Origin of the sequence: Sphingomonas sp. BT-65 (assembly GCF_026107375.2) — a bacterium.
Classification (GTDB): Bacteria; Pseudomonadota; Alphaproteobacteria; order Sphingomonadales; family Sphingomonadaceae; genus Sphingomonas.
On sequence record NZ_JAPCIA010000001.1, the window covers coordinates 1,468,107 to 1,525,777 of the forward strand.

The window sequence follows — 57,671 nt, forward strand, 5'->3', positions numbered from 1 at the left end:
GTCGAGCCGCTCCATCGTCTCGACCGGCATCCGCCAATAGGAATGCACGCCCCTATACTCATAATGATAGCCGCCGCCCGACAGCCCCTTGGCGGTGAGGTTGTCGTCCATCCACAGCCGCCCGTCGGGGTCGCGGTTGCGGAAGCGGGCTTCATAGTTGCGGTCATAGGGCGTGAATTGCGGGTTCCACACCGGCTTCGCGCCCTTCGAATAGAACAGGATGATATCGGTGTTGCGCCCATAGCGCCCGCCGTCGCTGTGCGCCGAGGTGCGCTTCCAGGTGATCTCGTTGCGGAACCGTTCGGCGCCGAACACGCCGTCCGCCAACAGCTTGAGATAGTGGCTCGCGGTCGGATCGCAGTGGAGATAGAGGCTGCCGGTGGGCTTGAGCACCCGGTGCAGTTCGATCAGCCGGATCGCCATCATCGCGAGATACGCCATCATGTCGTTCTCGCCGAGGAACGCGCGCATCGCGTTGAGCAGGTCGAACGCCCGCATGCAGCCGCTCTGCATCGCCTGGTCGAAGGCATCCTCGGCGACATCGTTCCAGTGCCACGTATCCTCGAACGCCTCGACCTGCGCCTCCGCCTCCGCCACGCCGGTCGGCGAACGGAACAGGATGTTGTAGTTCGCGTTCGAATTGAACGGCGGGTCGAGATAGACGAGATCGACGCTCTCGTCCGGAAAATGCGCGCGCAGGACGTCGAGATTGTCACCGTAGAAGAGATGATTCGCGAACTGCATCTGACGTTCCCACCGCGTGGCACCGCGCGGGAACGTTAGACGATCATTACGGGAACGTGGGTGAATGTACATCCGTTCCGGAGCCATTGCGCGAGGTCGCTGTGCTCTACACCGGCCCCAGCTTCTTCGAAGCGCCGGTGCTCGGATTCGGTTTCACCTGCTGCCCGCGCTCTCCACGCCGCCCCGAATGTCCAGCGATGCGAGCCTCTTACGCCCGTACCGAAACCTCCATCCCGGATCGGTTTCGTTTGAAACAAATGGAACCTTATTCTCTGGTGCAACGCAGCATTATTGCGTAAGCGAGCGCGATGCGGATCGCGATCATCGATACCAGCCAGACGCGCGCGGCGATCATTTCCGACGGCCTGCGCGAGGCCGGGCTCGAGGATCTGGCGCTGATCGACCCTGCCGGGCCCCTCGCCGCGCAGATCGAGGCGGCGGCGCCGGAAGTGGTGCTGGTCAATCTCGAAAATCCAAGCCGCGACGTGCTCGAGGATTTCTTCGCCATGTCGCGAGTGCTTGGCCGGCCGATCGCGATGTTCGTCGATCAGAGCGATGCCGAGGCGACCGGCGCGGCGATCGACGCGGGCGTCTCGGCCTATGTCGTCGACGGACTGTCGAAACAGCGCATCAAGCCGGTGCTCGATCTCGCCGTGCGCCGCTTCCAGGCCTTTTCACGGCTCCAGCGCGAGCTGGATGAAGCCAAGAACGCGCTCGCCGAACGCGCGACGATCGATCGCGCCAAGTCGATCCTCATGAAGCGCCGCGGGATCGACGAGCCTGCCGCCTATGCGTTGTTGCGCGGCCAAGCGATGCGCACCAACCGCCGCATCGTGGAGATCGCCGAGGCGATCGTCACCAGCGAAGCGCTGATGGGAGACCTGCCATGACCAGCGAAACTTTGCGCGTCGGCTTTCTCCCGCTGGTCGATGCCGCGCTGCCGATCCTCGCGCACGAGCTCGGCTTTGCCGAGGCCGAGGGGCTGTCGCTCGAACTGGTCCGCGACATGACCTGGGCGACGGTGCGCGACCGGCTGCTCTACGGCCATACCGACGCGGCGCACATGGTCGCCCCGCTCGCGATCGCCACCGCGCTCGGCCGCGACCGGCCGGCGGTGCCGATGGCGGTGCCCTTCGTGCTTGGGCTCAATGGCAATGCGATCACCTTCTCGACCGCACTGGCTCAAGCCGTCGGCCTGCGCGACGCGCTCGGCGACCCAATCGCGGTCGGCGCAGCGCTCAGGCAAGTCGCGCAACTGCGTGCGGCCGAAGGTCGGCGCCTCCGCTTCGGCGTGGTCCACCGCTATTCCAGCCACAACTATATGCTCCGCTACTGGCTCGCCGGAGTCGGCATCCGGCCTGACGCGGATGTCGAGATCACGGTAACCAGCCCGCCCTTCGCTGCCGATGCGCTCGCGGCAGGCGAGGTCGACGGCATCTGCGTCGGCGAGCCGTGGAATTCGATTGCAGTCGATCGCGGGGTCGGCCGCATCGCGCTCGCCACCGCGCAGATTTGGCGGCGCGGGGTCGAGAAGGTGCTGGCGCTGCGCGGCGAGGTCGTCGACGAGCGGCGCGACGCCGTGCTGCGGCTGGTCCGCGCGCTCCACGCTGCGGCCGCACATTTTGTGCGTCCCGAGACGGCCGAGCAAAGCGCGGACATCCTCGCCGGTCCAGCCTATCTCGATGCCTCGCGCGACGCGATCCTGCGCGCGATCACCGATCGCATCCGCCTCGTCCCCGGCGGGCCGCCGATCCATTATCCCGACTTCATGTTCCAGTACCGCGAGGCTGCCAACTTCCCGTGGCGCAGCCAGGCAGCGTGGCTCTATTCGCAGATGGCGCGGTGGGACAGCCTCCCCTATTCGGACGCCGACGCAGCGACCGCCGCGAGCACCTTCCGCCCCGATCTCTACCGCGAAGCACTGACGGGATCGGGCGCGCCATTGCCTGGCGCCAGCTCGAAGCTCGAGGGCGGGCTGGACGAACCGATCGGCGCCGGATCGGTGCAGGGGCGCCTCGTCCTGGGAGCCGACCGCTTCTTCGATCGCCGCGCCTTCGATCCCGAGGATATCCCCGGATATCTGGCCACGCTGCCGTAACGCGGCGCAGCTAAAATTATTGCACCTGCGAAGAAAACGCTTGCCGCACCTCGACGAATCGGGCAGCTTCATCTGACTCGGCAAGGACGCCGGGGCAGAATCACGCGGTTAGGTTTCCAACGGGGGGAGCCGGATCGCAACGGGCCGGGGCACGACGCTCCATCAACCGAAACAGGCAACGAAGCCGCCAGAACGCGCCGTCATGGCCGCCGTTCTGGCGGCTTTTTCTTGTCCATCGAACGGGGACAGAAGATGGCAACCACATATCTGGACGCGAACACGTCCCCCAAATCGAGCTTCTGGTCGAGTGGGCATACGCCCACGCTGATCGCCGCATTCCTCTATTTCGACCTCGCCTTTATGGTCTGGGTGATCCTGGGACCGCTCGCGCCGGAGATCGCCAAGACGCTGGCGCTCACACCGGCCGAGAAGGGCCTGATGGTCGCGGTGCCGACGCTCGCCGGTGCGATCCTTCGCGTCGTCAACGGGCTGCTGGTCGATCGCATCGGCCCCAAGCGCTCGGGCACGATCAGCCAGGTGATCGTGATCGCCGGCCTATTCATCGCCTGGATGGCCGGGGTCACCAGCTTCGCCGGCACGCTCGCCCTCGGCGTGATTCTAGGTTTCGCGGGCGCCAGCTTCGCGATCGCCCTCCCCCTTGCCAGCCGGTGGTATCCGCCCGAGCACCAGGGCAAGGCGATGGGCCTTGCCGGCATGGGCAATTCGGGCACCGTGCTCGCCGCGCTGTTCGCCCCCGCGCTCGCCAAGATCTTCGGCTGGAACGGCGTGCTCGGCCTCGCCTGCATCCCGCTCACCCTCGTCTTGATCGCCTATATCATCATGGCGAAGGACGCGCCGGGCCGCCCGCCCGCCAAGTCGCTCAAGGACTATTTCCAGCCGCTCAAGGTGGCCGACAGCTGGTGGCTGATGGGCTTCTACGCCGTCACCTTCGGCGGCTTCGTCGGCCTCGCCGCCAGCCTGCCGATCTACTTCACCGACCGCTTCGGCCTCACCACCATCCAGGCGGGCTACGCCACCGCAGCCTGCGTCTTCGCCGGGTCGCTGGTCCGCCCCCTCGGCGGCGCGCTCGCCGACGCGATCGGCGGGGTGAAGGCGCTCACCGCGGTGTTCATCTTCGCCGCCTTCGCGCTGGTCGGCGTCAGCCTGGCCGAGAATTTCGCGACCGCTTTGCTGCTCTTCGTCCTCGCCATGCTCGCGCTCGGCACCGGCAACGGTGCGGTGTTCCAGCTCGTGCCGCAGCGCTTCTCGGCCGAGATCGGCGTGATGACGGGCCTCGTCGGCATGGCAGGCGGCGTCGGCGGCTTCTACCTCGCCTCCTCGCTCGGCCTCGCCAAGCAATGGACCGGCAGCTTCTCCGGCGGCTTCCTGATCTTCGCGGGGCTAGCGGTGGTCGCGCTCGCCGGCCTGACGCTGGTAAAGGGCAAGTGGCGCTCGACTTGGGGCGCTGCTGGGGGAGTGAAAATCTGATGCGCAACGTGTTTCTCTTCGCTGGGCTGGTGGCGGCAATGCCCGCCACCGCCCAGACCCTCAAGCCGCTCGCCGAAGCCCGGTTGCGCTACGAGCAGGCCGACCAAGACGGCTTGGCGCTCGACTCCGAAGCCGTCACCCTCCGCGTCCGCGCCGGGGTGCAGGCAACCAGCGGCCCGCTCACTGCGCTGGTCGAGGCGCAGGGCAACCTCGCCGTCGCGGGCGACTATTATGACGGGCTCCACGGCGCCGCGACCCGGCCGCTGATCGGCGACCCGCAGAATGTCGCGATCTACCGCGCGCAGCTCGGCCTCAAGCTTCCGTTCGCTACGGTGACAGCAGGCCGCCAGCGCATCGGCCTGGATGACGAGCGCTTCGTCGGCAACGCCGCCTTCCGCCAGAACGCCCAGACCTTCGATGCCGTCCGCGCCGAAGTCACCCCGCTCAAGGGCCTCAAGGCCGACCTTACCTATGCCTGGGCGGTGCGCACCATCTGGGGCGTCGACGGCACCGGCGCCCGCCAGCGCGCGGTGAGCGGCGACAATATCTTCGCCAATTTGAGCTATGCCACCCCGATCGGCACGCTCACCGGCTTCGGCTATTGGGTCGATCAGGACGAGGCTGCGGTGCAAGGCTTCCGCCTGTCGAGCAAGACCTTCGGCGTGCGGCTCGCGGGAACGCACCCGATCGGCAAGGCCAAGCTGGCCTATCAGTTCAGCCACGCCCGCCAGTCCGATCATCATCGCAATCCCAACGACTATGCCGCGGACTATTGGCTGGCGGACGTCGCGCTTGACCTGAACGGTCCCAAGCTTGGTGTCGGCTATGAAGTCCTGGGCGCCGACGATGGCATCGCCCTCACCAGCTTCCAGACCCCGACCGGCACGCTGTTCAAGTTCCAGGGCTGGGCGGACAAATATCTCACCACGCCGCCTGACGGGGTACGCGACCTCTATGTCAGCGCGGGCTGGGGCTGGAAGGCGATCGGCCCGGCCAAGGGCGTGACCTTTCAGGCCGCATGGCACCGCTACGAGAGCGACCGCCTGACCCGCCATTATGGCGATGAGCTCAACCTCCTCGCCACGGCGAAGTTCGGCAAGACCACCGCCTCGGTCCGCTTCGCCGACTACCAAGCGGAGCTGTTCGCCACCGACACGCAAAAATTCTGGCTGCAACTGGACTGGACGATCTGATGGAATTGCAACGCATCGCGCGCGCAGAGGACGATACGCGCGAGCATCTCGTCGTGGTCGGGAACGGCATGGCCGGCTGCCGCGCGGTCGAGGAGATCCTCGCCCGCGATCCCGCGCGCTACCGCGTCACCATCTTCGGCGCCGAGCCGCGGGTGAACTACAACCGCATCATGCTCTCCCCCGTCCTCGCGGGGGAGAAGGCGTTCGACGACATCGTCATCAACACCCCTGAATGGTATGTCGAGAACGGCATCGACCTGATCGCCGGCGATCCCGTCATCGGCATCGACCGCGCGGCCAAGACCGTCACCTCGCGCGGCGGCATCGTTACCAGCTACGACAAGCTGCTGATCGCCACCGGATCGGACCCGTTCATCATTCCGGTGCCGGGCAAGGACCTGCCCGGCGTGATCAGTTTCCGCGACATGGACGACGTCAACACCATGCTCGCCGCCGCGGATAAGGGCGGCAGTGCGGTGGTGATCGGCGGCGGCCTGCTGGGGCTGGAGGCCGCGCATGGCCTCAGCCTGCGCGGGATGACGGTCACCGTCCTCCACCTCATGCCCACCCTGATGGAACGTCAGCTCGATGAGGCCGCCGGCTGGCTGCTCAAGCAGGCGCTCGAGGCGCGCGGCCAGACCATCCTCACCGGTGCCGACACCGCCGCGATCATGGGCGAGACCTATGTCGAGGGGGTCAAGCTCAAGGACGGCACCGAAATCCCCGCAGATCTCGTCGTCATGGCGGTGGGCATCCGCCCCTCCACCACCCTCGCGCGTGATGCGGGGCTGGAGGTCGGGCGCGGGATCAAGGTCGACGACCATATGGTCACCTCCGACCCCGATGTGCTCGCGGTCGGCGAGTGCGTCGAGCATGACGGCAACGTTTATGGCCTCGTCGCGCCGCTCTGGGACATGTGCCGCGCGCTGGCTGATCACATGACCGAAAGCCCCACCGGCTATCGCGGATCGGTCACCTCGACCAAGCTCAAGGTCGCCGGCCTCGACGTCTTTTCCGCGGGCGATTTCTCGGGCGGCGAGGGGTGTGAGGACATCGTTCTGCGCGACGCCGCGCGCGGCGTGTACAAGCGCGTCGTCGTCAAGGACGACCGCATCATCGGCGCCGTCCTCTACGGCGATACCACTGACGGCAGCTGGTACTTCGACCTGCTCAAGAAGCAGGAGGATGTGTCCGACGTCCGCGACTATCTCATCTTCGGCCAGGCCTTTGCCTCCGGAGGGGGGCAAGCGGACCCTAAGGCGGCCGTTGCGGCGCTTTCCGACGATGCGGAAATCTGCGGCTGCAACGGCGTCTCCAAGGGTCAGGTCGTCGCCTGCATCGGCAAGGGCGCGCACAGCCTCGATGCCGTCCGCGGCACCTGCAAGGCCTCGGCGAGCTGCGGCCAGTGCACCGGGCTGGTCGAGACATTGCTCGCGCTCAGCCTCGGCGACGACGTCCAGTCGGGCCCCAAGACGATGTGCAAATGCACCAGCTTCACCCACGACGATGTCCGACGTGAGATCGTCGCACAGGAGCTCAAGGTCATCCCCCAGGTGATGCAGGCGCTCAACTGGTCCACCCCCGACGGCTGCTCCTCGTGCCGCCCGGCGCTCAACTATTACCTACTCTGCGCCTGGCCCGGCGAGCATGTCGAGGACCCGCAGAGCCGCTTCGTCAACGAGCGGATGCACGCCAACATCCAGAAGGACGGCACCTATTCGGTCGTCCCGCGCATGTGGGGCGGCGTCACCACGCCGAACGAGTTGCGCGCGATCGCCGACGCCGCCGACAAATATGGCGCGCGGATGGTCAAGGTCACCGGCGGTCAGCGGCTCGACCTGTTCGGCATCAAGAAGGAGGACCTTCCCGCGATCTGGGGCGATCTCAACGCCGCGGGCATGGTCTCGGGCCATGCCTATGGCAAAGCGCTGCGTACAGTGAAGACCTGTGTCGGGTCCGAATGGTGCCGCTTCGGCACGCAGGACTCCACGGGTCTCGGCATCAAGACCGAGCAGATGACCTGGGGCTCATGGATGCCCCACAAGTTCAAGATCGCAGTGTCAGGCTGCCCGCGCAACTGCGCCGAGGCGACGATCAAGGACTTCGGCGTGATCTGCGTCGACTCGGGGTACGAGCTGCATATCGGCGGAAATGGCGGCATCCACCTGCGCGGTACCGACCTGCTGTGCAAGGTCGCGACCGAGCAGGAGGCGCTCGATTACTGCGCCGCCTTCATCCAGCTCTACCGCGAGGAAGCGCGTTACCTCGACCGCACCGCGCCCTGGGTCGAGCGCGTCGGGCTCGAATACATCAAGTCGCGTATCGTCGAGGATGAAGAGGGCCGCGAGGCGCTCAAGGAACGCTTCCACGAATCCCAGCGCCATCTCCAGAAGGACCCCTGGGCCGAGCGCGCCGCGGGCGCCGAGCGCGAGCTTCACCAGCATATCGCAGAAATCCGGCCCTTCGCGGTCGTGGGAGCAGAGTAATGGACGCCGAGTGGCTCGATATCGGTCCGGTGGACCAGCTCCCTGCAATGGGCGCACGCACCCTCCCCGTGCATGGCGGCGAGGAGATCGCGATCTTCCGCACCGCGACCGGATCGGTCCATGCGCTGGTCAACAAATGCCCGCACAAACAGGGGCCGCTCAGCCAGGGCATCGTCCACGACACCTCGGTCGCCTGCCCGCTGCACAATTGGCGCATCTCGCTCGTCACCGGCAAGGCGCTGGGCGGCGACGAGGGCTGCGTGCCGGTGATTCCGGTGAAGATCGACGGCGGCCGCATCCTGATCGCCCGCGCCGAGGCGCTCGCGGGGGTCGCGTGAGCGAAAATCTTCAATTCCTCCCCCGGAGGGGGAGGGGGACCGCCGCCGAAGGCGGTGGTGGAGGGGCCGCCCCGCAGAGGGCGGTACTCGGTCGCACCGTTTCCGCCGCCTGCGCGGCGGCCCCTCCGTCATCGCTGCGCGATGCCGCCTCCCCTGAAGGGGAGGAATGGGCAAACCCATGACCTCCCCCGAACCCATCCGCACCACCTGCGCCTATTGCGGCGTCGGTTGCGGCATCCGCGCGACCGTCGCCGGCCCGCGCGAAGTGCGGATCGAGGGCGATCCGGATCATCCCGCCAATCATGGCCGGCTCTGCTCGAAAGGCACGCATCTCGGCGAGACGGTCGGCCTCGAGGGCCGCCTGCTCCACCCGATGATCGGGATGAAGCGCGCAAGCTGGGACAAGGCGCTCAACCTCGTCGCCAAACGCTTCCGCGACGCCGTCGCCCAGCACGGCCCCAACAGCGTCGCCTTCTACGTCTCCGGCCAGCTGCTCACCGAAGATTATTATGTCGCCAACAAGCTGATGAAGGGCTTCATCGGCTCGGCCAACATCGACACCAATTCGCGCCTGTGCATGTCGAGCGCGGTCGCCGCTCACACCCGCGCGTTCGGTGAGGATGTCGTCCCCGCGAGCTATGACGATCTCGACGCCGCCGACCTGTTCGTGCTGGTCGGCTCCAACACCGCCTGGTGCCACCCGATCGTCTATCAGCGCGTCCGCGCGCGGTGCGAAGCGGGCGCCAAGCTCGTCGTGATCGACCCGCGCCGCACCGAGACCGCCGAGGAAGCCGATCTCCACCTGCCCATCCGCCCCGGCAGCGACGTCGCGCTGATGAATGGGCTGCTGCAATGGTGCCGCGAGGCGGGGGCGATCGATCAAGACTATCTCGACGCGCATGTCGCGGTGCCCAACGATTTCTGGGACAAGTTAGGAGAGGGAAGCGACCTGTGGTCGGTGGCGCGCGTCTGCGACGTGCCGCCATCAGACCTCAGGCGTTTCTACGAATTGTTCGCCGCGAACCCGCGCACCGTCACCCTGTTTAGCCAAGGGGTGAACCAGTCGATCAGCGGTACCGACCAGGGCAATGCGATCATCAACGTCCACCTCGCCACCGGCCGGATCGGCAAGCCGGGTGCGGCGCCCTTCTCGATCACCGGCCAGCCCAATGCGATGGGCGGGCGCGAGGTAGGGGGACTCGCCTCCACCCTCGCCGCGCACATGGACTTCGCGCCGGAGAATCGTGAGCGTGTGCAGCGTTTCTGGGCGTCGCCGTCGATCGCCGAGAAGCCGGGGCTCAAGGCCGTCGACCTGTTCCGCGCGATCGATGAGGGGCGGATCAAGGCTTTGTGGGTGATGGCGACCAACCCCGCCGTGTCGATGCCCGATGCGGGCCGGGTCCGCGACGCGCTCGCCGCCTGCCCCTTCGTGGTGGTCAGCGACGTGATGGAGCGCACCGACACCGGCGAATTCGCGCATGTCCGTCTGCCCGCCGCCGCATGGGGCGAGAAGGATGGCACGGTCACCAATTCCGACCGCACGATCAGCCGCCAGCGCGCGCTCTTCCCGCTGCCGGGCGAGGCCAAACCCGACTGGTGGATCGTCAAGGAAGTCGCGCGGCGCATGGGGTGGAAGACTCCCTTCGCCTATGACCGCCCCGCCGAGATCTGGCGCGAGCATTGCCGCCTGTCGACTTATCAGAACGACGGCGCACGGGTGTTTGCGCTGCCCAATGGCGGCGCGGGCGGCAATTCGGCCTATGAGACGATGGAGCCGCACCGCTGGGGCGGCATGCCCTTCGCCGACGGCCGCTATTCGACCCCCGACCGCCGTGCGCGGCTCGTCCCCGTCACGCAGCGGCCGCTTCAGGGTCCGCTCGCCGACTGGCCGATGACGCTCAACACCGGCCGCTACCGCGACCAGTGGCACACGATGACCCGCACCGGCCTGTCGCCCAAGCTCGCCCGCCACCGCGAGGAGCCTCTGGTCGAGGTTCACCCCGACGACGCCGCCGCGCTCGGCATTACCGATGGCGGGCTTGCCCGCGTCGCGACGCCGCAGGGCGAAAGCATCTTCCGCGCGTCCGTCACCGACGCGCAGCGGCCGGGCGAGCTGTTCACCCCGATCCACTGGACCGATCGCACCTCGACCGGCGGCCGCACCGGCCTGCTCCCGCGCCCGCTCACCGATCCCTTTTCGGGCCAGCCGGGCTTCAAACTGACCCCGGCCCGGATCGAGCCGGTCGCGGCCGAATGGCGCGCCTTCCTGATCGTCACCGGCGATCTGCCCGCACCACCCAAATGCCTCTGGGCCACCCGCGTCGCGATCCCCGCGGGCACGCTCTGGGAGATGGCGGGCAATGGCGACATCCTCCGCATCGAAAAACTGCTCCCCGCGGGCGAGCGGGTCGAGGCGGTCGATCCCGCGCGCGGCACCCGCCGGGTCGCGATCCTGCGCGAAGGCCGCCTCGCCGCCGCGTTGTTCGTCACCCGCACGGGCGAGCTGCCGCCGCGCGAATGGCTGATCGCGCAGCTGTCCGCGCCGCAAGTCGCCCCGACCCTGCTCGCCGGCCGCGCCCCCGGCGCCCAACCCGATCGCGGCGCGGTGATCTGCGTGTGCTTCGACGTCGGCCTCAACACGATCGTCGCTGCGATCCGCGACCAGCAGCTGACCGACGTCACCGCGATCGGCGCAGCGCTTCAGGCCGGCACCAATTGCGGATCATGCCGCCCCGCGCTCGCGCGCATCCTCGCCGACACAAGACAGGAGGCCGTAAATGGCTGACGATTTTCCACCCGGCAGCGTGTGGCTGGTCGGCGCTGGCCCTGGCGATGTCGAACTGCTCACGCTAAAGGCCGCCCGGCTGATCGCAACCGCAGAAATCGTCTTCTACGACGCGCTGGTCGGTCCCGAGATCCTCGCGCTCGCCGCGCACGCGGAGCTGATCCCCGTGGGCAAGCGCGCAGGCCGCCACTCCAAGGATCAGGACGCAATCAACGGCCTGCTCGTCGAGGCCGCGTTGCGCGGCAAGCGGGTCGTCCGCCTCAAGGGCGGTGACCCCGCGATCTTCGCGCGCAGCGCCGAGGAGATGGAGGCCTGCGCCCGTGCCGGGATTGTCGCGCGCATCTGCCCTGGCATCACCACCGCCAGCGCGGCCGCCGCCTCGGCGAGCCTCTCGCTCTCGCTGCGCGGCCTCGCCCGCCGCGTCCAGTTCGTGACGGCGCACGCCCGCGCGGGCGAAGCGCTCGACCTCGACTGGCCCGCGCTCGCCCATGCCGGCTCGACCCTCGCCTTCTACATGGGCCGCGGCGCGACGCGTGAGATCAGCGAGCAGCTGACCGCCGCCGGTCTCCCCGGTTCGACCCCGGTCCTCGTCGCCTGCGACGTCAGCCTGCCGACCGAGCAGCATCTCTCCACCCGGCTCGATCTGCTTCCGCTCGCGGTCAAGTCGATCGCCGGCAACCGCCCGACCCTGCTGCTGATCGGCGAGGCCGTCGCCCGCCCCACCGCCGTCCACGCCGCCCCCGCGCGAGCGCTCACCGCATGACCCTCCCGCCGCGCACCCTCGGCGCCGTGCTCGCGGGCGGTGCCTCCCGGCGCTTCGGCAGCGACAAGGCGCATGCTTCGCTCGGCGGGACGCCGATGCTCGACCACATCGTCACCGCCCTCGCGCCTCAAGTCACCGATCTCGTCATCTGCGGTCGCAGCTGGAGCAATCTCCGGACACTTTCCGATGCCACCCCCGAACGCATCGGCCCCCTGGCCGGTCTCGAATCGGCCCTTCGCTTCGCCGCCGCGAACGGCTTCGATGCCGTGCTCACCGCCCCCGTCGATGTCGTCCCGCTCCCGCACAACCTCACCGCGCGCCTGGCCGGTCCGCGCGCCGCGGTGTTCGAGCAGCAGTGGCTGATCGGTTACTGGCCTTCCAGCCTGCACGCTGCGCTTGCCGCGTTCCTCGCCACCGGCGACCATCGCTGGCGCGCCTGGATCGAGCTTTGCGGAGCAATCCCGGTGGCCGAACCGCACCCGCTCCACAACATCAACACGCGCGCCGACTGGACCGCTGCCCGCGCCGCCTAGCCCGGACCCGATCGCCCCCGATAGCGCAGTGCCTGCAGCACGATGCGGAACGCGGGCGACGGCTGGCGACGGCTCGGATAATAAAGGTGGTAGCCGTCGAACGGCTCGCACCAGTCATCAAGCACACGGACCAGTGCGCCGCTCGCGAGCTGCGCTTCGAATTGATCCTCCATCAGGAAGGCGATGCCGCGTCCGGCGATCGCTGCATCGGCGATGAGATCGACATCGTTGAGCACCAACTGCCCTTCGACCCGCACCCGCAGCTCGCGCCCGCCCCGCTCGAACTCCCACGCATACAGGTTGCCGGCACTGATCATCCGCAGATTGATGCAGTTGTGCTGCGCCAGGTCGTGCGGCGTGTGCGGGATTCCGTGCTTCTCGAAATAGGCCGGCGCGCCGACCGCGGCCATGCGCAGCCGCGGACCGATCGGCACCGCGATCATGTCCTTCTCCAGCCGCTCGCCCAACCGGACGCCGGCGTCGAAGCGTTCGGCGACGATGTCCTTGAGCCCGGCGTCGACGTCCAGCTCGATCCGGATGTCCGGATGCTCGGCCGTCAGCCGGTCGATCGCCGGCCATAGCACCGCACGCGCAGCATGTTTCGAGGTGGTGATCCGCACCGTCCCTGCCGGCCGTTCACGCAGCTCGGTCAGCGAGGCGAGCTTGACGTCGATCTCATCGAGCGCCGGCCGCAGCGTCTCGAGCAGCCGCTCGCCCGCTTCGGTCGGCGCCACGCTGCGCGTCGTGCGGGTAAGCAGACGCAGCCCCAGCCGTGCCTCGAGCCGGCGCATCGAATGGCTGAGCGCCGACTGCGAGAGGCCGAGCTTGGCGGCAGCGCGCGTGAAGCTCCGCTCCTCGGCGACCGCGAGGAACATGGTGAGGCTTCCGAGTTCCTCACGCCGCATGCCGCGGTCCGAACGCGCTTGGTTCCATGACTGAGAATCATAGACCCAAGCGACCTTCCCTGTCTAATTGCAACAGCGGAGACTACCTAAGTTGGTCCTCGAACAATGGTGGCGCAGCCTGTGATGAGCGCCTCTCCAATAGGATCAAGCGATGCAACAACGTGTTTTGGGCCGCGACGGCCTTGAGGTATCGGCGATCGGCCTGGGCTGCATGGGCCTTAGCTTTGCCTATGGACCCGCGACCGATCGCCGGGACGCCATCGGCCTGATCCGTGCCGCGCACGAACGCGGCGTCACCTTCTTCGACACTGCGGAAGCCTATGGCCCGGGCATCAACGAGGAGCTGGTCGGCGAGGCGCTCGAGCCGATACGCGACCGGGTCGTGATCGCGACCAAGTTCGGCTTCCGCAATGGCGTTCCCAGCGAAGGCCTCGACAGCCGTCCGGAACGCATCCGTGAGGTTGCCGAGGCGGCGCTGAAGCGACTTCGCACCGACCGGATCGATCTCTTCTACCAGCATCGCGTCGACCCGAACGTGCCGATCGAAGAGGTGGCCGGAACGGTGAAGGAACTCATCCAGGCCGGCAAGGTGCTGCATTTCGGCCTGTCGGAGGCGAGCGCGGATTCGATCCGCCGCGCGCATGCGGTCCAGCCGGTCGCGGCGCTGCAAAGCGAATATTCGATGTGGTGGCGCGAACCCGAAGCCGAGATCCTGCCACTCCTCGACGAACTCGGCATCGGCTTCGTGCCCTTCAGTCCGCTCGGCCGGGGCTTTCTGACCGGCAAGATCGATGCGAACACGACCTTCGGCGCGGGGGATTTCCGCAGCACCTTGCCGCGCTTTTCGCCCGAGGCGGTGAAGGCCAATCAGGCGGTCGTGGACCTCGTTCGCGAGCTGGCGCAGGCCAAGGGTGTGACGCCGGCGCAGACCGCGCTTGCCTGGCTGCTCGCGCAGCGCCCGTGGATCGTGCCGATTCCCGGCACGACCAAGCTGGAGCGGCTCGAGGAGAATCTCGGCGCCGCAAGGGTCGAGCTGGATACGGCCGATCTCGCCCGGATCGACCAGGCGCTCGCCACGGTCGAAGTGGTCGGCGATCGCTACCCCGCCGCGACCCAGCGGCTCATCAACCGATGAGCGGGAGCGCCAGAACATGGTGGAGCGCGAAACCGGGAAGAACGTGATATGGATGGAGTCGATCATTGACGCGCGTGATCGCTCAGATGACGGCAGCGACTACAATGGCCGGCGCTGAACCGGCAAATCGCGACGGACGCGCAGGATGGGAGCCAGGACATGAAGCAAGACGAGTTCGGCGTTACGCGGCGTAGCGTGCTGGTCGGCGGCAGCGCCTCGGTCGCCGTCGTGGCGGTTCCCGCGGCGGAGGCGGGAACGCCGCCGCCCCAACCCATCGATGCCGCGGTCCCGGTGGCCCTCACCGTCAACGGCGCGAAGCGCGAGCTCGCGCTCGATCCCCGCACCACGCTGCTCGACGCGCTGCGCGAGCATCTGCGCCTCACCGGCACCAAGAAAGGCTGCGACCACGGCCAGTGCGGTGCCTGCACCGTAATCGTCGAGGGGCGGCGCATCAACGCGTGCCTAAGCCTGGCAGTGATGCACGACGGCGACGAGGTGACCACGATCGAGGGCCTCGGCACGCCCGGCAAGCTCCATCCGATGCAGGCCGCCTTCGTCAAGCATGACGGCTATCAGTGCGGCTATTGCACGCCCGGGCAGATCTGCTCGGCGGTCGCCGTGCTCGCCGAGATCAAAGCAGGCGTGCCGAGCCACGTCACCCAGGACCTCACCGCCCGCCCGCGCGCCACCAATGACGAGATGCGCGAGCGGATGAGCGGCAATATCTGCCGCTGCGGCGCCTATTCGAACATCCTCGACGCGATGACCGAAGTCGCCGGGAGGCGCGCATGAGACCCTTCACTTACGAGCGCGTGACCACCCCCGCAGAGGCGGCGGCCGCGGCCGCGCGCACCCAGGGCGCCCGGTTCGTCGCCGGCGGCACCAACCTGCTCGACCTGATGAAGCTCCAGATCGAGGCGCCGACTCACCTGATCGACGTCAACCGCATCGGGCTCGACCGGATCGAGGCGACTCCTGAGGGCGGCGTTCGCATCGGCGCGCTGGTGCGCAACACTGATCTCGCCGCCGACCGGCGCATCCGCAAGGACTATGGCGTGCTCTCGCGCGCGCTGCTCGCCGGTGCGTCGGGCCAGCTCCGCAACCGCGCGACCACCGCCGGCAACCTGCTCCAGCGCACCCGTTGCCCCTATTTCTACGACACCAACCAGGCGTGCAACAAGCGCAAGCCCGGCTCGGGCTGCGCGGCGATCGGCGGGTTCAGCCGTCAGCTCGGCGTGATTGGGACGAGCGAGGCGTGCATCGCCACGCATCCGAGCGACATGGCCGTCGCGATGCGCGCGCTCGACGCGACGGTGGAGACGGTGAAGCCCGATGGCGCGACGCGCGCCGTCCCGCTCGCCAACTTCCATGTGCTCCCGGGCGACACGCCGCATGCCGAGACCGTGCTCGAAAACGGGGAATTGATCACCGCGGTGACGCTGCCCGCGCCGCTGGGCGGCACGCATGTCTACCACAAGGTGCGCGACCGCACCTCCTATGCCTTCGCGCTGGTCTCGGTCGCCGCGGTCCTGCAGCGTGACGGCAGTGGCCGGGTTGCGGTCGGCGGGATCGCGCCCAAGCCGTGGCGCGTCGAAACAGCCGAGGCAGCACTGCCGCAGGGTGCAAAGGCCGCGGCCGGCATCCTCCTCGCGGGTGCCCAGCCGACCAAGGACAATGCGTTCAAGCTGCCCCTCGTCGAGCGCACGCTCGGCGCGGTGCTGGCGCAGGCAAGGGGTTGATCCGATGAAGTTCGACACGCCCGCCGGGACCAACCCGATCGACCAGCTCAAGGTCGTCGGCAAGCCCACCGACCGTATCGACGGCCCGCTCAAGGTGTGCGGCCAGGCGCCGTACGCCTATGAGCAGCCCGCGCCGAACGCGGCCTATGGCTATGTCGTTGGCGCCGCGATCGCCAAGGGGCGGATCGAGGCGATCGACCTCACCGCCGCGAAGGCCGCACCCGGCGTGCTGGCGATCATCACCGCCGACAATGCCGGCAAGCTCGAAAAGGGCAATTTCAACACCGCCCGCCTGCTCGGCGGCCCCGAGATCCAGCATTATCACCAGGCGGTGGCGCTGGTCGTCGCCGAAACCTTCGAGCAGGCGCGCGCCGCCGCCGCGCTGGTCCGCGTCGACTATGCCCGCGGCAAGGGCGCGTTCGATCTGCATGCCGCGAAGGATTCCGCGCAGCCCTCGCGCGAGCAGGCCGATCTCAAGCTCGGCGACTTCGCCGCCGCCTTCGCCTCGGCGCCAGTGACGATCGACGCGACCTACCACACCCCCGACCAGGCGCATGCGATGATGGAGCCCCATGCCAGCATCGCGGCGTGGGAGGGCGACCAGCTCACGCTGTGGACCGCGAACCAGATGATCAACTGGGGCCGCGGCGACGTCGCCCGCACGCTCGGCATCCCGCGCGAGAAGGTGCGGCTGGTCTCGCCCTATATCGGCGGCGGCTTCGGCGGGAAGCTGTTCGTCCGCGCCGACGCGATCCTCGCCGCGCTCGGCGCCAAGGCCGCCGGCCGCCCGGTCAAGGTCGCGCTGACCCGGCCGCTGATGTTCAACAACACGCCGCACCGCCCGGCGACGATCCAGCGCATCCGCCTCGGCGCGACGCGCGAGGGCAAGATCACCGCGATCGGGCACGAGAACTGGTCGGGCGACCTGCCCGGCGGCGGCATCGAGAACGGCGTGCAGCAGACGCGCTTCCTCTATGCCGGCGAGAACCGCATGCTGCAGTGCCGCCTCGCAGTGCTCGACTTGCCCGAGGGCAATGCGATGCGCGCGCCGGGCGAGGCGCCCGGCATGATGGCGCTCGAGATCGCGATCGACGAGATGGCCGAGAAGCTCGGCATAGACCCGGTCGAGTTCCGCATCCTCAACGACACGCAGGTCGTACCGGAGGACCCGCCCAAGCCCTTCTCGCAGCGCCAGCTGGTCGAGTGCCTGCGCCAGGGCGCCGAACGGTTTGGCTGGAGCAAGCGCTCGGCGACTCCCGCCAGCGTGCGCGACGGACAGTGGCTGGTCGGCATGGGCGTCGCCGCGGGCTTCCGCAACGCGCCGACCATGAAATCGGCCGCGCGCGTGCGGCTCGCCGCCGACGGGCGCGTGACGGTCGAGACCGACATGACCGATATCGGCACCGGCACCTATACGATCATCGCGCAGACCGCGGCGGAGACGATGGGCGTGCCGCTCGACCGGGTCGACGTGCGGCTGGGCGATTCGACCTTTCCGGTGTCGGCCGGATCGGGCGGGCAATGGGGTGCGGCAAGCTCGACCTCGGGAGTCTATGTCGCGTGCATGAAGCTGCGCGAGACGGTCGCGCAGAAGCTCGGCCTCGATCCGGCCACCGTGACCTTCAGCAGCGGCCGCGTGCGGTCCGGGCGGCGCAGCGTGGCGCTCGGCGACGCAGCCCGGGACGGGGAAATCGTCGTCGAGGACGCGATCGAGTTCGGCGATCTCGCCCGCCGCTACCAGCAATCGACCTTTGCCGGGCATTTCGTCGAGGCGGCGGTGCATGCCCATACCGGCGAGATGCGCGTGCGCCGCATGCTCGCGGTGTGCGCCGCAGGGCGCATCCTCAACCCCAAGTCCGCGCGCAGCCAGGTGATCGGCGCGATGACCATGGCAGTCGGCGCCGCGCTGATGGAGGAGCTCGCGGTCGACAAGCGCTTCGGCTTCTTCGTCAACCACGACCTCGCGGGTTACGAGGTGCCGGTCCATGCCGACATCCCGCACCAGGAATGCATCTTCCTCGACGAGGCCGATCCGCTGTCTTCGCCGATGAAGGCCAAGGGCGTCGGCGAGCTCGGCATTTGCGGCGTGGCCGCGGCGGTGGCGAACGCGGTCTACAACGCCACCGGGGTGCGCGTGCGCGAATATCCGATCACGCTCGACAAGTTCTTCGAACGGCTGCCGACCGCGTGAGCCAAGTCCCGGCACAAGCGTGAGCGACATCGACATCATCCTGGACGCGGCGGCGCGCTGGCGCGGCGATCGCATGGCGCTCGCGACCGTCATCTCGACCTGGGGATCGGCGCCGCGCCCCGCCGGCAGCCACATGCTGATTAATGGCGACGGCCGCTTCGAGGGTTCGGTGTCCGGCGGATGCGTCGAGGGCGACATCCTCCAGGCAGCGGCCGAGGTCATCGCCGGCGCGCCCGCCATGCTCAAACGCTATGGCGTTTCCGATGCCTCAGCGTGGGAAGTCGGCATGCCCTGCGGCGGCGAAATCGCCGTGCTGGTCCAGTCCATTTCCGATCCGGGCTTTCCGCCCGCCCTGTTCGATCGCATCGCGCAGGCCCGTGATGCCGGCGAGCGTCTCATCATCTCGACCGATCTCGAAACCGGGTCGAGCCGCGAAGGCGACGGCCCGGGCTTCGTCAACCGCTACGATCCGCCCCGCCGCCTGCTGATCGTCGGTGCGGTCCAGATCGCCCAGACGCTCGCCATGCTTGCCCGGCAGGTCGGCGTCATGGCGGTCGTGATCGATCCGCGCGGCCGTTTCCTGACGGCGGAGCGCTTCCCCGATTGCGAGCTCGACGATGGCTGGCCCGACGAGGCGATTGCCCGGCGCCGGCCGGACATGGCCACCGCGGTCGTCACCTTGAGCCACGACCCGAAGATCGACGACCCCGCCCTGATCGCCGCCCTCGCCGCGCCGACCGGCTATGTCGCCGCGCTGGGATCACGGCGCAGCCATGCGGCGCGGCTCGAACGCCTGGCGGACGCAGGCGTGACGCCGCACGATCGCGCACGCGTGCAGGGGCCCGCCGGGCTCGACATCGGCGCGCTCGGCGCGGCGGAGATCGCGCTGTCCATCGCCGCGGGCATGGTCGCAGCGTTCAACACGCCGTCGGCAACGACTTAGAACGCAAGCGGCCTGCTGACCCGGTTCCGCGCAAAAAGATCGAGTTAAACGCTACCGAGGGCTATGCCGATGCCGAGGGAGACATTGCGTGGAGCGCATTGATCCAGCTGGAGCGGGGCGGATCGGCCAAGTGGTCATCCTGGGCGGCGGCACCGCTGGCTGGATGACGGCGGCGGCGCTGGCGCGGACCTTCCGCCAGCGTCTTTCCATCACCCTGCTGGAATCGGAGGAGATCGGCACCGTGGGGGTCGGCGAAGCGACGATCCCGACGATCCACTGGTTCAACCAGCTTGCCGGGCTCGACGAAGCGGCCTTCCTGCGCGCGACCAAGGCGACCTTCAAGCTCGGGATCGAGTTCGTCGACTGGGCGCGGCCCGGGCACCGCTATCTCCATCCCTTTGGCCAATATGGCGTGCCGCTGCCCGGCGTCGCGTTCCATCACCGCTGGCTCAAGGCACGGGCGGAAGGGCTCGACTTGCCGCTTCCGGCCTTCTCGCTCGCCACCCGGCTGGCGCTGGACAACCGCTTCGCCAAGCCGACGAGCGACGCGCGCTCGATCCTCTCGACGCTCGGCTATGCCTATCATTTCGACGCCAATCTCTACGCGCGCCACCTGCGCGAACTGGCGGAGGCGCTGGGCATCGTGCGTATCGAAGGACGGCTGGCGGAAGTCGAACGGGATCCCGAGACGGGCTTCGTCACCGCGCTCACCACCGTCAGCGGCGAGCGCCTGCCGGGCGAGCTGTTCATCGACTGTTCGGGCTTTCGCGCGCTGCTGATCGAGGGCGAGATGCAGGCCGGCTATGACGACTGGTCGCACTGGCTGCCCTGCGACCGCGCGGTCGCTGTGCCGAGCGAACGCGTCGCCGAGACCACGCCCTATACCCGCTCCACCGCGCGCGCGGCCGGGTGGCAGTGGCGCATCCCGCTCCAGCATCGGACCGGCAACGGCTATGTCTATTGCAGCACGTTTCTGGGCGACGACGAGGCGGCGGCCACGCTGCTCGCCAATCTCGACGGCGCGGCGCTGGCGGAACCGCGCTTTCTGCGTTTCACCGCCGGGCGCCGGCACCGCGCCTGGATCGGCAACGTCGTCGCGATCGGCTTGTCGGCGGGCTTTCTGGAGCCATTGGAATCGACCAGCATCCACCTGATCCAGAGCGGGATCGCCAAGCTGCTGACGCTATTCCCGGATCGCGGCTGCGATCCCGCATTGGCCACACGCTTCAACGCGCTGTTCGGCGCGGATATGGACAATATCAAGGACTTCCTGATCCTCCATTATCATGCCACCGAGGACAAGCCCGAGCCCTTGTGGACACAATGCCGGCACATGGCGCTGCCCGACACGCTGGTCGAGCGCGAGCGCGAATATCGCCGGACCGGGCGCCTGATGCTCGGCAGCGAGGAATTGTTCCGCGAGGCGAGCTGGCTCGCGGTGCTGAACGGTCAGGGGGTCACCGCCGAGGGCTATCATCCCGTAGCGGACACGATCGATCCGGCAGTGAACCGCACGCAGCTTCAGCAGATCGTCGAGGCGATGAATCGCGCCGCGGCGGCACAGCCCAAACATGACGCGGCGCTGGCGGCGCTGATCGCCTGAGCCGCTATCGCCCCCCGCTTGCGGTCGGCGGACGGACGGCGAGATAGACCGTGCTCCAGAGCTGCGCCGCATTGGATTCGTCGACATCCCGCCGCCCCGCGCCGAACGCGACTGCCTGATAGCGGCCACCGGCATAGGTCCATGACCATAGCTCGGAGCTCTGCAGCGTCCGCGTCGCCTGGATCGCGCGCCACAGCCGTGCCTGCGCTTGCCGGAGCCCCGCACGGGTCGCTTCGGGCAGCTCGCGCCGCGCGAGCTGCCGTTCGAGCCCGGCGGCAAGCAACGCCTGCTGCCACGACCACACGACGGTGCCGTGATAGGCGGCCGGGGTGAAGCGCGCCTGCACCTCTTGGCCCGCCAATGCCGGATTGGCGACGAGCAGGCCGATATCGGTCATCAGGCCGGCCGGAAAGGGACGCATGACCGCACCGACATAGGCGTCCAGATCAGCCGGCGAAGGATCGCCGAACAGCAGCGCGAAGCCTTCATCGGAATTGAGGATCGGTACCGGCACGCCCGCATCGTCGAGCGCGATGGCATGGAAGCTGAGCGGCGCCGAACCAAGCGCCGCCAGCGCGGGTCCCGCAGGCACACCCGCGCGCGCCGCATAGTCGCGGATCAGCGGCGCAGCGCGCGCGGCCGGGATCGAGACGCGGAACAGCGGCGGCGCGCGGTCGCGCCAGACCGCTGCCATCGCCTCGGCCCGCGCGAAAGCCGTCCGGTCCTTGGCAGGAAGATAGGGGTCGAGCAGCCCGGCGCGGAGCAGGCGCGCGGCTGCTTCGAGCGCGGCCGGAACGAACACGGCATTGACGTCATAGGCATAGCGCCCGCGCCCCAGCCCCTCCTCGCTATCGCGCCACTGCCCGGTCAAACGGCCGGGCTTGATCGCGACGAGCCGGGCCGCGGCGGGGGCTTCGGCAAAGGGACGCGCCTGATCGAGAACGAAGCGAAGGTTGCGCACCAGCGCGGCGCCAGCCGGCTCGACCCGGCCCGGCTGCGCCTCGCTCGGAAGCTCGCGCGCGAGGAAGGCGCGCGCCGCATCCCGATCGGCACGGTCGAGCAGATAGCTTGCCGCCACCGGCGCGAGCATGAAGTCGTCGTCGATCATCGCATAGTCGAGCGTCGCCGCGGCGCCGCCGCGTCCCTCGCGCCGGTGCTCGACGACGGCGAATTCCGACAGCCCCTCCTCATGCGCCACCTCCCCCGCCGCATTGAGCCGCGCGAGGACCGAGCCGAGGCCGGATTCGATCGCTGCCGGCTGAAGCACGGGCATCAGCAACCGCATCGACATCAGCGTGTCGCGGCCGAAATAGGTGTTGAACCGCCATGAGCCCGCCAGGAACTTCTCGCGATAGCTGAGGAAATGCAGCGCATCGCGCGCCGCCGCGTCGTCCGCCGCGCGGTCGTTGAGCAGCTCGGGCAAGGTCAAGCCGGTGAGCGGCGGATCGCCGCTCGCCGCCACGATCTCGATCCGGATCCGGCCGCTCGGCCCGGCGGCGATCGCTCCGCGCTCGACCCGCCCGTCGAGGATGTTGAGCTCCAGCCGATAGCCGGGCGCACCGTCCAGCCGGTCGCGCGCATAGCTGATCCGATTGCCCTCCACGCGCATCGGCGCCGCCACTTCGGCGGGGAATTTGCCGATCGCCTGATAGTCGCGCAGAAAGCGGACATTGGAGAGGACCGTCTGCCTGATGGCGAGGCGCGGCCCATCGACCGTCGCGATCGCACGGATGCCGTAGAGCGGACGCCCCTTCCCGTCTGCGAGGGTTATCGGCTGCGGCGCGCCTTCAAGCCGCCAGCGCACTGGCGCCGCGACGCGGTCAAACCACAGTCCCACGCCGCTGTTTCCCGCCGGGAAAGCCACCAGGATGCGCGGATCGGTGCCCGCACGCAGCAGCAGATGCGCCGCCACCTTGCCGTCGCGAACGAACGCATTGAGGTTCTGGCCCTCGGTGAGCTGGTAGCTGAGCTCCGGCGCGGGCGGCGGGAGCGAGGGCGCGGCCACGATCAGGCCGGCTCCCGCGATCAGCCCGCGCGCGATCCGCACCGTCATCAGAATTTCAGCGTCACCGAGCCGCCGAAGGACGGGCCGGTGATGCCGCGGGCATAGAAGAAGCCCGAGTCCGCATTCTGCGTCTGCCCCTGGCGCGGGTTGCCTTCGGTCAGTCCCATCACGTCGAAGATATTGTCGGCATCGAAGCTCACCTGCAACCGCTCGGTCAGGTTGAGGCTGACGCCCACGCCCGTCACCCCATAGCCGGGCAGCGCCACGCCATTCCCGGAATCGGCGAAAATCTTGCCGATATATTTGTAGCGCGCATAGACCTCGCCCAAGCCGTTGGGCAGCTTGATCGTCGGTGTGATCGTATAGAGCTGCGCCGGCGTACGCTCCGGCCGGTTGCCGTCATAGACCGGCTGCGCGACGCCATCGAGACGGAGGTTGCTGAGCGTCGGGTCCTGGAACACGCCGATGAAGTTGACCGAGAACCACTCGATCGGCCGCACCACGACGTCGATCTCGACGCCCTGGGTGCTGAGGTCGGCCAGGAAGGCCTGCTGGCGGGTCGGGTCGGCGGGATCGATGAAGTTGTAGAACTGGTCGTTGAAGTTGGTGCGGAAGACCGTCGCCGACCCGTTGAACCAGCGGCCGAGCTGGAGCCGGACGCCCGCCTCGTAGAGCTCGATCTCGGTGATCGGATCGACATTGTTGGTCTGGAAGCCGAGCGCATAGCGCGCATAGACGGCGAGGTTGGGCGTGATGCGGTAATTGGCGCCGACGGTCCAGGCGGTCTTCTCCTGCGTCGCGCGCCGGACGGTGTAGGTGCCGTCCCAGGTCGGTCCCACCGTCCGCACGATCCCGCCGACGCCGGCCGGCACCGGCTGGTTGACCGCCGCGCCGTTGCCGTCGCGGAACGTCGCATCGACGCTTTCCCAGCGGATGCCGGCATCGATGTTGAGATTGTCGCCGATCGCGAGCTCGTCGTTGATGTAGACCGAGATCGAGCTGTCCTTGCGCTCGCGGATGCCGACACCCCAGTCGCCATAGGAGATGAGGCCGTTGTCGCTCAGCGTGCCGATGACGTTGTTGCCAGCATCGAGCGCGACGATGTCATAGATGTCACTGTTGTTCTTGACGTCGTTGACGACCGGCGCGACCGCCGACTGGTTCTGCCACCGGCTGACGTCGTAATACATCACGCCCGCGGTCAGCGAATTCTTGAAGCCGTCGCCTTCGGCTTCCCAGCGGAAGCCCAGATTGGCGCCGAAGTCATGCCCCTCGACATAGTCGTGGTTGAGGATCGTCTGCTGGAGGAAGCCGTTTCCGTTCAGCGCGTTGAGCTCGGCGGTCTGGTTCGCGCCAAGCACCACGCCGGTGCGCAGGTTGCGAATGCCGAAGCGCGCCGCGGTCGGGAAGGCGAGCGCCCCCCGCTCAAGGAAGCCGAGGCCACCCACCTGGATGCCGTCGAGCGGCGAAACGCCCGGCGTCAGATAGTCGACGGCGCTGGCGAGCCCGGCATTGCCGGTGCCCGATCCCGGGAAGAGGCCGTTGAAGTCGTAGCTGAAGTCGAGATAGCGGGCGCGGGCAAACAGCTCGAGGCCGTCGGTCACCGGCTTCTCGAAATCGAGCCGGATCTGCTTGGTCTTGGCACGCACCCCTTCGGTGAGGCGGAAATCGCGGAACCCGTCGGCCTCGACGAAGGTCGACACCGGCACCGAGATGCGCGCGAACGCGTCGCCGCCGATATTGTCCTTTTGCGGGTCGAGGCCCGGCACCGCGCCCGGGTCGCCGTCATTATAGGTATAGGGCATGCCGGCATAATAGGCGGTCTTGAGATCACCGATCTTGCCGGTCAGCCGCACGAACCCGCCGCTGTCGAAGCGGTATTCGAGCATCGCCTTGACGCGATAGCCCTCATAATCGAACGGGTTGCGGCGCACGCCGGGGCTGGTCTGGAAATAGCCGCCAATGTTGAACGCCAGATTCTCCGCGATCGGCGCGGAGAGATATAGATCGGCGCGCTTCAGGCCATAATCATAGCCGGTGACGCGCGCACTCCCCTCGAATTCGGTGAAGTTGGGCCGGCGCGAGATGAAGTTGATCGTGGCCCCCGCGCCGTTGACGGTCAGCACGCCCGACGAGCCGCCCTTCACCGCTTCCAGCCGGTCGATCGTCAGGTCCTGCGAGAAGAAGAAATCGGCGCCGCCGCCCTGATAGAGGACCGGCATCCCGTCCTCCTCGAGCTGGACGAAGCGCTGCCCGCCGCCCTGCAGGCCGCGGACCGAATAGTTGTTGGAGAGTTCGCCTGCGGTGCCCTCGACGAAGATGCCGGGAACCAGTTCGAGCATGTCGGCGGTGGAGCGTGGCGCGCGGCGGTCGATATCCTCGCGGGTCGCATAGGTGATGTCGGCGGAGGCGGTGATGAGCGGGCGGCCGCGCGACGTCTGGCCAGTGACGACGATTTCCTGGTCCTCTTCCGCCTCCGGCTGCGCAACCGGTTGCGCCGCCTGGCCGGCGGGCGGCGCGGTCTGGGACGAGGTCTGTGCCAGCGCTGGCGCCGCCGGGATGATTGCCGCGCTCAACAGCAGTCCCGTTTTCAGGCTGGCACGTTGCGACGTGGTCATGCCTCGCTCCCCTTTTGACGACCGGGCATGCATGCCCTGGCGCGGGCACGGCGCCGATCTATGAACTAAGATTTTGGGCCACAACCAATGAACTCGCCTCGGGGATCCGGCGGCGAAACGTGTCGTCGCGTCTTTCCTCCGTTCCAACGGAGATTTGCGCCGAGAATCCACCTGACGCGGGGCCGGCCGAAAAAATTTGCTCCGCTTTAGCGGTTTTCCCGCGCCGGCGCATCCGGCCTGTCGAACGGTCCAGCATTCACGACGGGCCGCGTCTTCAGGGGAACCACAAATGCCGCTGCTTCGTCACGCCCTTCTGGGCGCAACCATGTTCACCTCCGCCTCGCCGTTCCTGTCTCCGGCCCATGCGCAGCAGGTGGCGGCTGCCGAGCAGCAGACGGTCAGCCTCAACATTCCTGCCCAGGAGCTCGGCGCGGCGCTCAACGAGTTCGGGCGGCAGGCGGGCATCAGCATCGCCTTCCCCGTCGAAGTGGTGTCGCGGCACACGAGCCCGGCGCTGCGCGGCCGGTACACCCGCACCGAGGCCGCGCGGCGGCTGGTCTCCGGAACCGGCCTGCGGGTGACCGAATCCGCTCCCGGCTCGCTGGTCCTGGTCCAGGGCGCACAGGCCGCCGGCGCGGCGCAGGAGGAGGTCCCCGCCGAGCCCCCCACCGAGGAGGTCGTCGTGAACGGCTTTCGTGAAGGCCTGGCGGAGGCGCGCGACGTCGAGCGCAAGGCCGATAATCTCGTCAACGTGCTGTCGGCGGACGATGTCGGCAAGCTGCCCGACACCAACATCGCCGAGGCGCTGCGCCGGCTTCCTTCGGTCTATCTGATCCGCGACCAGGGCGAGGGCCGCTATGTCTCGATCCGCGGCGCCGACCCCATCCTCAACAATGTGACGATGAACGGCCAAACCATCGCGGTCTCGGACACCGACGGCGAGTCGGGCCGCGCGGCGCCGCTCGACGTGCTGAGCTCGAGCGCGCTCTCGCGGGTCGAGATCAACAAGGTGACCCTGCCCTATATGGACGGCCAGTCGATCGGCGGCACGGTCAACATCGTGACCCCGACCGGCTTCGACTACAAGGACACCTATCTCAATGTCGCCGCGGAAGCCGGCTACAATGATCTCGGCAAGGACAACCGGATTTTCTCCGGCAATGTCGCCTTCGCGCACAAATTCTTTGGCGACACGCTCGCGGTGTTCGCGAGCGGCGAATATTGGTTCAAGCAATATACGTCGCAGAGCTATACGACCTCATCGCCGCAGACCGCGGCGGGCTTCCCGGCGGACTATTATTTCCCGACGAGCGTCGTGCTTGCCCAGTCGGTCGGCGAAAAGCATCGCTACGGCGGCTCGGTGAACGTCGAATACCGCCCGGACGAGGGCACGCGGGCATGGCTCCGCTACTATTTCACCCAGTATGACGACGACCGCACGCGTCCGCAGATCACGATCCGCGGGCTCCAGGGGCGGGCGGTTGCCGCGCCCGCGGTGCGGCGCCCGATCCTCAACCCGACCTCGCTCACCGAGTTCGGCTATGCGGGCTACCGCTCGCAGATGGAGAACCGCGTCGAGGTCCAGCAGCGGCCGGTGCATCAGCTCGTCCTCGGTGGCGAAAAGCGCTTCGGCAGCGCCTGGACCGTCCAGGCCAACCTAAACTACACCACCGCCAAGGAGCTCAATCCCTACCAGCGCTATTTCGAATCGATCACCGACACGCTGGGCGCGCTACCGAGCGAGAGCCCGGCGATCACCTTCGCGTTCGACGAGCGCGGCATCGCGCGGCCGACCGGGTTCAACACCGCGCTCGGCAACGGCCTGACCTTCCTCGACCCCGGCTTCAACCGGGTCTATCGCCTGCGCGGCGTCACCTCGACGGTGATCGAGGAGACCTGGACCGGCAATCTCGACGTGACATGGGACGGCGAGCTGGGCGATCATGACTTGCAGCTCCGCGCCGGCGGCAAGTTCATCCTGCGCGACAAGTCGGTCGACGACAGCGACTATCGCTACCAATTCACCGGCCCGGTGACATCGCTGGCCGGGTTCGACGGCCTTTACCTCAACTTCGCGGACGGCCGCGGTGAGCCCTACAAGCCGATCTCCGGTCTCAGCCTGATCGCGCCCAACCGCGCCGGCTACGAGGCCTTCTTCGACGCGCATCCGGAGTATTTCACCTATGACGCGGTGAGCGCAGCGGCGAACTCCATGGAGAATGACTACCGGCTCGATGAGAACATCTACGCCGGCTATGCGATGCTCGACTTCCATGTCACACCGTCCCTCAGCCTGATCGCCGGCGCGCGGATGGAGCATACCAATTCGGACATCTTCGCGCAGGGCTTCGTCGCGTCGGTCACCTCCAACCCGGGCATCCCGGCGGGTCGCTCGCGCCTCGGCGAGGTGCCGTTCACGACCAGCGACATCATCGATATCTCGCGCCGCCACAGCTACACCAACGTCCTCCCGGCGCTGGTCGCGCGGTGGGACATTGGCAAGAACTGGCTGCTGCGCGGCTCGGTGACGACCAATATCGGCCGGCCCGACTATACCGACATCGCACCGATCTCGACGGTCGTGGTGAGCGAATCCTACGATGCCGCCAACGACGTCGTGAACCTCAACGCCTCGGTCGAGATCGGCAATCCCGACCTTCAGCCCTACAAGGGCCTGAACTTCGACGCGTCGCTCGACTATTATTTCCCGAACAAGTCCGGCTCGGTATCGATCGGCGGCTTCTACAAGCGCATCGACAATGCCGTGTACAGCATCGTCAATGAGTTCCGCGACCACGAGTTCCAGGGCGTGACCTATGACTCCTATGTCGAGGAAACCGTCGCCAATGCCGATCCCGGCCATATCAAGGGCATCGAGATCAGCGTGCAGAAGGACTTTGTCGAGCTGCCGGCGCCGTTCGACGGGTTCGGCGTCTATGCCAATGCCGCGTTCATCGACTCCGAGGTCGAGATCGACATCCCCGGCCGTCCAAGCGGCCGCGTGCCCTTCTTCAACCAGGCGGACCGGATCTACAACGCGCAGCTCTATTACGAGCGGAGCGGATTCGCCGGGCGCGTCGCCTATTCCTATCAGGGTCCGGCGACTGGCAGCGCGTTCGGCGCGAACCCCAATCTCGACAATTATCGCGCGGCGCGCGAGACGGTCGACGCGCAGCTCAGCTACACCTTCGGCAACGACCTCAAATTCTCGTTGACCGGGTCGAACCTGACCGCCCCGGCGAACATCAACTACCGCAACAACAACAAGTTCTTCATCTCGAGCTACGAGATTTTCGGACGGGAATTCCGCTTGTCGGTCTCGAAGCGCTTCTAGGTTCCACGCGGGAGGGCGCCGCGTCGCCCTCCCGCTCTTGTTCGGGCAGGCCCATGAAAAACTCACGCCGCAGCTTCCTCGCCACCGCCGCCGCCGCCGGCGTCGCCTCGCAGTTCCCTGCCTGGGCCGAAACCAATCCCGACGGCACGCCGCGCCTCATGCTCGGGCCGATGGTGGGCGCGGTCACGCAGACCAGCGTGCCGATCTGGATGCAGTTGAGCGGCGACTATTTCGACGCGGTGGTCGAGTATACGACGGATCCCGTGGCCGGCCCGTGGAAGCGCACGCCGCCGCAACGCGCCCGCGCCGAGGACAATTACACGCTGGTCATCAACGTCGAGGGGCTGCAGCCCGACACGGTCTATCACTATCGCGTCCTCTCCAACGGCAAGCAGGACAAGTATCTGCGCGACCGCCTGCCGCCGCAGGTGCGCACCGCCCCCGCGGCGCCGGCGCGCTTCCGCGTCGCCTTCGGCTCGTGCGCGCGAGTCCAGAACGATCCCGAGCAGCCGATCTGGCGCGCGGTCGCGCAATACCGCCCCGACCTCTTCTTCTGGCTCGGCGACAACATCTACGGCGATTCGATAACCCCCGCGACGCTGGTCAGCGAATATCAGCGCCAGCGCTTCGTGCCGTCGTTCCAGCCGGTCGGGCGCAACGTGCCGCAGCTCTCGATTTGGGACGATCACGACTACGGGCTCGACAATTACGACCGCACCAACCCGATCCGGCGCGAGGCGCTGGCGATCTTCCGGCAATTCTGGGCCAACCCGAGCTCGGGCCTGCCGGACACACCGGGGGTGTTCTTCGACTATTCCTACGGCGGGGTGGATTTCCTCTTCCTCGACGACCGCTATCATCGCGCGCCCGACGCCGACGCGGACACCCCCGACAAGGAATTCCTCGGGAAAGGCCAGTTCGAGTGGCTGAAGCAGCAGCTGCTGGCGAGCCGCGCCCCATTCAAGCTGCTCTCGTGCGGGAGCGGCTGGTCACGCTTCAAGGGGCCGGGGGGCGATAGCTGGTCCGCCTATCAGCATGAGCGCACGCGCCTGTTCGACTTCATCCGCGACAAGGGCATCACGGGCGTTGTGCTGCTGTCGGGGGACACGCATTTCCCCTATGTCGCCTGCGCACCCTGGTCCGAGCGCGGCGGCTACGACTTCTACGACCTGGTGAGCTCGGCGCTCGCCCAGGCCCTTGCGGAATCGGCCGACGGGATCGAGGCGCGCATCGCTGCCATGGTCCCGGACCGGATGATCCGTTCGCCCTTGCTCGGGATCAACAATGCCGGGATCCTCGACTTCGACATGACCGGAAAGGTGCCGACGCTGAGCTTCAACGTGATCGATGCGCGCGGCAAGCTGCTCTACGATCCGGTGACGCTCCGCGCGGACGAGCTGGTCAACGGGGTTTCCTCATGGCGGAGCAAGCTTGGCCGGTGATCCCGCAGGCACGGGTTGAGCTGCCCCCGCCCAGTACGCCTAGTCCAGCCGCTTGAAGCGGATCGCCGCTCCCCCGCCCGGGCGCAGCGCCAGTTCGAGGCGGTCGGCGCGGGTGACGACGCGGCGCTCGATCTCGAGTCCGACGGGGTTGTGCCGGAAGTCCGCATCGGGTGCATCGCGATAGATCTGCGCCTCGTAGCGCTTGCCGGGAGCGAGGAAGTCGAGCGGCTGGACCAGCTTGCGCGGGTTCTCGTCGGTCACCGCGCCCAGGAACCAGTCCTGCCCGCCGCGCGGCTGGCGCGCCACCACGGCATAGTCGCCGATCTCGCCCGCCAGCGTCCGCGACACCTCCCAGTCGGTCGGCACGTCGCGGATGAACTGGAAGGCATCAAGCCGCGCCTCGTAATTCTCGGGCAGGTCCGCCGCCATGTGGATCGGGGAATAGAGCACGACATAGAGCGCCAGCTGCGTCGCCAGCGTCGACTGCACGCGGCGCATCAGCTCGGTCTTGCCCTGCACCAGGTCGAAGATGCCGGGGGTATAATCCATCGGCCCAGCGAGCATCCGCGTGAAGGGCAGGATCGTGACATGCTCGGGCGGGTTGGTCGGATTACCCCAGGCGTTGAACTCCTGTCCGCGCGCGCCCTCGCGGCTGACCCAGTTGGGATAAGTGCGGCGCAGGCCGGTGTCCTTGACTGGCTCGTGGGTGTTGATCGCGATGCGGCGCTTCGCCGCCTGCTCCACCACATGCAGATGATGGCGCACCAGATACTGGTCGGCGAACCAGTGCTGGCCGCCCGTGGTGTCGACCAGCGTACCGCTGGGGCGGACATAGCCGGTCTTGATCACCGACACCCCGGCGCCGGCATAGAGCTTGAGCGCATCCGCGAGCTGCGCCTCGTAATTGGGGACTGCGCCGCCGGTCTCGTTGTGGCCGATCAGCTTGACCCCGCGCGCCTTGCCATAGGCGGCGAGCGCGGGAAGATCGAAATCGGGATAGGCCTGCGTGAAGCTGAACTTGTCGCCATTGGCGATCCAGTCGCCGTCCCAGCCCTTGTTCCACCCCTCGACCAGCACGCCGTCGAAGCCGTATTTGGCGGCGAAGTCGATGTAGCGCCTGACGTTGGCGGTGGTCGCGCCATGATAGGCGCCGCTGCCCCAGCTGGTCTTGTTGAGGTGCATCTCCCACCACACGCCGACATATTTGCCGGGCTTGAACCAGCTGACGTCGCCGAGCTTGTTGGGCTCGTTGAGGTTGAGCGTCAGCCGGCTGTCGGCGAGCGCGGCGGCGCTGTCGCCGATCAGCACGGTGCGCCACGGCGTAGCGAACGGCCCGGTCTTGCGCACCGCGACGTCGTCCGGCAGCGGCATGAGCCATGCCTTGAGCGTGCCCGCGCCGTCGGCCTGCAGCAGCATGCTCGGGAAATCGACCAGCGCGGCTTCGTGGAACGAGAGATGGACGCCGTCCGCGCCCTTCATCGTCAGCGGCGTCTCGGCGAGCGTGATGCGGCGGGCGTCGGTCTGGGTGTAGAGATACTCGTCGCGGTCCGCGCCGAGCGCCTGGTACCACCAGGCCTGCCACGCGCCGCCCGGCCGGAACTCGGTCCGTTCCCCGGCGACTTCAACCGCCTGGCCGGCGGGGATCGCGTCATAGACGTAGCGGAAGCCGAAGCCGTCATCGAACAACCGGAAGACGACGCGAACCGCGCGATTGAGCGGCGTGTCACCCGTCAGCGTGACGCCGAGCTCGGTATGATGGTCGCGGATCACCCGCTGCTCGCCCCAGGGCTGCTGCCAGCTGGTGTCGATAACCCGCCGCCCGGCTACGGTCAGTGCCGTGAACCGGGCGGCGGGCTCCCCCTTAAAGTCGAGGCCGAGCCGCGCGGGCGCGAGCAGCTCCTTGCCGTTGCGGCGGACCGCGTAGCGCGCCTCCCCCTGCGCCACCGACACGCACAACTCGATCACCTTGCCCGGTGATTGCGCGCACTCGGCGGCGCTGGCCGCGGCAGGCGCGGCAACCAGGGTAAGCAAGGTCAGGATGCGCAGGATCATCGGGCAGTCTCTTCCAGGGGAGGGCGGATTCAGTGGAGCGGGTCGCCGGGGGCTCATGACGGCGGCTCAACCATGCGAATGCGCCATGATGCGGGCGAGATACTGATCATGGGTCGGCGCCTCGAGCACTTGTTCCCGCACAAAGCCGAGCATGCGCCGCAGCTGCGCCTTTACCTCGTCGGGCGGGGTGCGATCGATCGCGGGCAGATAGCTGTCGGGCACGAGGCCGTGGCCGATGAACAAGGCGCGCCAGCTGTCGGGCAGGAAGCTCTCTTCCTCGAACGGCGGCACCTCGCCGCGCGCGCGGAACAGGTCGATGGCGTGCGCCACTGCTTCCGGCAGCGGCGCGGCCCTACCCTCCGCCCAGAAGCCCCCGGCATAGCGGGCGAGCGCATAATGCGCCGACTGGAAATCGCGCACTCGCTCGAACGCGGCGTGCATCACGCGGTTATATTCGGCGCGCCGGGCGTCATAGCTGCCATTACCGGCGGGGAAGCTCGCGAGCAGTTGCACCAGCCCGAGCTGGATCGCGTGTAGTTCCACACCATGCACCGGATCGAACACGCACGCCGCCTCGCCGATCGCAATGCAGTTGCGCCGCCACGCCGTCCGCCGGCCGGGATCGAGCGGCCGGACGACGGCATCGTCCAGCGCCAGCCCGCTCGCCGAGCGGGCACGGTCCAGCGCCGCGTCGTCGCTGCATGCGCCCGAGACATAGGCCTGCACGACGTGCGTCTGCGCGATCGCGGGGTGAAGCGCGGTCCACCCGCCCTGCCAGGCGCGGATTTCGGCATAGACCGGGATCGGCGCGACGCCCGGCCCGCGCGCGGCGAGCATGCGATCGGCCGGAAACTGCGCGCGCCAGCTTTCGCGCGCCGGGTCGATCGCCGCGATCAGCGCTGCCTCCGGGCCCGTCGCATCGAGGAACAGATCGCCCTCGATCCGCCCGCTCCCGATCTCCAGCGCGACGATATCGCCGCGCTCGGAGTCCAGCACCGGCCGTGCGGTTTCCGCCGGATGGATCGCGACGCCTGCCTTCTCCGCCAGCGATCTCAGGCTCTGCGCATAGGCGAGGGCCGGCAGATGATAGCCATAGTCGCTGCGGCCATAGAGTTCGGTCTCCTCGTTCGGGAGCAGCAGCCGGCCGTGCCGCGCGGCGGCTGCGGCAAGCGAGAATTCCTCCAGCGGAACCGGCAGCCCGTACCGGCGCGCCTTGAGCCAATAGGCGAAGAAATCGGCGCCCTCGATCGGCGCGCCGGCGCCGCCATAGGCGTGGAGGAAGGCCGGTGCCATGCCCGAGGCATCGGTGAAGTTGTGCCCGAGCGAGAAGCAGCCGCCGACGATGCGCAGCAACGCCGCCTCGTCGATGCCGATGCGGTTGTGCAGCGCCTCCAGCGGCGGCAGCGTGGGATGGACGTCGGCGGGTCCGCGATTGCCGGGCAGCTCGACAGCGGTGACCGTGACCTCCGCCGGCGCCAGCGCGCGCGCCAGCATTACCGCGCTCAGCCACAGCGCTGTATCGCTCCCCGCGATTACGATGCGCGTCGGCGCGCTCATCGGACGCGCTCCAGCTCGACTTCACCGCAATAATTCGCAAGGAACGCGGCGTGCGAAGTGCGGCCCGTCGCGCTGGCGGCGATGCGCGCGCGCAGATCGTTCAGCCGCGCCTCGAGCGCATCGAGCGGGATGCGATCCGCCAGCCGGTTATAAGCGCGCGGCAGCACTCGCTGCCCCTCCAGCACCGAGAACCAGCTGTCGCGCGAGAACAGGCCGAGCTGATACTCGGGCGCGGCCGCGCTCTCTTCGAACAACGCGATCTTGTGCGCGAGGCTGTCGGGGAGCGTCATCGCGCGGACATGATCCCATAACGGTTCGCCGGCGCGCGCGTTGGTGGCGTAGTGCAGCACGACGAAATCGCGCGCGCGGTCGTAGTGGATTTCGAAGAGCCGGTTGAACTCGGCGGCAAGGCGCGGGTCGATGCCGGTCGCGCGCGTCGGGATCAGGTTGGCGAGATCGGTGACCGCAGCCTGGATCAGGAAGATACTGGTGGATTCGAGCGGCTCGAGGAACCCGCCGGCCAATCCGACCGCGACGCAATTGCCCTCCCACGCCCGCGCGCGGCGCCCCGCCTGAAAGCGCAGCAGCCGCGGCTCGGCAAGCGCGGGCCCGTCGATCGCCGCCATCAGCGTGGCATGCGCCGCGTCCTCTTCGCAGAAGCTGCTCGAAAAGACATAACCGTTGCCGGTGCGGTGCTGAAGCGGGATGCGCCAGATCCAGCCGCCGCGCTGCGCGGTCGCACGCGTATAGGGGGTGAGCGGCGCGACGCGCTCGCAGGGCACGGCGAGCGCGCGGTCGCAAGGCAGCCATTGGCTCCAGTCGCACCAGTCCACGCCCATCGTCTGCCCGACGAGCAGCGAGCGGAACCCGCTGCAGTCGATGAACAGGTCGCCGGCGATCGTCTCCCCGGACTTGAGCGTCAGCGTTTCGACATGGCCGCTGCCCGCGTCTCGGCCTACGTCCATCACCTGACCTTCGACGCGCTCGACCCCGCGCGCGGTCGCCCAGTTGCGCAGGAAGGCGGCGTAGAGGCCCGCATCGAAATGATAGGCGTAGGAATAGGTCGAGCGGATCGAGCTCATGTCCTCGCTGGGCGGCTCGAACCCGTTGGCGAGGGCCAGCGCGATCGCGTAACTATAGTCCTGGAGCGAGCCGACATCGCGCCCGGCCAGCCGCGCGCGCGCCCAGCTATGCTGGAAATCCACCCCCGCCCAGGGTTCGCCGAAGGTGCCGAACGGGTGAATGTAGCGGTCGTCCGGTCGGGTCCAGCCGACGAACTCGATGCCCAGCTTGATGCTCCCGCGCGTGTCGCGCAGGAACTCGGCCTCGTCGAGCCCGAGCATGTCGTTGAAGGTCTTGATGTGCGGCAGCGTCGCTTCGCCGACGCCGACGGTGCCGATCTCGTCGGATTCGATCAGCGTGATGCTGTAGTCGGCGGGATCGAGCAGCCGCACCAGTCCAGCCGCGCACATCCAGCCCGCCGTGCCGCCGCCCAGGATCACGATCCTGAACGCGTTGCCGGAGGGTGGGCGGGAAGGGGGCCGGGGGTTCGCCTGCATCTGCATGACTCGACCGATCAGCGAGAGAAAAAAGGCGCCGCCACGGCAGATCGCGGCGGCGCCAAGGGGAAAGCTAGAATTTGAACCGGACGCCGAACTGGACCCGCCGATCGACGCGGCTCCAGGCCGAGTCGATATATTTGGCCGCGGCGCCGGGCGTCTGCGGCGAGTCGCCGAAGATCTGCTGCTGATACACGGTGGTGGTGTTCAGCAGGTTGCTCCCTTCGATCGAAAGCTCGAGAAAGTCGGTCGGCGAGACCCGCAGCGACGCGTCGAGGAACCCGGCCGCCTTCTGGAACACCGGCAAGCCGATGCAGCAGTCGAGATTCTGGGTCAGGTAGCGCGACCGCCAGTTATACGCGACGCGCAGACCCACCGGACCCTTCTCGTACAGCGCGACCGCGTTGAACGTGTGGTCCGAAATGCCGGCGAGGCGTTTCGAGTCGATCACGAAGCCCGTGCCGCCCAGCGCCTGTTGGCCCGCACCGAACGCCCCGATGTCGCCGCTTGACGACGCGGTGATGAGGTTCGAGTTGCGGATGCCCGACTGGTGGACATAGGTATAGTTGAGCTGCGTGCCGAGGCCGCTGAGCCAGCCGGGCAGGAAGTCGAAGAAGGTCTGGTACCCCACCTCCACGCCCATCAGCCTGCCGCCGTTCTTGACGTTGCTCGGCCCGTTGATCTGAACGGTCTGAGTCGAGGCGCCGTTGGGGATGGTGCGCGTGAACTGGCCGTAGGAGAGGGCGTTGTGCAGCTGCTTGTAGAACAGGCCGACCGTCAGCGAGCTGCTCTGCCCCATATAGCGCTCGAACGACAGGTCGAACTGGTCCGCGCTCAGCGGCTTCAGCGCCGCGTTGCCCGAATTCGCCGCGAACACGAAATTATAGCCCACGACATTGGCCGCGATCTTCGGCGCGGTCGGGGAGTTGAAGATGATGTAGGGCGAGTCCGGCGTGGTGTTGATGATCGGCGCGTTGATCGCCAGCGTGTTGCGTAACAGGCCGATGTCGGGCCGCGAGATCGCCTTCGAATAGGCGAAGCGGATGAAGTTCTTGTCGTCGAGACCGAACCGCAAATTGACGCTCGGCAGCCAGTCCGTCCGTGACGACTGGAAGGTATCGGGCGTCGCGGCGCCATTGGCGAACGCGCGGATCGCCGGCGTCAGGTAGCAGCTGACGTTGACGATGTTGGTCGCCGAGAGCGGCGCGTTGCAGGCCGGCAACCCGTCGAAGATATTCGCCGCCGGGAAGGCGATGCTGCCGATGCTCTCCTCCTCGGTGCGCACCACGCGCAGGCCGACATTGCCCGTCAGCGTGACGTCGCCGAAGATGGTCTTGTCGTTGCCGCCGAAGCGCAGCATGGCGTAGGCCGCCTTGGTCCGCTCGCGGATCTGCATCACCTCGCCCGGGGTGAAGCATTCGTCCACGGTGGCCTCGGCGCGGTCGCAGATCGCGGTATAGCCGGTGCCGAGCGGCGAATTGGTCGCCGCGCCGCTCAGCGACGAGATCAGCTTCGGAAAATCCTGGAGCGTCGCGCGGTTGAGATAGACCAGCGGCCCGTTGGGATAGGATTGGCCGTCGTAGAAATCGCCCAGGCTCGCCGATTCCCAGATGCCCGCGCCATAGCCCCGGAAGGGCGCGTGGCCGGCATTGCCGGCGCAGTTGCCGGTATTGGTCGGATAGGCCCCGCCAGTGGTGTTATCGATGTTGAAGCCCGGACCGTTACAGTTCCAGTTCGCCGCGATCGGAGTCCAGTTGAACGTCGAGTAGCGCACCTTCTGGCGGCGGTTGGCGTAGCGCACGCCGACCTTGAGCGAGTCGAGCCAGCCATCGCCGGCGAATTCATATTCCCCATCCGCGCGGAAGGCGAATTCTTGCGCATCATTGTCCTCGACATGGCCCTGGATGAAGGGGAGCCAATAATTGTGCGGATTGGCGAGCCCGCCGGCCGCATAATTGACGTTGGAACCCGGCAGCAGCTCGACCCGCGGCGTGCCGTCCTCGTTCACGCTATACTGCATATTGGCCATCGACCCGGTCGCGACCAGAATATCGTTATTGTAGGTCGACGCGTCGATGAACTGCACATCGGCGCTGAGGTGAAGCCGGTCGGTCGGATCCCAGCGGATGTTCGCCGAGAGATCGCTCGTCCCCTCCTCGTGCGCGAAGTTGCGCGCCTCGTTCTGGAAATAGAGGCCGTTGCGCGGGTTGGCGCCGCACACCCCGGCGCCGCAATAGTTGACGAACGGCATCCCCGGAACCGCAGAGCCGGCGTTGATCGCCGCCTGCACGCTCTCGAACGTGCCGCTGAAGCTGCCGTGCGGCTGGGTCAGCAGGCCCGATTGCAGCATGCCGTTGGACCCGAAGGTCAGGCCGCTGCTGCCGGCCAGGACGGAGCCGGAGCGCGGGTTGAAGGCGCGCGTGCCGAAATAATTGCCGTCGAAGACGGTGTGGCTGGCACGCTCCAGCCAGGCATTGGTGTAGTGCGAGTCGATATATTGGACCGTCGCCTTGAGCGTGCCCGCGTTATTCTCGAACTGGGCCGCGCCGGCGATGCCGCGGCGCTTGCGGTCGTAATCGACCTGCGAATAGCGGATGCCGTCCGGGGCATAGGCCCAGCCGCTGCCGCCGAACGGGTTGGCGGTGCACGGGATGGTGCCGTCGGCACCGACAATCGCGCGATCCGCCGTGCCGAAGCCCGCGGTGCAATAGGTGTCGATCTTGTCCATGATGGCGCTTTCGGTGCGCGTCACCACATGGCTCTCGGCATAGTTGCCCAGGATGCCGAACCGCCCGATCGCGGTATCGACCGAATAGCTGACCAGGCCAGAGAATTCGTGCGTCCAGCGCTCGGAACGGTCGCCATAGTTCGCCTTGACGCTGCCGGTCACCAGCAGCCCCTTCTGGTCCAGGGGCAGGCGCGTGCGCAGGTTGACGGTGCCGGCGATCCCGCCCTCGATCATCTCGGCGGTCTGGTTCTTGTAGGCATCGACGCCCGCCAGCAGCTCCGGCGACACGTCGTTGAACTGCAGGCCGCGCGCTGAATCGGCAGAGAAGCTGTCGCGCCCGTTGAATTCGGTGCGGACCTGGGTGAGGCCGCGGATCAGCACGCTGGTCGGCTCGCCCGACGGGTGCGTGCTATCGTCGGCGGACTGCAGCCGGCCGACGGTGATGCCCGGGACGCGCTGAAGCGCTTCGGCGGCCGACTTGTCGGGGAAGGCGCCGATATCGGTCGCCGTGATCGAATCGACGAAGGTGTCGGCGTTCTTCTTGATGTTCTGAGCCGTGGCGAGCGCGGCGCGGACGCCGATGACAACGATGTCGTCGCGCGGCGCTTCTTCCTGCGGCGTGTCACCCGTGGACGATTGCTGCGCGGTCGTTGCGCCGTCCTGGGCGTGCGCCGCTCCTGCCATTGCGATGATTGCAAGCGCCGCCAGCGATACGCCGCCGCGCAATGCGGCATGACAGCCGCGGCCCCAGTCCGTTCCCTTCATCCCATCCTCCCCATGACCGCCCCTTGGGGGTCGGTCCGTTGCCCAGCGGAATCGGACGCATGCGCAGTCCAGTCCATCTGACTTGCGTAACTTTGCGTAAACTGCGCAAAGAGGCAAGCAGAAATTTGCATTGCGTTTCCAGCAACCCAGGATGCGACGAATTCTATTTATTATGAGATAGTTAGCGCATATTCATGTAGCCCTCCTTAGCGTCATGTCGAAACACTGTTCGAATTTCTATTGCAAGTAATGCAAATCTTTGCATAACGAAGGGCGATGCTGGGCGGTCTTCTTTCACGTGCGGGCACCGAATCGGATGCGCCGGCGTTGCCCGCGCTAGGCCGCACCACGCCTGGGGATCGCGAAGGTGCACAGCGCCGCCAGCGCCAGCATGACAGCGGAGAGAAGCAAGGCGGCGATCGCCTGCCCCTGGAACATTTGTCCGACCAGCGGGCCGAGCACCGTCGCCGCGACGAGCTGGGGCAGCACCAGGAACATGTTGTGGATGCCCATATAGACCCCGGCCTTACCCGGCGGCACCGCGCTCGCGACCATCGCATAGGGGATCGACAGGATCGCCGCCCAGGCGCAGCCGAGGCCGAGCGCGGACGGCCACAGCATCGCCGGATCGTCGATCACCGCGAAGCCGAGCAAGGCCGCGGCGCCCGCCAGCAGGCAGAAGGCATGCGTCGCGCGCCGTCCGATCCGTGCCGCCACGACGGGCAGCAGGAACGCGCCAACCGCCGCAACGCCGTTATAGCCGGCGAACAGGATACCGACCCAGTCGGCCGCCTCGTGATAGGCGGGCGAGGTCGGATCGGCGGTGCCATAGTGGCGCGCGGCGACCGCGGGCGTCGCATAGATCCACATCGCGAACAGGCCGAACCAGGTGAAGAACTGCACGATCGCGAGCCGCGCGAGCAGCTGGGGCATGTGCAGGATGTCCTCGACGATCTCGAGCATGCCGAGCGAGCGCCTGCCCCGGCGCCGCAGCCACACCGCGGCGAGCTGGGCCAGCCCGAAAATCATCGCCATCGCCGCAAGCAGGTAGATTTCACGCTTGCCCCCGGCGAGCCACGCGGCCAGCGCCACGCCCGCACCGCCGAGCAGCCAGGCCAATCCCCTGCGCATCAGCGCCGCGGCGCCGGCCGCGGTGGGAATCACATGCGCATCCGCCCGGTCCGGATCGATGCGGACCGGCCGTTCGGAGGTGGTCAGCACCGACCATCCCACCGCCAGGAACACGCACACGCCGCCGATATAGTAGGCGACGCGCACCGATATCGGCAGGGTCCCTGGCTCGGCATGCGCACTCACCCCGAACCAGTTGGTGAGGATCCACGGCAGCGCGGACGCGAACACCGCGCCCAGGCCGATGAAGAACACCTGCATCGCGAAGCCGCTGGTCCGCCGCTCCTCGGGCAGCTTGTCCGCGACGAGCGATCGGAACGGCTCCATCGCGACATTGATCGACGCGGTCAGCAGCCACAGCAGCAGGCTCGCCGCCCACAACGTCTGCGCGTTGGGCATGGCGAACAAGGCCAGCGCAGCCAGCGTCGCCCCGGTGAAGATATAGGGCCGCCGCCGCCCGAACCTGCCTGCGGTACGGTCGCTGAGATGACCGATCAGCGGCTGCACCAGCAGGCCCGCCGCCGGGCCGGCGATCCACAGGATTGCGAGCTCGTCGATATTGGCGCCGAGAGTCTGGAAAATGCGGCTCGTGTTGACGTTCTGCAGGCCCCAGACGATCTGCACCCCGAACAGTCCGAGGCACATGTTCCAGATCTGCACGAAGCGCATGGGGGGAGGACCGGCGGCATCGGCGCCGACATGCTCCCCGCGTGCCTCTCCCCTTCCTTGCAAACTCACACTTTCGGTGCGTTAACCTCGCCGGTGCCGGCGAAGAGGTCAATTTGAGGCGAATGAACAGCACGGGCAACAACAATACGACGCTCGAGGATCTGGCGCGGCTCGCCGGCGTCTCGATCTCGACCGTGTCGCGCGCGCTCAACGATCATCCGTTGATCAGCACGCGGACCAAGCAGCGCATCTGGGCGCTGGCACGGGACCATGAATATCCCTTCCGCCGCCATATGCCCGCGGCGCCGATCGGCGCGGAGGGATCGATCGCGATCGTGACGCCGCACATGCGCGGCGGGCCGCTGCCGCTCTCGCACCCGTTTTTCCTCGAGCTGCTGGCCAATATCGGCGAGGCGGCGCGCGCGCGCGGCTGCGACTTCACGGTCAGTCATACCGCGCCGACCGACTATGACGATCTGGTGTCGGTGGTCACCACCAGCCGCGCGAGCGGCGTGATCTTCCTCGGCCAGAGCATGCTGCACGAGGAGTTCAACCGCCTCGCGGCGACCAATGCCCGCTTCGTGGTGTGGGGCGCGCGCATGCCGGGACAGGCGTATGGCACAGTAGGTTCGGACAACCTGCTGGGCGGGCGGCGCGCGACGCTCCATCTCGCGCGGCTGGGGCGGAAGAAGATCCTCTTCCTCGGCGGCAGCGATCCCGAGGCGGAGCAGCGCCGCCGCGGCTATCTCGAGGGGCTCAAGGAAAGCGGGCTCGAAGTCGATCCCAAGCTCGCCGCGCAGGTCGAGTTCGAGCTCGAATCGGCCGAAGCCGCGGTCACCCGACTACTGCGCCGGCATATCGCGTTCGATGGCATCATCGCCGCCAGTGACCTGATCGCGCTCGGCGCCATCCGCGCACTGCGCCGTGCCGGGCTATCGGTGCCGCACGACGTATCGGTGGTCGGCTATGACGACATGCTGCTCGCGCGCCTCAGCACGCCGGCGCTCAGCACGATCCGGCAGAACACGCAGGAGGCGGGGCGCAAGCTCGTCTCCCGGGTGCTCGACCCAAACCCCGACCATCAGCCCGAGCATCTTCCGACCGACCTGATCGTCCGCGAATCCTGTGGCGGCTGAAGGCGGGCGCACGCGATCGCGCAGCCACCGGGTTTAGCGTCAGGACCGCGCGGGACTAACGGATGACGACCGCCTGCAGGATGCCGTCCATCTCGCGCGTGACCGCTGGGGTGATGTCCATCGCGTTGTTCCAGCCATAGGCGTGGTCCCGCTCCATGACCAGGCTGCAGACGCTACGCGTGATAACGCGGCCGAGCGCCTGGTTCAGCGCGCGATCGATCTGCTGCTGGCCGTTGGTCTGCGCGGCGATGAAGCGGGCATTCTGTTGCTGATCGATGGCTTGCGCCTGCTGGCTGAGGGCCGCGAGTTGCCGCTGGTATTCGATTGGCGCGATTGCGTTCTGCCGCCCTTCAAGTTGCCGGCGCTGCTGATCGACGGCGGCGCGCCGCTGCGCGAGTTCACCCGTTAGCGAGGATTGCATCTGCCTGAGCTGCGCCTGCATCGACTGGCCCGCGCGCGAGGCGCTGATCGCGTTCGCGCGCGACAACAGGCACAGGCCCGTGATCGGCGGACCGAAGGTCTGCGCCGAGGCTGGCGTCGCGGCACAGGCCAGCAAAAGGGCGGCGAACAATCCGGTCAATCGCATGCCGCCGCCCTTGCCCAATCAGCGCGCGGACGCAACCCGGTCCGCGCAGGATTGCTCCTGCCAGATCACTTCCGACACGGTCACGTTATAGTGCCCGCGCGGCCGCTTGAACCGGATCTCCATCCGGCAGCGCACGCGCTCGGTGCTGCCAGGCGCGACGGGGAAGAACAGCACATAGTTCCAGCGACGGGTGATGCTTTCGCCAAAGTGCGGCGGGCCGATCAGATTGTAGATGCTGAACTTGTCCACATCCGGCGTGATCATGCGCACCGCGGCGGGGTTCACCGTCACCCCCATCTTCTTGTGCTCGAGCGGCGTGCGGTGAAAGGCGGAGGGGTCGACCTTGGCGACATAGGTCGAGACTGGTGCCTTGGTTGCCTCCTTCGCGATCGCCGCGGAAGGGCTTGCCAGGGCGAGGACCGGAAGGGCGAAGGTGCCGAGTTTCATTACGTCCTCCTTGAGAAGAGCTCGATCGATGGTTGGCGAGGATCAGAACTGAAAGCCGACGCCGACATTGGCGCCGACATGCTCCTGCGTATCGTAGGTGGCGCCCGCCTTGATGACCGTCTTGCCGTCATCCATCACCCGTGACAGGCCAAGCGCGAAGGCGGATTGCCCGCGATAGGTGCCTGCGCCGAAGGCGAGCATCCCGCGACCGGGCTCGAACGCCTGCGGCATGCCCGCTGCGGCGAGCGCGCCCGCGGTTCCGGCACTGGCATCGCGCTGGACCTGCGCGAGGTCATACTGGAGCCCTGCGACCTTCGCGTCGGTATAGTCGTTGGCGGACTTGAGCGTCGTGGCGAGGCCGTCGTTAAGCTGCTGGACGTTGACCGCGTCGGTCGCCGCCACCCCCGCCGCGACATTGTGCAGCGTGGTCGCCGCTCCGCCCGGATTGAAGGTCACCGCGTTGCCGGCGGCGTCATATTGCACCGAATTATTGGCGAGCTGCTGCACCTGGTGGAGCTGCGAGCCGTTGACCGCGTCGGTCGAGGTAGCGTTCACCGCTCCCGCCGCAACGTTCTGGACCACGTTGCCGCCCATGTTGACCGTCGTGTTCTGCCCCACGGTGAGCCCGCCATTGGCGGTCACCATGCCGGCGAACGTCGGATTGTCGACGACCCCGACCTGGAGCTGGTTGCCGTTGAGCGTCACAACCGTGTTGGAGCCGGCGGTGACGTTGAGCGTGCCGTTCGACCCGATGTTGGTCGATGGACCGCCATTGGCCTGGATGTTCCAGCCGGCGCCGGCGGTCGCGTTGACTGCCTGCAGCGCATCATTGACGTTGTTGTAGGTGTTGCCGCCAATATTGAGCTGGGTGGTCACCGTGCCGGTGGTCGGGTCATAGGTCGAGCCGCCGCCGAAGCTGTTCGCGACGCTGTTGCCAAGGTTGGTGACGTTGCTCTCGACCGCGCCTACTCGATTGTCGACATTGGTCACGCGGTTGTCGAGGTTTGTCACCCGGTTGTCGACCGCCTGAAGCTGGCTGACGTTGACCGCGTCGGTCGGCGCAGATCCGGCCGCGACATTGGTGATCTTCCGCTCGGCACCCGCGCTGCCCACCGACACTTCACCGGCCGAATTCTGCGGTGTGGTGAGGCCATAGGCGGCATAACCGGCCTGAGAACCGACCGAGGTGGTCGATCCCGCGCCAAGCGCGACGCTGCCCGAATGCGTGGCATTGGCGCCCGGGCCGATCGCGATCGACTGGATGCCGTTGGCCTGGGCATTGGTGCCGAAGGCAATCGCGTCAGCCTGCGACACCTGCGCGTTCTGGCCGATCGCGGTGCCGCCCGGTGCGGTCGCCTGAACGATCGCGCCATTGCCCAAGCCGATGCCATTGTCGCCGTTGACCACCGTCCGCGGGCCGATCGCGACCGATTCCTGGCCGACCGCTAGCGAATCCACCGCCGTCGAATTGGCGTGGAAATATTGGATTGGCGTCACCGCGAACGAAGAGAGTGCGCCCGCCAACTGGCGGATCGTCACCGCATCCTGCGCCTGGGTGCCGTCGGCGACATTGGTGATCTGGCGATAGGCGCCGGCACTGCCTACCGAGACGGAACCGAGCAGGGTCTGGTCGGTCGTGTTGTACGGCACAAAGCCGGTGCTTGCCGGGAGCTGGCCGATGGCCGGCGCAAGCGCGCGATCCGCGACCGAGCCTGCGCCCAGCGCCAGCGATCCATCAATGGTCGCCTGGGCACCGCGGCCCAGCGCCACGGCATTGCCCGCGGAGGCGGTCGCCTGATAGCCGAGCGCGGTCGATCCTAGCCCTTGCGCAAACGCGTCGGTCGGCGCGAGGCCCGCCTCGTTGGTGCGGGCGTAGCGGATGCCGTCACCATTTGCGTCGGTGTAGGCTGTCGAGGTGTCGCCGGCGATGTTGTTGATCGCGTTGCCGAGGTTGGTGACGCTGCCCTCGACCGTGGTCACCCTGCCGTCGAGACTGGTGACCGTGTTGCCCAGCGTGGTGACCGTGTTGCCGAGATTTGTCACCGTGCCGCCGAGATTCGTCACCTGCGTGCCGAGGCTGTCGACTGCCTGGTTGGTGGCGAAGAGCTGCGAGCCGTTGATCGCGTCGGTCGAACTGCCATCGATCCGGCCGGCCGCGACATTGGTGATGGTGCGCTCGGCGCCCGCCGCGCCGACGCTGACCGTGCTGGTCGGCGTGGTGCCGGCGAAGGCATAGTTGGTGCCGTTGATGGTGGTGCCGGCCGTCGCCACCGCCACTCCGGTGGTCGAGCCATTGCCGAGCGCGATATCCCCCGCGTTGTTGGCGATCGCGTTTGGCCCGATCGCGACCGAATCCGTGCCTAGCGCCTGGCTGTCGGCCAGCACCGAGTTGGCGCGGAAATACTTGATGCCGCCGCCGCTGATAATGTTGGTGAGGTCGCCCTCGACCGTCGTCACGCGATTGTCGAGGTTGGTGACGTCGCCCTCGACGGTGGTCACCCGGCCATCCAGATTGGTGATCGCCTGATTGGTCGCGAACAGCTGCGAGCCGTTGACCGCCTCAGTCGACACCGCGGAGACTGCGCCATCGGCGAGGTTGGTGATGGTGGTGCCGGCCATGTTCAGGCCCGTGGCGTTGAAGACCTGGCCGCCTGACAGCGTCACGCTGTCGGCGATCAGATCCATGCTGGTGGCGATCGTCACATTGGAGCCGGTGCGTGTGATCTCGATGTTCTGACCGTCGACGAACTGGACCGTGCCGCCCGGCGCGACATTGGTCGCCGCATCACCGTTGGCCTGGATGTTCCAGCCCAGATTGGCCGTCGACGATACCGCCTGGAGCTGGCTGACGTTTACCGCATCGGTGCCGGCGACGCCGGCGGTCACACCGGTGATCCTGCCCGAACCGCCATCGTTGACGGTGACCGTGCCGAAGGTCGGCGCGTCGGCCATCTGGATGTTGATGGCGCCGGTCGCCGGATCGGTGACCGTCCTGATGTTGCCGCCCGAATAGGTGCCCGCCGTCGTGGCGGCACCCTGGATGGCGAGCGTCTGGCCCAGATCGCGATGGACGTTGCCCGCGCTGTTGTCGTTGCCGCTGAAGTTCATGCCCGTCGTGGTGACGCCGCCGGTCGCGTTGGTCAGCTGGCTGACATTGACCGCGTCGGTCGGGTTCACGCCCGCCGCGACATTGGTGATGGTGAGCCCCCCGGCATTGATGCCGGTGGTGGTCATGCTCGGACCGCCCGCAATGGTGAGGCCGCTGGTGTTGAGCACCGTGCCGCCCGCCGTCACGCTGTTGACGGTGATGTTGTCGGCGAGCTCGAAGGTGACGTTGTCGCTCGCGGCTGTTTTGCCGACCGTGATGTTGCCGTCGGTGTTGGCGAGGTCGACCGTGTCGCCCGGCGCGACGCTGCTGCCGTTCGCGCCCTGCGCGGTCAGCGTGAAGCCGCCGGCAACCGTGCCGGTGAGCGCCTCCACCGCCTGGTTGGTCGCGAAGAGCTGCGAGCCGTTGATCGCGTCGGTCGAGCTGCCGCTGATCCGGCCGGCCGCGACATTCTGGACCTGACGCTCGGCCCCGGCCGCGCCGACGCTCACCACCGCGCCCGCCGCGGGATTGCCGCCGGCGAAATTGTAGCTCGTGCCGTTGATCGTCGCACTCGGGATTGCGGTCGCCGCCGTCACGGTGCTGCCCGCACCCAGCGCCACCGCGCCGTCGAGACCCGCCGCCACGGTCACGTTGCTGCCGACCACGAAGCTGTTGTTCGAGTTGATCGTGTTGTTGTTGCCCAGCGCGTAGGAACCGTTGCCGTTGACGATGTTGGGATCGCCGATCGCGGCCGAGCCCACCCCGTTCACCACGTTGCCGGTGCCGATGCTGATCGAATTCAGCGCGTTCGCCTGCGCGCCATTGCCGATGGCGATGGCATTCGCGCCAGCGGCCACCGCGCTCGAACCCTGCGCGATGCTGTCGCCGCCGGTGGCTTCCGCGTTGAAGCCGAGCGCCACATCACGCGAGGTGGAGCCGTCGGTCGCGCCTGCTTGGGCACTGGTGCCAAGTGCGGTGGAGAGAAGGCCGGAAGCGGTCGCCTGATCGCCCGCCGCGAGGCTTGAGGGGCCGAGCGCACGCGCACGGCTGCCCAGCGCGGCGCTGAAGTCCGCGGCGCTGGCTTCGTTACCTACCGCGACGCTACCGCCGCCCGTCGTCGTCGAGGCGCGGCCGATCGCGACGTTGCTCGATCCGTTGGCGGTCGCGTTCGAGCCCATCGCGATCGACTCCGACAGCACGGCACGGGCATTCAAGCCCTGCGCGATGCTGTTGAGCGCCAGCGCCTGCGCGCCGGTACCGATGGCAATGGCGTTGGCGGTCCCGATCGCACTGCCGCTCGCGCCCGCCACGGCGTTGAGGCCCTGCGCGATCGAGCCATTGCCATAGGCATTGGCGACGGGACCGACCGCGATGCTGTCCGTGCCGGCTGCGTTCGAATCGGCGAGCGTCGAATTGGCGTGGAAATATTTGATGCCGCCGCCGGTGGTGATGTTGGTGATGGCACCCTCGACCGTCGTCACGCGGCCGTCGAGATTGGTGATGTCGGTGGTGTTCTGGTTCACCTGGGTGCCGAGGCTGTCGACCGCTTGGTTGGTCGCGAACAGCTGCGAGCCGTTGACCGCGTCGGTCGAGCTGCCATCGATGCGGCCCGCTGCGACATTGGTGATCGTCCGTTCCGCACCCACAGCGCCGACGCTCACCGTGCTGGTGGGCGTGGTGCCGGCAAAGACATAGTTGGTGCCGTTGATCGTCGCCCCGGCCGTCGCGACTGCCGCCGCCGTGGTCGACCCGGTGCCGAGCGCCACTGCATTCACGTCGTTTGCCGCAGCATTGGTGCCGATCGCGAGGCCGCCGACGGCGGTCACGCGCGTTCCGTAGCCGACGGCGGTGCCGTCGGTGACGTTCGCCTGGACATTCTGGCCGAGCGCGGTCGAGCGCGTGCCATTGGCCTGGGCGGTGGTGCCGAGCGCCGTGCCCGAGTTCCCGGCCTGGCTGTTGCGGCCGACCGCCGTGCTGTTCGAGCCGGTCGCGGTGGCGAGCGAGCCCAGCGCCGTCGCCTGCGGGCCGCTCGCGATGGCGCCGTCGCCGAGCGCGACGCTGTTCTGCGCAGTGGCCGCGGCATTGTTGCCGATCGCGACCTGGTTGATCCGGGTGAGATCGCCCGCATTGCCGGTGACCGCGCCCTGGCCGATGGCGATGCTGCCGCTGCTGATCGCGTGGCTGTTGAGGCCGATCGCCACGCCATTGGCATTGTCCGCCGCCGCGACCGGACCGATCGCGACCGAGTCAGTGCCAGTCGCGACCGAATCGGCCAGCACCGAATTGGCGTGGAAATATTTGATGCCGCCGCCGGTGGTGATGTTGGTGATGGCGCCCTCGACTGTCGTCACCCGCCCATCGAGATTGGTGATGTCGGTGGTGTTCTGGTTCACCTGCGTGCCGAGGCTGTCCACCGCCTGGTTGGTCGCGAAGAGCTGCGAGCCATTGATCGCATCGGTCGAGCTGCCGCTGATCCGGCCAGCGGCGACGTTGGTGATCGTCCGCTCCGCCCCGGCCGCGCCGACGCTGACCGTGCTGGTCGGCGTGGTGCCGGCGAAGGCATAGTTGGTGCCGTTGATCGTCGCGCCTCCCGTCGCCACCGCCGCCAGCGTCGTGCTGCCGGAACCGAGCGCGACATCGCCCGCGCTTGCCGTGGCGATCGCGCCATCGCCGATCGCGACATTGCCGGCGAGGCCGGCCGCGCCGGCGGTCGAGCCATTGCCGAGCGCGACGCTGCCCTGGCCGATCGCGCGGTTGTTGTTGCCAATCGCGACCGCGCCATTGGCCTGGTTCGCGGCGGTGGCCGTCGCGGTCCCGTCGCTGTTGGCGATGTTGTTCGCGCCGCCGGTGAAGGCGCCGGTGCCGCTGGCAAAGCTCGGGTCGCCGATCGACACCGCGCCGTCGCCGAACGCGGTGTTGGAGCGCCCGATCGCCACCGCGCCGCCTGCGGCGGTGCCGGCATTGGCCGTGCTCAGATTGCCGATGGCAACGTTCGCGCCGGTCGCGCCCGTGGTGGCGGTGTCGCCCAAGGCTACCGAGGAGGCGCTGCCGACCGTGGACCTGTTGCCCATGGCAACCGAATTCTGGAACGCAGCGACCGTGTTCTGGCCGATGGCGATGGCGCGTGCTGCGGTTGCGGAGGCTGGAGCACCGGTGGGCACGGTTCCGCCACCACCACCAATGGCGATGGCCCCGATGCCCGTTGCGCTCGCGCCTCCTCCCGCTCCCGTTGTCCCGCCACCGATGGCGATGGCATAGGAGGTGGTTCCCGACGCCAACCTACCGAACGCGATCGAGTTTACGCCAGTCGCAGCGGCTTGCGTGCCGACCGCCGTCGAGCCGCTCTGGCCGGTGCGCGCCGAAAAACCAATCGCAACCGCCTCAGCGTCAGCACCCGAGTTTTGATTGAAAGCACCGTTGCCGATGGCGACACTATTCGCTGTCTGCGAAGCCGCATTCAGGCCCATGGCGATCGAAGTCGCCCCGGTCGAGCTGCTCGACCGGCCGATCGCGATCGTGTCCACCTGAGTGGCGTTCGATTGGCCGCCGAGCGCGATGGCATTGGCGGCTGCCGCATTCGCGCCAGCGGTCGCGTTGCCGCCGAGCGCGAGCGCGCCCGCGCCCGAGGCGCGAACGGCCGTCGCGGCGCTCACGCCGCCACTGCCTAGCGCCGTCGCATAGGTGCCGCTTGCCTGGGCAAGTGCGCCGAGGGCCGAGGACCGTTCGGCGCTCGCAACAGCTTGCATACCGAGTGCCGAGGATGCCACCCCGGATGCCGCGGACTGGAAACCGACCGCGAGTGCGAAGTCGTTTGTGGCGCTGGTGCCTCCGCCGATGGCGGTACCCGCTGTGGTCGCTCGGGTATTATCGCCATAAGCTGTCGCGAAGTCGCCAAGGGCTTGCGCCCCGCTGCCCGACGCAATCGCGCGGCCACCCGTCGCGCTGGCATTGGTGCCAATGGCCACGGACAGGCCGCCCGTCGCCCCATTGTTGTTGTAGTTCCCGGTGATGGTACCACCGTCGTTGACGCTGTAATAATGGCTGGCCGCGCCCGCGATCGCCGCCGAAAGCGCCTGATTGGTCGCGAAGAGCTGCGAGCCGTTGACCGCATCGGTCGAGCTGCCGCTGATCCGCCCGGCGGCGACATTGGTAATGGTGCGTTCGTTGCCCAGGCTGCCGACGCTCACCGTGCTGGTCGGCGCCGTACCCGCAAAGGCGTAGTTCGTGCCGCCGAGTGTCACGCCGGTGGTGCCAACCGCCACTGCGGTGACCGAGCCCGAGCCCAGCGCCACGTCGCGCGCATTGTTGGCGACCGCGGTGTCGCCGAACGCCACCGCGCCCGCCGCCAGCGCACTGCTGGTGCTGCCGATCGCGACCGAGCCCTGGCCGACGACATTGTTCTGATAGCCGATGCCGACCGCGCCCTGTGCGGCGGTGCCGGGCGTGCTCACCGCCTGCCCGCCGCCGCCGACCATGTTGGTGTTGCCCATCGCGACCGAGCCGTTTCCGGTCGCGGTGTTGTCGAGACCGCTCGCCACCGCGCCGTTGCCGCTCGCGGTGTTGGGATCGCCGATCGCCACCGCGCCGTTGCCGCTGGCGAGGTTGCCCGCGCCAATGGCGACCGCCCGGCCGCCGGTGGCGGTCGAGCCCGTACCGATGGCGACGGCGTCGGCCGAATTGGCGACGGCGTTCGTTCCGGCAGCGATCGCATTCTGGGCGCTCGCGTTCGCGGTGTCGCCCACGGCCAGCGCGCTCGCTCCGCTCGCCAATGCGCTAACCCCCAGCGCGGTCGAGCGCCCGAGGGTCGCGCGAGCGCCGTTGCCGAGCGCTACGGCGGCAATGTCCGTACCTTGGGCGCCCGACCCAATTGCGACCGAGCCACTTGCGCTCGACACGGCAGCATTGCCCAGTGCTAGGGCGAAGTTGCCCGAAGCGTCTGCGTTGGGACCGAGCGTTGCCGAGCTTGTGCCCGACGCACGGGAATTTACCCCGATCGCAACGGCGAACTGGGCCGATGCCACGCTTTGGCGTCCGATCGCGGTGGCGTCGGCCACGTTTGCCGTCACATCCGTGCCGATGGCGATAGCGCTCTCAGCGAGAGCACCCGTTCCGGCGCCGGTGCGTCCGCCCAGATAGATGGCGTTCACGCCGGTGGCGGTTGCTCCAAAGCCAATGGCAGCGCCGTTGGTCTGGGTGGCTCGAGCATTATGGCCAATCGATGTCGTGCCGTTGGCGGCGACGCCGATACCGGCATTGGTTCCGATCGCGACGTTGTCGCTACCCGTGACCAGGCTGCCTGCTGAGGCGGAAAGCGTAGCGTCGTAGGCGACGGTACCGTCGCCGGTTCCCATGGCGACGTTGCGCGTGCCCGTGACGCCGGAACCGGCACCTCTCAGGACGCTTGCGACGCCCCCGCCGACGGCAGTATTCTGTCCGCCGCTGACGAGCGTGCCGGCCGCAATGCCCACCGCAACCGAGCTGGCGTTGGCGGCGGTGGATCCGGCGCCGGCACCCTGACCGACAGCAACGGTGCTCGTGCCGATGGCCAAGGCCTGCGCTCCAAGTGCGAGCGCGCTGTTACCGGTCGCCCGGGCGCCATTGCCGACGGCGGTGGCTGCACTATCTGTCGCCTGACTCAAGCTGCCGATAGCGACAGAATTGGTGCTGGTTGCCTGGCTCGACACGCCGACGGCCGTGGCGGCGGCGGCGGCAGTGGCCGTGGAGCCGATGGCCGTCCCATTGGCGCCGCTTGCAGTGCTGTTGACACCAAAGGCCGATGCTCCATCCGCAATGGCGCGGGCGTTTCCGCCTACGGCGAGCGCGTTGACGCCGGTCGCGTTCGCGAAGACACCGATGCCTATGGCGTTGAGGCCATTGGCACCCATCGCATAACCGATGGCGATCGAAGCATTGCCCGTTGCGGTAGCAGAGGTGCCGATCGCCACGCCGTTGTCGCCATTCACATTGGCATTATTGCCCATTGCGGTTGAGGCGGAACCGGTAGCGTCGCTGGCACAACCGATAGCAACGCTTTGATTCCCAGCAGAAGGACTGGTGCAGTTGGCGGTGTTGGTGGAAACCCCATTGCCGATAACGGTCTGCCCGAACGCCGCCTGCGGCGCCATGATCCCCGCGGCAAGCAATGCACCGGCTATCCCGCCACCACCACCGAGTGCGCCGAGTCCCAGTCCATCGCGCTTCAGCCCCAGCACGCGATGTGCGCGGCGCAGCACGGCCATCACCCGGCGCCGCTGCGTCCAGCTCGCGCCTTCCGCACCGATGACCCAGTTCGCAGCAAAGTGGTTGCGACGAACATTCTGCGACTCATATCCAGTCATGCCACTTCCCTTTGTTGAACTGGCCACGGCGACCCGGCCGGTGGCCCAATACGAGCAGACACAGCTTTCCCGTCGCCTCGGCACACGAGAACGCCTTCACGATTCAGCTATTCAAATTCGCTCTGGTGGAGCGAGCCGTGCGACGCGCCTCAGCGCAGCGCGGCTCGCCCGGCATCACCCGACGTCGGCACCCCGCGCGACGGTGACCACCACGCAGCTGTTGCCGCTGGAGATCAGCATCGCCTGGCCCTGGTTGCCGCCGAGAATGTAGAGCGGCACGCCGGATAGCGATCCCGCCGCGGTGCTGCCCGCCGGCAGCTGGCCGACGACATCCTTGCAGGCGCGTTGGAACGGTGCGACGCGCACTAGCTGCCCTTCGCACTTGGTGCCGACCGGCGCAGCGATCACGACGCCGGCCGCCTGAGCGGCGTAGCCTGGCGTGTTGTAGGCCATGCCGACCACGCCCTGCACGCCATGCCCGTCCGCAACCGCAGCCGCGCCGCCGGCCTGCGTCACGACGGTGTAGGCGGCGCCATTGGAGACCGTGTTACCCAGCGCTGCGAAGAGGTTGGCGCACCGGCGCACGCCCAGCTTGCCGGCCTGCTCCTGAAAGACGTTCGCGGCGGGCGCTTTCGCCGCCTGTTGCGACTGCGCGACGACCTGGCCGCTGCCGGCAAGAACCGCGATAAGTGTGACCGCTATCAATCGCGAAGGACGACCACGGCTAGTTGCCGTTCGTTGACCTTCAGCGCGCTCAGAATGATCGATCATGCGCACGACCCCTATTTATCGGTTAAGCATGGGCGCTGAGAGATATAACTCTAGTTTAACTATTAACCTCTGCAGAACCTGCGAGCGAATCCGCCCAAGAGCTGAAGATACGGAAGATGTTGACGATTTCAAGATGAATGCATGTTCATCCAGCGCTATTCAATTCTAATGGAAAAGTAACCATGGAAATGAGTTAAGTATTTACTATAGAGATAATTGTTATTCATTCTGTAACTATGTTTTCAAGCGATATTATCCTATGTTAATTATAAGATACTATCTGGTTAATTGCACTTAACCATCAAATCTTTAAGCATAAATGACTTTCTTTAATAGCTACACGTAATATAATATTTATTGCCGTTGAAGCTCATAGCACATTCAACTGCGTTTGATCATTCATCCGGCTCATTGTATCCCCACCGCTGGAATGCCGGTCGGCTTCCGCTGAAGAATAGATTCAAATTAGACTATTGAGCGGGCCGCGTTCGTTGCGCCGCTATCGTTCCCGAAAGCCCCCTCCGACGTCACGGAGCAGAGCAAGTTTCCCTGACCAAATTGTCATGTTGACGTCAGCGTTCTGACGGGCGCGCGCATCTAGCGGTACGGCATGACCGATACCGCAACGCTGCTCCAGTTCGCCCGCGCTCGACGCAAGCCGGCCCTTCTTGTCGGAGGTGTGGGCCTGCTCGCCCTGGCCGCGCTCGCCTATTCGGGCACCGGCCAGACCCAGCAGCAGCCCGCGGCGCAACCGCCCGTGCCCGTCCGCACCGTCGCCGCCGAACGGCGCGACGTGCGGCACGAAATCGAGGCGGTCGGCACCGTTGAATCGCTCCAGAATGTCGTGGTCCGCTCGCAGGTCGACGGCATCCTCACGCGACTGCATTTCGCCGAGGGCGACCTCGTCCGCCGCGGCCAGCTCCTCGCCACGATCGACGACCGCCCGCAGCGCGCCGCGCTCGAAGCGGCACAGGCGCAGCTCGCGCGTGACTCGGCGCAGTTGCGTGCCGCCGAGCTCGACCTGGCGCGTTACCAGAGCCTCGTCGCGCGCAACGCGATCTCGCAGCAGTTGGTCGACCAGCAGCGCGCGCAGGCCGATCAGCTGCGCGCGACCGTCCGCCTCGACAGCGCCAATGTCGACACCGCGCGCGTCAATCTCTCCTATACCCGCATCGTCTCGCCAGTGAGCGGCCGCGTCGGCATCCGGCGGGTCGACGCCGGCAACCTTGTCCGCACCAGCGATGCCGACGGCATCGTCTCGGTCGCGCAAGTCAATCCGATCTCGATCGTCTTCCCGGTCCCGCAATCGCGGCTCGCCGATCTGCGGACGAGCGCGCGCGATGCGCAGGGCGCAGTGGTCGAGGCCTATGACAGTGATGGCGGCGCGCTGCTCGGCACCGGCCGCATCACCGCCTTCGACAACGCGTTCGACACGCGCACCGGCACCGGACGCGTGCGCGCGCAATTCGCGAACGGCGCCGAGCGGCTCGCGCCCGGCGCGTTCGTCGCGGTGCGGATGCGCACCGGCCTGACCCCCGGCGCAGTGGTGCTGCCCGCAGTCGCCGTCCGCCCCGGCGTCGAGGGGCATTTCGTCTATCGGGTGACCAACGGCACGGTGAAGCGAGTCCCCGTCACCCTCGGCTACACCAATGACGAGGTCGCCGTGGTTGCGCGCGGCATCGCGCCCGGCAACGTCATCGTGCGCGACGGCTTCTCGCGGCTGCGCGACGGGGCGAAGGTCACCATTGCAGATACTGGCGCAGGCACTGGCACGGCGGGGGCCGGCCAATGAGCGAGGCCGCTCTTCCCGCCGCAGATGCGCCGCGGCCCGGCTTCGCCACATGGTTCATCCACCACCCCGTCGCCACCGCGCTGATGACGCTGGCCGCCGTGCTCCTTGGCCTGTTCGCTTTCACCAACCTCCCCGTCGCGCCGCTGCCCGAAGCCGATTTCCCGACGATCCAGGTCAGCGCCAGCCTGCCCGGCGCCAGCCCCGAGACGATGGCGTCCTCGGTCGCCACTCCGCTCGAAGTGGCGTTCACCGGCATCCCCGGCGTCACCGAGATGACCTCGACCAGCGCGCTCGGCCAGACTAGCATCACCATCCAGTTCACCCTCACCCGCGATATCGATGCGGCGGCGCAGGAGATTCAGGCGGCGATCAACAGCGTCGCCGGGCGCCTGCCGAGCGACCTTCCCAACCTCCCCACCTGGCGCAAGGTCAACCCGACCGACAGCCCGGTGCTGGTGCTCAGCGCCACCTCCGACGAAATGCCGCTGACCGAACTCAGCGACTTGATCGATACCCAGCTCGCGCGTCAGATCAGCCAGATCGACGGCGTCGCGCAGGTCAACATCGCCGGCCAGAACAAGCCCTCGATCCGCGTCCGCGCCCAGCCCGACCGGCTCGCCGCCTATGGCGTCAGCATGGCCGATATCCGTGCGGCGGTGCAGGGTTCGAACGTCAACCTCGCCAAGGGCGCGGTGTTCGGGCGCGATACGGTCGCGACGTTCGAGGCGAACGACCAGCTCTTCACCCCGGCCGATTATGGCCAGATCGTCGTGGCCTGGCGCGACGGCGCGCCGATCCGCCTGCAGGACGTCGCCGAGGTCAGCATCGGCGCGGAGAACAGCTATGTCGGCGCCTTCCCCAACGGCAAGCCAGGTCTCGGCATCATCATCATGCGCCAGCCGGGCGCAAACGTCGTGCGCATCGCGGACGCCATTCAGGCGGCGCTCCCGCGCCTGACCGCATCGCTGCCGGCCAGCGTCGAAGTGTCGGTGCTCAACGATCGCACGCGCACGATCCGTTCCTCGCTGCACGAGGTGGAGCTGACGCTTGCGATCACGCTCGCGCTGGTCGTGCTCGTCATGGGGCTGTTCCTGCGCCAGGTTTCGGCGACGCTGATCGTCGCCGCGGTGCTCGGCGTCTCGGTGATCGCGACCTTCGCGGCGATGTACCTGCTCGGTTTCAGCCTCAACAATCTGACGCTGGTGGCGCTGGTCATCGCGGTGGGCTTCGTCGTCGACGACGCGATCGTCGTGGTCGAGAACATCCATCGCCACATGGAGATGGGCAAGACCGCGATGCGCGCCGCGATCGAGGGCGCGCGCGAGATCGGCTTCACCGTGGTCTCGATCACCTTCTCGCTCATCGCCGCCTTCATCCCGCTGCTGTTCATGGGCGGCGTGATCGGCCGGCTGTTCCGCGAATTTTCGCTGACGGTCACCGTCTCGCTGCTGATCTCGGTGATCGCCTCGCTCACGCTCGCGCCAATGCTGTGCGCACGCTACCTCAAGTCGCCGGCGCACACGGCTGAAAGCGGCAAACGGCGCTTCACCGACCGGCTGATCGACGGCTATGGCCGCGCGCTCAAATGGACGCTGACGCGCCAGAAAATGATGCTGCTCGGCTTCGCGGCGACGATCGGCGCGGCGGTCGCGAGCTATGCCTATATCCCCAAGGGCTTCTTCCCGCTCCAGGACACCGCCTTCATCATCGGGCAGACGCTCGCGGCCGAGGATATCTCCTACGCGGACATGCGCGCCAAGCATGAAGCGATCGCGGCGATCGTCGCCAAGGATCCGGCGGTGCAGCAGTTCAGCCACGCGATCGGAACCACCGGCGGAAGCCAGTCGCTCGCCAATGGCCGCGTGTGGATCGTGCTCAAGGACCGCGGCGACCGCGACGTCTCGTCCGAAGGCCTGATCGCGCGCCTGCGCCCGCAGTTCGCGCGCATCCCGGGGATCACCGTCTCATTGCGCTCGGCGCAGGACATCAACATCGGCGCGGGCGGCGGCGCCGGGCAATATTCCTATGTGCTCAAGTCGACCGACACGCGCGAGATGGCGCGCTGGGCGGCCCAGATGACGCAGGCCATGTCCCAGTCGCCGCTGTTCCGCGATGTCCGCAACGACGTCCAGCTCGGCGCGCGCATGCAGGGGATCACGATCGATCGTGCCGCCGCCGCGCGCTACGGGCTCAGCGTCGATGCGATCGACCAGGCATTCTACGACAGCTTCGGCCAGCGCCAGATCAGTGAGTTCCAGACCCAGGCGAACCAGTATCGCGTGGTGCTGGAGGCCGATCCGTCGCGCTATGCCCGGGTCGCCAGCCTCGACACGATGTTCCTGCGCTCGCCCATCACCAATGCGATGGTCCCGCTCTCGGCGGTCGCGAAGATCGACACGCAACGCGCCGGGCCGCTCTCGATCGGGCGCCACGGCCTCTCGCCTGCGGCCAATATCAGCTTCAACCTGCCCCAGGGCGTGGCGCTGGGCGACGCGATGGCCGGGATCGAACGCATCCGGCAGGAGATCGGCGTTCCGCCGTCGGTCACCGGCGCCGCGCAGGGCTCGGCCCAGGCCTTCACGGACTCGCTCGCGACCCAGCCGCTGCTGATCCTCGCGGCGCTGATCGCGGTCTATATCATCCTCGGCATTCTCTATGAGAGCTTCTCGACCCCGCTCACCATCCTCTCGACGCTGCCCTCGGCCGGCC

32 protein-coding genes and 1 pseudogene (2 of these 33 cut by a window edge) are annotated in these 57,671 nt (G+C 67.5%); 20 read left to right on the forward strand and 13 right to left on the reverse strand.

Annotated elements, in window-relative coordinates; all coding sequences use genetic code 11:
- Positions 1-744 carry the 5' portion of a DNA methyltransferase gene (locus OK349_RS07135; protein ID WP_265117123.1) on the reverse strand. Its footprint begins 852 nt before the window's first position, so only the first 744 of its 1,596 coding nucleotides appear in the window; the start codon lies at positions 742-744; the stop codon falls past the left edge of the window.
- A gap of 536 nt (positions 745-1,280) precedes the next feature.
- Here OK349_RS07135 and OK349_RS19520 point away from each other — a divergent pair.
- The 9 genes and pseudogenes from OK349_RS19520 to OK349_RS07180 form a co-directional block, all read left to right on the forward strand.
- Positions 1,281-1,589, forward strand: a pseudogene (locus OK349_RS19520) (ANTAR domain-containing response regulator); the annotation flags it as partial.
- A 41-nt stretch (positions 1,590-1,630) separates the two neighbouring features.
- Positions 1,631-2,842, forward strand: a complete 1,212-nt coding sequence (locus tag OK349_RS07145; protein ID WP_265117125.1) for a CmpA/NrtA family ABC transporter substrate-binding protein — start codon at positions 1,631-1,633, stop codon at positions 2,840-2,842.
- Between the two features lie 252 nt (positions 2,843-3,094).
- Entirely contained in the window at positions 3,095-4,330 is a 1,236-nt protein-coding gene (locus OK349_RS07150; RefSeq protein ID WP_265117126.1) for a nitrate/nitrite transporter, read from the forward strand.
- On the forward strand, positions 4,330-5,523 hold the full coding sequence (locus OK349_RS07155; RefSeq protein ID WP_265117127.1) for an alginate export family protein: 1,194 nt from the start codon (positions 4,330-4,332) through the stop codon (positions 5,521-5,523). The genes OK349_RS07150 and OK349_RS07155 overlap by 1 nt, the downstream gene beginning before the upstream one ends.
- Entirely contained in the window at positions 5,523-8,009 is a 2,487-nt protein-coding gene (nirB, locus tag OK349_RS07160; RefSeq protein ID WP_265117128.1) for a nitrite reductase large subunit NirB, read from the forward strand. The genes OK349_RS07155 and nirB overlap by 1 nt, the downstream gene beginning before the upstream one ends.
- Positions 8,009-8,347: a nitrite reductase small subunit NirD gene (gene nirD, locus OK349_RS07165; RefSeq protein ID WP_265117129.1), complete on the forward strand. Its 339-nt coding sequence runs from the start codon at positions 8,009-8,011 to the stop codon at positions 8,345-8,347. Before nirB ends, nirD begins: the two co-directional genes overlap by 1 nt.
- Before the next feature lie 178 nt (positions 8,348-8,525).
- Positions 8,526-11,132 (forward strand): nitrate reductase, encoded by a 2,607-nt coding sequence (locus OK349_RS07170; protein ID WP_265117130.1) that lies wholly within the window; start codon positions 8,526-8,528, stop codon positions 11,130-11,132.
- Positions 11,125-11,895, forward strand: a complete 771-nt coding sequence (gene cobA / locus OK349_RS07175; RefSeq protein WP_265117131.1) for a uroporphyrinogen-III C-methyltransferase — start codon at positions 11,125-11,127, stop codon at positions 11,893-11,895. The genes OK349_RS07170 and cobA overlap by 8 nt, the downstream gene beginning before the upstream one ends.
- Positions 11,892-12,428, forward strand: coding sequence for a molybdenum cofactor guanylyltransferase (locus tag OK349_RS07180; RefSeq protein WP_265117132.1), 537 nt, complete (start codon positions 11,892-11,894; stop codon positions 12,426-12,428). Before cobA ends, OK349_RS07180 begins: the two co-directional genes overlap by 4 nt.
- Here the strand turns inward: OK349_RS07180 and OK349_RS07185 are convergent.
- On the reverse strand, positions 12,425-13,333 hold the full coding sequence (locus OK349_RS07185) for a LysR family transcriptional regulator (RefSeq protein ID WP_265117133.1): 909 nt from the start codon (positions 13,331-13,333) through the stop codon (positions 12,425-12,427). The genes OK349_RS07180 and OK349_RS07185 overlap by 4 nt on opposite strands.
- A gap of 151 nt (positions 13,334-13,484) precedes the next feature.
- Between OK349_RS07185 and OK349_RS07190 the strand changes: the two genes are divergently transcribed.
- The 6 genes from OK349_RS07190 (at position 13,485) to OK349_RS07215 (ending at position 20,944) form a co-directional block, all read left to right on the forward strand.
- Complete coding sequence (locus OK349_RS07190; protein WP_265117134.1) at positions 13,485-14,468, forward strand: aldo/keto reductase; 984 nt, start codon at positions 13,485-13,487, stop codon at positions 14,466-14,468.
- Positions 14,469-14,627: 159 nt separating this feature from the next.
- A complete protein-coding gene (gene paoA, locus OK349_RS07195; protein ID WP_265117135.1) occupies positions 14,628-15,260 on the forward strand; it encodes an aldehyde dehydrogenase iron-sulfur subunit PaoA in 633 nt (210 codons plus the stop codon).
- Positions 15,257-16,207 (forward strand): FAD binding domain-containing protein, encoded by a 951-nt coding sequence (locus OK349_RS07200; RefSeq protein ID WP_265117136.1) that lies wholly within the window; start codon positions 15,257-15,259, stop codon positions 16,205-16,207. The genes paoA and OK349_RS07200 overlap by 4 nt, the downstream gene beginning before the upstream one ends.
- 4 nt (positions 16,208-16,211) lie before the next feature.
- On the forward strand, positions 16,212-18,398 hold the full coding sequence (gene paoC, locus OK349_RS07205) for an aldehyde oxidoreductase molybdenum-binding subunit PaoC (protein ID WP_265117137.1): 2,187 nt from the start codon (positions 16,212-16,214) through the stop codon (positions 18,396-18,398).
- Positions 18,399-18,417: 19 nt separating this feature from the next.
- Positions 18,418-19,341 (forward strand): XdhC family protein, encoded by a 924-nt coding sequence (locus OK349_RS07210; RefSeq protein WP_372340540.1) that lies wholly within the window; start codon positions 18,418-18,420, stop codon positions 19,339-19,341.
- Positions 19,342-19,429: 88 nt separating this feature from the next.
- The gene (locus tag OK349_RS07215) at positions 19,430-20,944 is read left to right on the forward strand and encodes a tryptophan halogenase family protein (RefSeq protein ID WP_265117138.1); all 1,515 of its coding nucleotides are present in this window, start codon (positions 19,430-19,432) and stop codon (positions 20,942-20,944) included.
- 4 nt (positions 20,945-20,948) lie between these two features.
- On the opposite strand, the gene OK349_RS07220 is transcribed toward OK349_RS07215, so the two are convergent.
- Together OK349_RS07220 and OK349_RS07225 are read right to left on the reverse strand one after the other, a co-directional pair.
- Positions 20,949-22,997: a hypothetical protein gene (locus tag OK349_RS07220; protein ID WP_265117139.1), complete on the reverse strand. Its 2,049-nt coding sequence runs from the start codon at positions 22,995-22,997 to the stop codon at positions 20,949-20,951.
- Positions 22,997-25,567, reverse strand: coding sequence for a TonB-dependent receptor domain-containing protein (locus tag OK349_RS07225; RefSeq protein WP_265117140.1), 2,571 nt, complete (start codon positions 25,565-25,567; stop codon positions 22,997-22,999). The genes OK349_RS07220 and OK349_RS07225 overlap by 1 nt, the downstream gene beginning before the upstream one ends.
- 289 nt (positions 25,568-25,856) lie before the next feature.
- Here OK349_RS07225 and OK349_RS07230 point away from each other — a divergent pair, with 289 nt between their 5' ends.
- Positions 25,857-28,901 (forward strand): TonB-dependent receptor, encoded by a 3,045-nt coding sequence (locus tag OK349_RS07230; RefSeq protein ID WP_265117141.1) that lies wholly within the window; start codon positions 25,857-25,859, stop codon positions 28,899-28,901.
- A 53-nt stretch (positions 28,902-28,954) separates the two neighbouring features.
- Positions 28,955-30,343, forward strand: a complete 1,389-nt coding sequence (locus tag OK349_RS07235) for an alkaline phosphatase D family protein (protein WP_265117142.1) — start codon at positions 28,955-28,957, stop codon at positions 30,341-30,343.
- A gap of 39 nt (positions 30,344-30,382) precedes the next feature.
- Here the strand turns inward: OK349_RS07235 and OK349_RS07240 are convergent, their stop codons facing one another.
- From OK349_RS07240 to OK349_RS07260, 5 genes are all read right to left on the reverse strand, one after another.
- Positions 30,383-32,395, reverse strand: coding sequence for a glycoside hydrolase family 97 protein (locus OK349_RS07240; protein WP_265117143.1), 2,013 nt, complete (start codon positions 32,393-32,395; stop codon positions 30,383-30,385).
- Positions 32,396-32,461: 66 nt separating this feature from the next.
- The gene (locus OK349_RS07245) at positions 32,462-33,952 is read right to left on the reverse strand and encodes a tryptophan 7-halogenase (RefSeq protein ID WP_265117144.1); all 1,491 of its coding nucleotides are present in this window, start codon (positions 33,950-33,952) and stop codon (positions 32,462-32,464) included.
- Entirely contained in the window at positions 33,949-35,511 is a 1,563-nt protein-coding gene (locus tag OK349_RS07250; RefSeq protein ID WP_372340569.1) for a tryptophan halogenase family protein, read from the reverse strand. The genes OK349_RS07245 and OK349_RS07250 overlap by 4 nt, the downstream gene beginning before the upstream one ends.
- Before the next feature lie 73 nt (positions 35,512-35,584).
- Positions 35,585-39,004 (reverse strand): TonB-dependent receptor, encoded by a 3,420-nt coding sequence (locus OK349_RS07255; protein ID WP_265117146.1) that lies wholly within the window; start codon positions 39,002-39,004, stop codon positions 35,585-35,587.
- A gap of 336 nt (positions 39,005-39,340) precedes the next feature.
- Complete coding sequence (locus OK349_RS07260) at positions 39,341-40,804, reverse strand: MFS transporter (protein WP_265117147.1); 1,464 nt, start codon at positions 40,802-40,804, stop codon at positions 39,341-39,343.
- Positions 40,805-40,926: 122 nt separating this feature from the next.
- Between OK349_RS07260 and OK349_RS07265 the strand changes: the two genes are divergently transcribed.
- Positions 40,927-41,940: a LacI family DNA-binding transcriptional regulator gene (locus OK349_RS07265; protein ID WP_265117148.1), complete on the forward strand. Its 1,014-nt coding sequence runs from the start codon at positions 40,927-40,929 to the stop codon at positions 41,938-41,940.
- A gap of 55 nt (positions 41,941-41,995) precedes the next feature.
- Here the strand turns inward: OK349_RS07265 and OK349_RS07270 are convergent, their stop codons facing one another.
- The 4 genes from OK349_RS07270 to OK349_RS07285 all read right to left on the reverse strand — a co-directional run bounded on the left by OK349_RS07270 (position 41,996) and on the right by OK349_RS07285 (position 53,104).
- A complete protein-coding gene (locus OK349_RS07270; protein ID WP_265117149.1) occupies positions 41,996-42,526 on the reverse strand; it encodes an OmpH family outer membrane protein in 531 nt (176 codons plus the stop codon).
- Positions 42,527-42,544: 18 nt separating this feature from the next.
- Positions 42,545-42,973, reverse strand: coding sequence for an outer membrane protein assembly factor BamE (locus OK349_RS07275; protein WP_265117150.1), 429 nt, complete (start codon positions 42,971-42,973; stop codon positions 42,545-42,547).
- 42 nt (positions 42,974-43,015) lie between these two features.
- Entirely contained in the window at positions 43,016-52,399 is a 9,384-nt protein-coding gene (locus tag OK349_RS07280) for a hypothetical protein (RefSeq protein WP_265117151.1), read from the reverse strand.
- Between the two features lie 174 nt (positions 52,400-52,573).
- Complete coding sequence (locus OK349_RS07285) at positions 52,574-53,104, reverse strand: hypothetical protein (RefSeq protein ID WP_265117152.1); 531 nt, start codon at positions 53,102-53,104, stop codon at positions 52,574-52,576.
- A gap of 676 nt (positions 53,105-53,780) precedes the next feature.
- Here OK349_RS07285 and OK349_RS07290 point away from each other — a divergent pair.
- Both OK349_RS07290 and OK349_RS07295 read left to right on the forward strand, forming a co-directional pair.
- A complete protein-coding gene (locus OK349_RS07290; protein WP_265117153.1) occupies positions 53,781-54,962 on the forward strand; it encodes an efflux RND transporter periplasmic adaptor subunit in 1,182 nt (393 codons plus the stop codon).
- Positions 54,959-57,671 carry the 5' portion of an efflux RND transporter permease subunit gene (locus tag OK349_RS07295; RefSeq protein WP_265117154.1) on the forward strand. 434 nt of this gene lie beyond the right edge of the window, so 2,713 of the gene's 3,147 nt are visible here — the first part of the coding sequence; its start codon is at positions 54,959-54,961; its stop codon lies beyond the right edge, outside the window. Before OK349_RS07290 ends, OK349_RS07295 begins: the two co-directional genes overlap by 4 nt.

What these genes read in the sequence shown, in the direction of transcription:
- OK349_RS07145 (WP_265117125.1), top strand. Translation starts at nt 1,631, where the DNA reads ATGACCAGCGAAACTTTGCGCGTCGGCTTTCTCCCGCTGGTCGATGCC.
- OK349_RS07150 (WP_265117126.1), top strand. Translation starts at nt 3,095, where the DNA reads ATGGCAACCACATATCTGGACGCGAACACGTCCCCCAAATCGAGCTTC.
- OK349_RS07155 (WP_265117127.1), top strand. Translation starts at nt 4,330, where the DNA reads ATGCGCAACGTGTTTCTCTTCGCTGGGCTGGTGGCGGCAATGCCCGCC.
- nirB (WP_265117128.1), top strand. Translation starts at nt 5,523, where the DNA reads ATGGAATTGCAACGCATCGCGCGCGCAGAGGACGATACGCGCGAGCAT.
- nirD (WP_265117129.1), top strand. Translation starts at nt 8,009, where the DNA reads ATGGACGCCGAGTGGCTCGATATCGGTCCGGTGGACCAGCTCCCTGCA.
- OK349_RS07170 (WP_265117130.1), top strand. Translation starts at nt 8,526, where the DNA reads ATGACCTCCCCCGAACCCATCCGCACCACCTGCGCCTATTGCGGCGTC.
- cobA (WP_265117131.1), top strand. Translation starts at nt 11,125, where the DNA reads ATGGCTGACGATTTTCCACCCGGCAGCGTGTGGCTGGTCGGCGCTGGC.
- OK349_RS07180 (WP_265117132.1), top strand. Translation starts at nt 11,892, where the DNA reads ATGACCCTCCCGCCGCGCACCCTCGGCGCCGTGCTCGCGGGCGGTGCC.
- OK349_RS07185 (WP_265117133.1), bottom strand. Translation starts at nt 13,333, where the DNA reads ATGCGGCGTGAGGAACTCGGAAGCCTCACCATGTTCCTCGCGGTCGCC.
- OK349_RS07190 (WP_265117134.1), top strand. Translation starts at nt 13,485, where the DNA reads ATGCAACAACGTGTTTTGGGCCGCGACGGCCTTGAGGTATCGGCGATC.
- paoA (WP_265117135.1), top strand. Translation starts at nt 14,628, where the DNA reads ATGAAGCAAGACGAGTTCGGCGTTACGCGGCGTAGCGTGCTGGTCGGC.
- OK349_RS07200 (WP_265117136.1), top strand. Translation starts at nt 15,257, where the DNA reads ATGAGACCCTTCACTTACGAGCGCGTGACCACCCCCGCAGAGGCGGCG.
- paoC (WP_265117137.1), top strand. Translation starts at nt 16,212, where the DNA reads ATGAAGTTCGACACGCCCGCCGGGACCAACCCGATCGACCAGCTCAAG.
- OK349_RS07220 (WP_265117139.1), bottom strand. Translation starts at nt 22,997, where the DNA reads ATGACGGTGCGGATCGCGCGCGGGCTGATCGCGGGAGCCGGCCTGATC.
- OK349_RS07225 (WP_265117140.1), bottom strand. Translation starts at nt 25,567, where the DNA reads ATGACCACGTCGCAACGTGCCAGCCTGAAAACGGGACTGCTGTTGAGC.
- OK349_RS07230 (WP_265117141.1), top strand. Translation starts at nt 25,857, where the DNA reads ATGCCGCTGCTTCGTCACGCCCTTCTGGGCGCAACCATGTTCACCTCC.
- OK349_RS07235 (WP_265117142.1), top strand. Translation starts at nt 28,955, where the DNA reads ATGAAAAACTCACGCCGCAGCTTCCTCGCCACCGCCGCCGCCGCCGGC.
- OK349_RS07240 (WP_265117143.1), bottom strand. Translation starts at nt 32,395, where the DNA reads ATGATCCTGCGCATCCTGACCTTGCTTACCCTGGTTGCCGCGCCTGCC.
- OK349_RS07245 (WP_265117144.1), bottom strand. Translation starts at nt 33,952, where the DNA reads ATGAGCGCGCCGACGCGCATCGTAATCGCGGGGAGCGATACAGCGCTG.
- OK349_RS07250 (WP_372340569.1), bottom strand. Translation starts at nt 35,511, where the DNA reads ATGCAGGCGAACCCCCGGCCCCCTTCCCGCCCACCCTCCGGCAACGCG.
- OK349_RS07255 (WP_265117146.1), bottom strand. Translation starts at nt 39,004, where the DNA reads ATGAAGGGAACGGACTGGGGCCGCGGCTGTCATGCCGCATTGCGCGGC.
- OK349_RS07260 (WP_265117147.1), bottom strand. Translation starts at nt 40,804, where the DNA reads ATGCGCTTCGTGCAGATCTGGAACATGTGCCTCGGACTGTTCGGGGTG.
- OK349_RS07265 (WP_265117148.1), top strand. Translation starts at nt 40,927, where the DNA reads ATGAACAGCACGGGCAACAACAATACGACGCTCGAGGATCTGGCGCGG.
- OK349_RS07270 (WP_265117149.1), bottom strand. Translation starts at nt 42,526, where the DNA reads ATGCGATTGACCGGATTGTTCGCCGCCCTTTTGCTGGCCTGTGCCGCG.
- OK349_RS07275 (WP_265117150.1), bottom strand. Translation starts at nt 42,973, where the DNA reads ATGAAACTCGGCACCTTCGCCCTTCCGGTCCTCGCCCTGGCAAGCCCT.
- OK349_RS07280 (WP_265117151.1), bottom strand. Translation starts at nt 52,399, where the DNA reads ATGACTGGATATGAGTCGCAGAATGTTCGTCGCAACCACTTTGCTGCG.
- OK349_RS07290 (WP_265117153.1), top strand. Translation starts at nt 53,781, where the DNA reads ATGACCGATACCGCAACGCTGCTCCAGTTCGCCCGCGCTCGACGCAAG.